The sequence below is a fragment of the Acidiphilium sp. PA genome, from assembly GCF_026191915.1.
Lineage (GTDB): Bacteria > Pseudomonadota > Alphaproteobacteria > Acetobacterales > Acetobacteraceae > Acidiphilium.
Window position 1 is genome coordinate 1 of the sequence record NZ_JAIMBY010000013.1, and the last position, 56,570, is coordinate 56,570.

At 63.8% G+C, this 56,570-nt stretch carries 56 protein-coding genes, 1 tRNA gene and 1 riboswitch (1 of these 58 running past the window's edge); of the genes, 23 read left to right on the forward strand and 34 right to left on the reverse strand.

From position 1 onward, the window contains the following. Positions 1–222: 222 nt before the first annotated feature. From AruPA_RS14565 to AruPA_RS14585, 5 genes are all read right to left on the reverse strand, one after another. Positions 223–1,488 (reverse strand): integrase family protein, encoded by a 1,266-nt coding sequence (locus AruPA_RS14565; protein ID WP_265637465.1) that lies wholly within the window; start codon positions 1,486–1,488, stop codon positions 223–225. Positions 1,489–1,921: 433 nt separating this feature from the next. Further along, positions 1,922–2,170 (reverse strand): hypothetical protein, encoded by a 249-nt coding sequence (locus tag AruPA_RS14570; RefSeq protein WP_265637466.1) that lies wholly within the window; start codon positions 2,168–2,170, stop codon positions 1,922–1,924. 460 nt (positions 2,171–2,630) lie between these two features. Then, positions 2,631–4,334, reverse strand: a complete 1,704-nt coding sequence (locus tag AruPA_RS14575; protein WP_265637467.1) for a tetratricopeptide repeat protein — start codon at positions 4,332–4,334, stop codon at positions 2,631–2,633. Positions 4,335–4,425: 91 nt separating this feature from the next. Further along, positions 4,426–6,285 (reverse strand): lytic transglycosylase domain-containing protein, encoded by a 1,860-nt coding sequence (locus AruPA_RS21700; RefSeq protein WP_322784405.1) that lies wholly within the window; start codon positions 6,283–6,285, stop codon positions 4,426–4,428. Between the two features lie 113 nt (positions 6,286–6,398). Further along, complete coding sequence (locus AruPA_RS14585; protein WP_265637468.1) at positions 6,399–7,232, reverse strand: uracil-DNA glycosylase; 834 nt, start codon at positions 7,230–7,232, stop codon at positions 6,399–6,401. A gap of 142 nt (positions 7,233–7,374) precedes the next feature. On the opposite strand from AruPA_RS14585, the gene AruPA_RS14590 reads away from it, so the two are divergent. Together AruPA_RS14590 and yghU are read left to right on the forward strand one after the other, a co-directional pair. Further along, a complete protein-coding gene (locus AruPA_RS14590) occupies positions 7,375–9,009 on the forward strand; it encodes an electron transfer flavoprotein-ubiquinone oxidoreductase (protein WP_265637469.1) in 1,635 nt (544 codons plus the stop codon). 209 nt (positions 9,010–9,218) lie between these two features. Next, positions 9,219–10,100 carry a glutathione-dependent disulfide-bond oxidoreductase gene (gene yghU / locus AruPA_RS14595; RefSeq protein ID WP_265637470.1) on the forward strand — a complete coding sequence of 294 codons (882 nt, stop codon included), beginning with the start codon at positions 9,219–9,221 and terminating at the stop codon, positions 10,098–10,100. A gap of 24 nt (positions 10,101–10,124) precedes the next feature. On the opposite strand, the gene AruPA_RS14600 is transcribed toward yghU, so the two are convergent. Further along, on the reverse strand, positions 10,125–10,433 hold the full coding sequence (locus AruPA_RS14600; RefSeq protein WP_265637471.1) for a cupin domain-containing protein: 309 nt from the start codon (positions 10,431–10,433) through the stop codon (positions 10,125–10,127). A 184-nt stretch (positions 10,434–10,617) separates the two neighbouring features. On the opposite strand from AruPA_RS14600, the gene serS reads away from it, so the two are divergent. From serS to AruPA_RS14620, 4 genes are all read left to right on the forward strand, one after another. Next, positions 10,618–11,901, forward strand: a complete 1,284-nt coding sequence (gene serS, locus AruPA_RS14605) for a serine--tRNA ligase (RefSeq protein ID WP_265637472.1) — start codon at positions 10,618–10,620, stop codon at positions 11,899–11,901. A gap of 261 nt (positions 11,902–12,162) precedes the next feature. Beyond that, complete coding sequence (locus AruPA_RS14610) at positions 12,163–13,032, forward strand: MBL fold metallo-hydrolase (RefSeq protein ID WP_265637473.1); 870 nt, start codon at positions 12,163–12,165, stop codon at positions 13,030–13,032. 10 nt (positions 13,033–13,042) lie between these two features. Beyond that, positions 13,043–13,480, forward strand: a complete 438-nt coding sequence (locus tag AruPA_RS14615; RefSeq protein ID WP_265637474.1) for a YeeE/YedE family protein — start codon at positions 13,043–13,045, stop codon at positions 13,478–13,480. Next, positions 13,480–13,947 (forward strand): DUF6691 family protein, encoded by a 468-nt coding sequence (locus AruPA_RS14620; protein ID WP_265637475.1) that lies wholly within the window; start codon positions 13,480–13,482, stop codon positions 13,945–13,947. Before AruPA_RS14615 ends, AruPA_RS14620 begins: the two co-directional genes overlap by 1 nt. Here the strand turns inward: AruPA_RS14620 and AruPA_RS14625 are convergent. The 5 genes from AruPA_RS14625 to thiC all read right to left on the reverse strand — a co-directional run bounded on the left by AruPA_RS14625 (position 13,896) and on the right by thiC (position 18,360). Further along, positions 13,896–14,288 (reverse strand): metalloregulator ArsR/SmtB family transcription factor, encoded by a 393-nt coding sequence (locus AruPA_RS14625; RefSeq protein WP_265637476.1) that lies wholly within the window; start codon positions 14,286–14,288, stop codon positions 13,896–13,898. The genes AruPA_RS14620 and AruPA_RS14625 overlap by 52 nt on opposite strands. 153 nt (positions 14,289–14,441) lie before the next feature. After that, positions 14,442–15,209 (reverse strand): thiazole synthase, encoded by a 768-nt coding sequence (locus AruPA_RS14630; RefSeq protein ID WP_265637477.1) that lies wholly within the window; start codon positions 15,207–15,209, stop codon positions 14,442–14,444. A 1-nt stretch (position 15,210) separates the two neighbouring features. Next, the gene (gene thiS / locus AruPA_RS14635) at positions 15,211–15,417 is read right to left on the reverse strand and encodes a sulfur carrier protein ThiS (protein ID WP_265637478.1); all 207 of its coding nucleotides are present in this window, start codon (positions 15,415–15,417) and stop codon (positions 15,211–15,213) included. Continuing rightward, a complete protein-coding gene (gene thiO / locus AruPA_RS14640; RefSeq protein WP_265637479.1) occupies positions 15,414–16,535 on the reverse strand; it encodes a glycine oxidase ThiO in 1,122 nt (373 codons plus the stop codon). The genes thiS and thiO overlap by 4 nt, the downstream gene beginning before the upstream one ends. A 4-nt stretch (positions 16,536–16,539) precedes the next feature. Next, positions 16,540–18,360: a phosphomethylpyrimidine synthase ThiC gene (gene thiC, locus AruPA_RS14645; RefSeq protein ID WP_265637480.1), complete on the reverse strand. Its 1,821-nt coding sequence runs from the start codon at positions 18,358–18,360 to the stop codon at positions 16,540–16,542. Between the two features lie 47 nt (positions 18,361–18,407). Beyond that, a riboswitch (TPP riboswitch) is annotated at positions 18,408–18,512 on the reverse strand. A 220-nt stretch (positions 18,513–18,732) separates the two neighbouring features. On the opposite strand from thiC, the gene AruPA_RS14650 reads away from it, so the two are divergent. The 8 genes from AruPA_RS14650 to metG all read left to right on the forward strand — a co-directional run bounded on the left by AruPA_RS14650 (position 18,733) and on the right by metG (position 27,122). Beyond that, positions 18,733–19,356 carry a heme NO-binding domain-containing protein gene (locus AruPA_RS14650; protein ID WP_265637481.1) on the forward strand — a complete coding sequence of 208 codons (624 nt, stop codon included), beginning with the start codon at positions 18,733–18,735 and terminating at the stop codon, positions 19,354–19,356. After that, positions 19,346–21,247, forward strand: coding sequence for a bifunctional diguanylate cyclase/phosphodiesterase (locus tag AruPA_RS14655; RefSeq protein WP_265637482.1), 1,902 nt, complete (start codon positions 19,346–19,348; stop codon positions 21,245–21,247). The genes AruPA_RS14650 and AruPA_RS14655 overlap by 11 nt, the downstream gene beginning before the upstream one ends. A 167-nt stretch (positions 21,248–21,414) precedes the next feature. Beyond that, positions 21,415–22,086 carry a DsbA family oxidoreductase gene (locus AruPA_RS14660; protein WP_265637553.1) on the forward strand — a complete coding sequence of 224 codons (672 nt, stop codon included), beginning with the start codon at positions 21,415–21,417 and terminating at the stop codon, positions 22,084–22,086. Positions 22,087–22,146: 60 nt separating this feature from the next. Continuing rightward, a complete protein-coding gene (locus AruPA_RS14665) occupies positions 22,147–23,106 on the forward strand; it encodes a lytic transglycosylase domain-containing protein (protein ID WP_265637483.1) in 960 nt (319 codons plus the stop codon). Further along, positions 23,103–23,996, forward strand: coding sequence for a septal ring lytic transglycosylase RlpA family protein (locus tag AruPA_RS14670; protein ID WP_265637484.1), 894 nt, complete (start codon positions 23,103–23,105; stop codon positions 23,994–23,996). Before AruPA_RS14665 ends, AruPA_RS14670 begins: the two co-directional genes overlap by 4 nt. Before the next feature lie 2 nt (positions 23,997–23,998). Further along, complete coding sequence (gene tmk, locus AruPA_RS14675) at positions 23,999–24,625, forward strand: dTMP kinase (RefSeq protein WP_265637554.1); 627 nt, start codon at positions 23,999–24,001, stop codon at positions 24,623–24,625. Continuing rightward, positions 24,622–25,590, forward strand: a complete 969-nt coding sequence (locus AruPA_RS14680) for a DNA polymerase III subunit delta' (protein ID WP_265637485.1) — start codon at positions 24,622–24,624, stop codon at positions 25,588–25,590. Before tmk ends, AruPA_RS14680 begins: the two co-directional genes overlap by 4 nt. After that, entirely contained in the window at positions 25,587–27,122 is a 1,536-nt protein-coding gene (metG, locus tag AruPA_RS14685) for a methionine--tRNA ligase (protein WP_265637487.1), read from the forward strand. Before AruPA_RS14680 ends, metG begins: the two co-directional genes overlap by 4 nt. Before the next feature lie 60 nt (positions 27,123–27,182). On the opposite strand, the gene AruPA_RS14690 is transcribed toward metG, so the two are convergent. Beyond that, positions 27,183–27,257: transfer RNA gene (locus AruPA_RS14690), tRNA-Met, on the reverse strand. A gap of 362 nt (positions 27,258–27,619) precedes the next feature. Between AruPA_RS14690 and AruPA_RS14695 the strand changes: the two genes are divergently transcribed. Continuing rightward, on the forward strand, positions 27,620–28,354 hold the full coding sequence (locus tag AruPA_RS14695) for a hypothetical protein (protein WP_265637488.1): 735 nt from the start codon (positions 27,620–27,622) through the stop codon (positions 28,352–28,354). On the opposite strand, the gene AruPA_RS14700 is transcribed toward AruPA_RS14695, so the two are convergent. Then, a complete protein-coding gene (locus AruPA_RS14700; protein ID WP_265637489.1) occupies positions 28,351–28,707 on the reverse strand; it encodes a hypothetical protein in 357 nt (118 codons plus the stop codon). The genes AruPA_RS14695 and AruPA_RS14700 overlap by 4 nt on opposite strands. Before the next feature lie 144 nt (positions 28,708–28,851). On the opposite strand from AruPA_RS14700, the gene AruPA_RS14705 reads away from it, so the two are divergent. From AruPA_RS14705 to AruPA_RS14715, 3 genes are all read left to right on the forward strand, one after another. Next, positions 28,852–31,260 (forward strand): glycosyltransferase family 2 protein, encoded by a 2,409-nt coding sequence (locus AruPA_RS14705; RefSeq protein WP_265637490.1) that lies wholly within the window; start codon positions 28,852–28,854, stop codon positions 31,258–31,260. Positions 31,261–31,309: 49 nt separating this feature from the next. Next, positions 31,310–33,055 (forward strand): glycosyltransferase 61 family protein, encoded by a 1,746-nt coding sequence (locus AruPA_RS14710; protein WP_265637491.1) that lies wholly within the window; start codon positions 31,310–31,312, stop codon positions 33,053–33,055. Positions 33,056–33,347: 292 nt separating this feature from the next. After that, the gene (locus AruPA_RS14715) at positions 33,348–34,007 is read left to right on the forward strand and encodes a hypothetical protein (protein ID WP_265637492.1); all 660 of its coding nucleotides are present in this window, start codon (positions 33,348–33,350) and stop codon (positions 34,005–34,007) included. 41 nt (positions 34,008–34,048) lie between these two features. Here the strand turns inward: AruPA_RS14715 and AruPA_RS14720 are convergent, their stop codons facing one another. From AruPA_RS14720 to AruPA_RS14735, 4 genes are all read right to left on the reverse strand, one after another. Continuing rightward, complete coding sequence (locus AruPA_RS14720; protein ID WP_265637493.1) at positions 34,049–34,531, reverse strand: 23S rRNA (pseudouridine(1915)-N(3))-methyltransferase RlmH; 483 nt, start codon at positions 34,529–34,531, stop codon at positions 34,049–34,051. Continuing rightward, complete coding sequence (rsfS, locus tag AruPA_RS14725) at positions 34,518–34,973, reverse strand: ribosome silencing factor (protein WP_265637494.1); 456 nt, start codon at positions 34,971–34,973, stop codon at positions 34,518–34,520. Before rsfS ends, AruPA_RS14720 begins: the two co-directional genes overlap by 14 nt. A gap of 86 nt (positions 34,974–35,059) precedes the next feature. Further along, positions 35,060–35,677: a nicotinate-nucleotide adenylyltransferase gene (locus tag AruPA_RS14730; RefSeq protein ID WP_265637555.1), complete on the reverse strand. Its 618-nt coding sequence runs from the start codon at positions 35,675–35,677 to the stop codon at positions 35,060–35,062. Beyond that, a complete protein-coding gene (locus tag AruPA_RS14735; RefSeq protein ID WP_265637495.1) occupies positions 35,677–36,927 on the reverse strand; it encodes a glutamate-5-semialdehyde dehydrogenase in 1,251 nt (416 codons plus the stop codon). The genes AruPA_RS14730 and AruPA_RS14735 overlap by 1 nt, the downstream gene beginning before the upstream one ends. 125 nt (positions 36,928–37,052) lie before the next feature. On the opposite strand from AruPA_RS14735, the gene mutT reads away from it, so the two are divergent. After that, positions 37,053–38,054: an 8-oxo-dGTP diphosphatase MutT gene (gene mutT / locus AruPA_RS14740; protein WP_265637496.1), complete on the forward strand. Its 1,002-nt coding sequence runs from the start codon at positions 37,053–37,055 to the stop codon at positions 38,052–38,054. Positions 38,055–38,061: 7 nt separating this feature from the next. Further along, positions 38,062–38,820: a competence/damage-inducible protein A gene (locus AruPA_RS14745; protein WP_265637497.1), complete on the forward strand. Its 759-nt coding sequence runs from the start codon at positions 38,062–38,064 to the stop codon at positions 38,818–38,820. Between the two features lie 21 nt (positions 38,821–38,841). Here the strand turns inward: AruPA_RS14745 and AruPA_RS14750 are convergent, their stop codons facing one another. The 6 genes from AruPA_RS14750 to AruPA_RS14775 all read right to left on the reverse strand — a co-directional run bounded on the left by AruPA_RS14750 (position 38,842) and on the right by AruPA_RS14775 (position 44,391). Continuing rightward, positions 38,842–39,324, reverse strand: coding sequence for a DUF3429 domain-containing protein (locus tag AruPA_RS14750; protein WP_265637498.1), 483 nt, complete (start codon positions 39,322–39,324; stop codon positions 38,842–38,844). Between the two features lie 6 nt (positions 39,325–39,330). Continuing rightward, the gene (gene nadC / locus AruPA_RS14755) at positions 39,331–40,176 is read right to left on the reverse strand and encodes a carboxylating nicotinate-nucleotide diphosphorylase (RefSeq protein ID WP_265637499.1); all 846 of its coding nucleotides are present in this window, start codon (positions 40,174–40,176) and stop codon (positions 39,331–39,333) included. Beyond that, a complete protein-coding gene (locus AruPA_RS14760) occupies positions 40,173–41,636 on the reverse strand; it encodes an L-aspartate oxidase (RefSeq protein ID WP_265637500.1) in 1,464 nt (487 codons plus the stop codon). The genes nadC and AruPA_RS14760 overlap by 4 nt, the downstream gene beginning before the upstream one ends. Beyond that, positions 41,633–42,616 (reverse strand): quinolinate synthase NadA, encoded by a 984-nt coding sequence (gene nadA / locus AruPA_RS14765; RefSeq protein WP_408858755.1) that lies wholly within the window; start codon positions 42,614–42,616, stop codon positions 41,633–41,635. Before nadA ends, AruPA_RS14760 begins: the two co-directional genes overlap by 4 nt. 108 nt (positions 42,617–42,724) lie before the next feature. After that, positions 42,725–43,621, reverse strand: a complete 897-nt coding sequence (locus tag AruPA_RS14770; protein WP_265637501.1) for an NrtR DNA-binding winged helix domain-containing protein — start codon at positions 43,619–43,621, stop codon at positions 42,725–42,727. Beyond that, positions 43,618–44,391: an SDR family oxidoreductase gene (locus tag AruPA_RS14775; protein WP_265637502.1), complete on the reverse strand. Its 774-nt coding sequence runs from the start codon at positions 44,389–44,391 to the stop codon at positions 43,618–43,620. Before AruPA_RS14775 ends, AruPA_RS14770 begins: the two co-directional genes overlap by 4 nt. A 98-nt stretch (positions 44,392–44,489) precedes the next feature. Between AruPA_RS14775 and AruPA_RS14780 the strand changes: the two genes are divergently transcribed. Then, a complete protein-coding gene (locus tag AruPA_RS14780; protein WP_265637503.1) occupies positions 44,490–44,882 on the forward strand; it encodes a hypothetical protein in 393 nt (130 codons plus the stop codon). A gap of 20 nt (positions 44,883–44,902) precedes the next feature. On the opposite strand, the gene AruPA_RS14785 is transcribed toward AruPA_RS14780, so the two are convergent. The 4 genes from AruPA_RS14785 to AruPA_RS14800 all read right to left on the reverse strand — a co-directional run bounded on the left by AruPA_RS14785 (position 44,903) and on the right by AruPA_RS14800 (position 49,136). Next, positions 44,903–45,460: a cob(I)yrinic acid a,c-diamide adenosyltransferase gene (locus AruPA_RS14785; RefSeq protein ID WP_265637504.1), complete on the reverse strand. Its 558-nt coding sequence runs from the start codon at positions 45,458–45,460 to the stop codon at positions 44,903–44,905. A 29-nt stretch (positions 45,461–45,489) separates the two neighbouring features. Continuing rightward, positions 45,490–46,377, reverse strand: a complete 888-nt coding sequence (locus AruPA_RS14790) for a cation diffusion facilitator family transporter (RefSeq protein ID WP_265637505.1) — start codon at positions 46,375–46,377, stop codon at positions 45,490–45,492. Between the two features lie 79 nt (positions 46,378–46,456). Beyond that, complete coding sequence (locus tag AruPA_RS14795; protein ID WP_265637506.1) at positions 46,457–47,857, reverse strand: cell wall metabolism sensor histidine kinase WalK; 1,401 nt, start codon at positions 47,855–47,857, stop codon at positions 46,457–46,459. 16 nt (positions 47,858–47,873) lie between these two features. Then, positions 47,874–49,136, reverse strand: a complete 1,263-nt coding sequence (locus AruPA_RS14800; RefSeq protein WP_265637507.1) for a penicillin-binding protein activator — start codon at positions 49,134–49,136, stop codon at positions 47,874–47,876. Positions 49,137–49,165: 29 nt separating this feature from the next. On the opposite strand from AruPA_RS14800, the gene rsmI reads away from it, so the two are divergent. Then, the gene (gene rsmI, locus AruPA_RS14805) at positions 49,166–50,074 is read left to right on the forward strand and encodes a 16S rRNA (cytidine(1402)-2'-O)-methyltransferase (protein WP_265637557.1); all 909 of its coding nucleotides are present in this window, start codon (positions 49,166–49,168) and stop codon (positions 50,072–50,074) included. Here the strand turns inward: rsmI and AruPA_RS14810 are convergent. Genes AruPA_RS14810 through dapD form a run of 3 tightly spaced genes read right to left on the reverse strand, consistent with a single transcriptional unit; the run spans position 50,040 to position 52,599 of the window. Next, a complete protein-coding gene (locus AruPA_RS14810) occupies positions 50,040–50,648 on the reverse strand; it encodes a hypothetical protein (RefSeq protein ID WP_265637508.1) in 609 nt (202 codons plus the stop codon). The two genes, rsmI and AruPA_RS14810, sit on opposite strands and share 35 nt — an antisense overlap. Then, a complete protein-coding gene (gene dapE / locus AruPA_RS14815) occupies positions 50,645–51,757 on the reverse strand; it encodes a succinyl-diaminopimelate desuccinylase (protein WP_408858757.1) in 1,113 nt (370 codons plus the stop codon). Before dapE ends, AruPA_RS14810 begins: the two co-directional genes overlap by 4 nt. A 2-nt stretch (positions 51,758–51,759) precedes the next feature. Continuing rightward, positions 51,760–52,599: a 2,3,4,5-tetrahydropyridine-2,6-dicarboxylate N-succinyltransferase gene (gene dapD, locus AruPA_RS14820; RefSeq protein ID WP_265637510.1), complete on the reverse strand. Its 840-nt coding sequence runs from the start codon at positions 52,597–52,599 to the stop codon at positions 51,760–51,762. A gap of 138 nt (positions 52,600–52,737) precedes the next feature. Here dapD and AruPA_RS14825 point away from each other — a divergent pair, with 138 nt between their 5' ends. Beyond that, complete coding sequence (locus AruPA_RS14825) at positions 52,738–53,703, forward strand: hypothetical protein (protein WP_265637511.1); 966 nt, start codon at positions 52,738–52,740, stop codon at positions 53,701–53,703. A 13-nt stretch (positions 53,704–53,716) separates the two neighbouring features. Here AruPA_RS14825 and kch read toward each other — a convergent pair whose 3' ends face one another. From kch to AruPA_RS14845, 4 genes are all read right to left on the reverse strand, one after another. Then, a complete protein-coding gene (gene kch / locus AruPA_RS14830) occupies positions 53,717–54,967 on the reverse strand; it encodes a voltage-gated potassium channel protein (RefSeq protein WP_265637512.1) in 1,251 nt (416 codons plus the stop codon). Positions 54,968–55,035: 68 nt separating this feature from the next. Further along, positions 55,036–55,275: a phosphoribosylformylglycinamidine synthase subunit PurS gene (gene purS, locus AruPA_RS14835; protein WP_265637513.1), complete on the reverse strand. Its 240-nt coding sequence runs from the start codon at positions 55,273–55,275 to the stop codon at positions 55,036–55,038. Then, positions 55,272–56,036: a phosphoribosylaminoimidazolesuccinocarboxamide synthase gene (gene purC / locus AruPA_RS14840; RefSeq protein ID WP_265637514.1), complete on the reverse strand. Its 765-nt coding sequence runs from the start codon at positions 56,034–56,036 to the stop codon at positions 55,272–55,274. Before purC ends, purS begins: the two co-directional genes overlap by 4 nt. A 106-nt stretch (positions 56,037–56,142) precedes the next feature. Beyond that, positions 56,143–56,570, reverse strand: partial view of a F0F1 ATP synthase subunit B gene (locus AruPA_RS14845; RefSeq protein ID WP_265637515.1) — the 3' portion only. It continues 94 nt past the right edge of the window; only the last 428 of its 522 coding nucleotides appear in the window; its start codon lies beyond the right edge, outside the window; the stop codon is at positions 56,143–56,145.

Here is a 56,570-nt window from a genome sequence, read left to right on the forward strand (position 1 = left end):
ATTGACACCTGCCGCAAGCGCCGCACGGATCCATGGGCCTATGCCTACGCCCTCATCACCGCCGCTCGCTCTAACAATCTGCTGCCCACCATCCCTGCCCAGCTAGCGATCTGACCCGGGGGTGTGAACGGTTACCATAAATGATTGTTCCGCAGTCTATTTTGCATAATAGCAAAAATTGTTTACTGTAACAATTTCTTAAAAACTCCATAATACTATCAATCATTTGTCGAAATTAAGCTTTGCGCTACCGAGCCAAACCGTCAAATCGTCGCGGATATCCTGACTGACTTTCTCAACGCTGGCGATAACAACATTTGAAATGCGCTCCTGCTGCTCGCGAAGGTGATTGTTTAATAGCCGCTCCCGCGTGATGTAGCCAGCATTCACGCCGGGCAGGGAGTGGTTCATAAGCAGATGAATGTCGATTTCAGACAAGCCAGCTGCCTGAGCAACGGTCCGATAGGTCTGCCGGAGATCATTGCCCCATTGCGGCAAAAATTCGCGATTCTCCCAGTATTCGACCAGATGGCCGTCCTTGCTGTTGGCTGGATATAGCCAGAACTCGGCGTGCTCCTGATATAATGCCCGTCCAACGCGCATAGTCCGGATAATTGATCGCATCATTGGCCGCGAGAGCGGAATATCAAACGCTTTTTTGGCGCCACCCTTCGGGGTGGGAAAATGAAGAATTCGTTGGCGAAAGTCGATGTGCTCAATGCGTACGCGCCTGAGGGCATCCGGCCGTGAACCGCTCAGCAATGAAAACAAGTGGAATTCTCTACGTATCGGGTTGGACACCTTCAGCAATGCGGCGAGCCAGCCCGGAATCTCTGCCGGCCCCAGGCCAGTATCCCGACGAATCTCACGGTTCCAGTCGATCGCGATGGTCGGGTTTCTCGCAGGTAGGACAGGATTGCTTTTCAGAGCGTGATTATAAATCGCGCGCAGCGTGCGCATGGAGTTATTCGCCATATAAGGGCCGTTCTGCTCTGTGATTTCATCATGACGGTCTGCCACCATTTTTGGGGCCCGGCCGAGCTTTCCCAAGGAAATATCGAGCCAGTCCGTGAAGAGCCGCTCAACATGATCCTTATACCCTTGGATAGTCTTAGTGTTCCTTCCTTTCCGCTTCATGTGAGCGTCGCGGTAACGCTCCCAGGCCTCGCGTAGCGTGACCTCCTCAGATCGCGTACTCGCCACTTCGCCGGGCCGGACGCCTTTTGCGATCGAGGCCAACGCCGCCTTCGCCTTGACCCGTGCGTCACGGGCGGTGATCTCCTCGCATTCGCCAAGTTTTAGCCGCGCCGAGAATTGACGTTTGCCGTCACGCCAGAATTCTCCTTGAACCATAAAGGTCTTGGTTCGCTTACCGACGAGGATTGAAAATCCAGCCAATTCGGTATCGCGTACAAAATATTGGCCGGCGGATGCCAGGGGAAGTTTATCGACCGATTTATCGGTGAGGAGCAGGCTTTGATTGGGCATTTCGGAACTACTGATTAAACGCTGGGGCCAAGCGGGAATTTTAGTAAGGGTTTAGTACGGGGTTTGACTCTTTGGAAGTCAGCGGGGACCTCTACGACAATCTCCGACGTAGCACCAATTCTCCATAAAAATCAACAAACTAAGGACAGAAAATTGTATCGTTTCGTGTCCTGTCGTATGATATCGAAGAGTTGTTTTATAAATTCGTAATCAGTAGGTCCCCGGTTCAATCCCGGGTGTCGGCACCATATTTTCAGTGCGTCAGCCGGATTTCGATCGGCTCTGCCGGCGGCATTGTTGTCACGGGTCCCGGTGGGATACGGATGCCGGTTGTGGGACTGGCACCACAGCCCGTGGCCAATCAGCTTGAAGTTGACCACGGTGCCGACGGACTCGCAATGAGACCATCGACACCTGGATATTAAACGAAAGCTTAGTGCTTGCCGGCCGCCTTGCCGCTTTGCTGATGTGCATCGGTCGAATGCTTGTGAGCGGCACTCGAGTGTTCATGCGCCTTGGTGGAATGCTGCTGGGCAGCGGCGTGATCGCCTTTGTCATGGTGTTCAGCGGCGGTATGGTGCGCTTTCGCTGCCGTTTCGTGGGCTTTCGCTGCTTCTTTGTGGTTGGAGCTGGCCATGTGGGTTTCCTTTGCGTTGATCCACGGATTGATCCCGTAGTTCACTCGAAATGGCGGTCGCAGGCGGCGGGTTCAAATGAAATCGTGGCCATTCATTTCGATAGACCGTTGTTTATACAAAAATTATTGTACGAATACTGTTGGTCGCTGATCACGATTTGCGCGGGGATTTCCACGGCATGATCGTATGAACGGATCACAGGGATGCGTCAGGCATTTGGATACCGGTACGGGCGCTGCATGCTGAGCTGGGGCCGGACACTCTATGCCGGCGGGCGGGACCTTCGCGTGACGCTTGCATCCGCGCGACGGCCGCCTGGCTGACCCTCGCGCCTCGGGCAGCCAGACCATCTTCCCCATCGTGCGGGCTAATCGTGAGCCGGTGGTGGGCGGGGAATGATCACCGGGGAGGGACAACGGCAATGTTTCAACGAAACGGGCGACATCGAGGACAACTTGGCGGCCGAAATGATCACCGGACTGGCGGATCAGCCGGACCGGGCCATCAAGGGGAAGATGCGAGCGCGGCGAGCACCGATTGGATTGGGCCGGACCAGTCGCCGAGGCGGGATTGGCGGTGCAGATGGACGTGGTCGTACCAGGGTGTGGTGGTGCGGCCGAGCAGCCAGCGCCAGTCGCATGAGGCGGAAAGCAGGACGTGGCAGGGTTTGCCCATGGCGCCGGCGAGGTGGGCGATCGAGGTATCGACGGTGACGATGGCGTCGAGATTGGCGAGGATGCCGGCGGTGCTCGCGAAATCGGAGATCTGCGGCGCGAGGCTGGGGATGTCGTATTCGGCCTGGCGCGCGCCGAGCTGCAGGGCGATGAAGCTTGTGTTCGGCACGGCGAGCACCGGCGTGAGCGCGCCCGGTGGCAGGGACCGCCGCTGGTCGTTGTTGTGGCCGGGGTTGCCAGCCCAGACCAGGCCGATCAGGCGTTGGCCCGGTTGGCGCTGATGGGCAAGGGCGGCGCGCCACCGATCGATGTTCCAGTGGCCGGCGTTCGCCGGGGTGGGTGCGAGGTAGCCCTGGGCGGCGGGGATGGTGGCGGGTGTGAGTGCCAGGACGTGAGGCAGGCTCATCTGGTCGATCGCGCAATCGACATCGGGCGGGGCGGGGTCATCGAGCGTGCACAGGCCGATGCCCATGCCGGCGAACAACGTGTGGAGGGTTTTGTGGCAGGCGAGGGTGAGGTGACGCGCCTGGCTTGCGAGTGCCGGCAGGAAGCGGGCGAACATGATGGTATCGCCCAGCCCCTGTTCGGCGCGCACCAGCAGGTGCCGGCCGGCGAGCGGTTCGCCCTGCCACGTCGGCGCCGGCAGGCGATCGAAATGCGAACCGTAGACGGGATGGCGTTTGCGCCATTCATAGGCGGCGAAGCCGGTCGCGAAATCACCGGCGAGCAGGGCGGCGACCCCGCGATTCCAGTGGGCGACCGCGAAATCGGGGTCGAGCGCGATGGCATGATCGCACGCCGTGATCGCGCCTGCGGTATCGCCCTCGATGGTCAGGGCGACGCCGAGGCTCGCCCAGGCTTCCTTCAGCCCGGGGTTGACCGCGAGCGCGGCGCGGAGATCGGCGATACCGCCCTCGATGTCGTTGCGGTTGATGCGCGCGTTGCCGCGATTGAGATAGGCGCCGGCATGGGCGGTATCGGCCGCGAGGACGTGATCGAACTGGTGGATCGCGCCGAGCGGATCGCCTTGCGCCGAACGGGCTGACCCCAGGGTGAAGCGGGCGTGGAGGCAGTTCGGGTCGAGCGCGAGCGCGAGGGCGGCGGCCTGTTCGGCGCCGGCGTGCTGCCCGGCCGCGAGGCAGGCGGCGGCAAGACCGGCGCGAGCGGCGGCGAGCTCGGGGCGGAGCGCGACGGCGCGTTGATAATGGCTGATCGCGCCCGGCGGATCGCCCCGATCGATCAGGATGGCGCCGGCGACCAGCCACGCCTCGGCAAGGTCCGGCGTGGCGTGGCAGGCGGCCTGGGCATCCGCCGCCGCATGATCGAGGTCGCCGAGCGACCAGGCCGCGAGGGCGCGGTTGGTCAGCGCGGGAGGGAAACCGGGGAGTTGGACCAGAACCTGGGAGAACGCTTCGACGGCGCGGGACAGGTCACCCGCGTGATAGGCGCGTAAACCATCCTTGAAGACCTGTTCGACGGACACCTGGGATAGGGATTGGGGGGCGAGGGCATTGGGGTCGAGCGGGTGGTTCATCGCCTTACGATAGCGGTGAAATCTTAAGATGGGGTTGTCGGGCGGGATCGACCCGGTACGATCGGCCGGCGGGGCGTGATGGTGGGCGGGATCAGTCGCCGGCGTCGGCCAGCGCGGTGCCGTAGGGGGACAGGCGGGGGAATTTGCCTTCGGCGATCGCGTCCAGGCTTTCCGGCGTGGTGCCGAGCTGTTCGGCGTAGAGCCAGCTGTCGGCCAGGACCTGGCGGACGAATCGGCGGGTCTGCGAAAGCGGAATGGATTCGAGGAAGATCAACGGATCGCCGCCGTCATGGATGGTGTGCGCCCAGGCCGCGGCGGCGACCGGCCCGGCGTTGTAGCTGGCGAGAATGTCGAGCAGGTTGCGCTGCACACCGGGCTGCTTGCCGAGGTAGCGCAGATAGCTCTGGCCCAGTGCGAGGTTGACGGCGGGTGCGCTCATGTTGCCGCCGATGCCGCCGATGCGGGCCATGGCGGCGGCGGTCTGCGGCATCAACTGCATCAGGCCGCGCGCGCCGACCGGCGAGACGGCATTGACGTTGAAGCCCGATTCGGTGCGCGCGAGGGCATAGATGAGGGATGGATCGACATTGAACCCGCCGGCCGGATGCAGGGCCGGCAACGGCAGGCGCGCGCCGGCGATGGCGTTGCCGGGCAGCGTCCGGTCGAGCGCCACGGCGACATCGACCAGCCCGGCCCGGGCGGCGACGCGCATGACGGCCCGGCCCAGATCGGCCTGCCGGCGGATTTGCGGCCACAGGGCGCGGAGCGCGCGGGCGGCATCGGCCGGCCGGCCGGCCTCGATCAGGGCGAAGGCGAGCGCGCCGTCCTTGTGCGCGGCGACCGCTTCGATATCGGCTTCGGAGAGGCTGGCGGACAGGCCGGTGCCATCGAGACCATGGCCGAGCAACCGCCCTGCCAGCATGCCGTAGAAACTGTCGGGCGCCTTGTCGGCCTGATCGAGCCAATGGAGATAGGCGTCGGGATGGCGCAGGCGCAGCGCGGCGCGGGCGGCCCAGAACGCGCCTGCTGCGCGTTGGCCCGCGCTGGTGTGGGTCGCGGTGGCTGCGGCGCTGAAATAGGGCAGGGACCCGGCGATGTTGCCCAGCTGCCAGGCGGCGAGGCCGGCGATGAAATCGGGGCGCCAGACGGCGTCACCGCCTTCGTGGGCCGCCTGGCTCGCAACCGTGAAGGCCTCGGCATAGCGCGCGTTGATGAAGAGATTACGCGCGACATCGCCGCGTAGGGCGGCACCGGCCGCGGTGGAGATATGATTGTCCCGGCCGATCAGATCGATCGCGAGGCTGGTATGGCCGGAACGCGTCAGATTTGCCACGCGATCGGCAAGATAACGCGGGACGGCGACGCCGGGGGGTGGCGGTGGTGCCGCGCTGCCCGCCGCCATGACCGGCTCCGGCAGATAGGCGACATCGGCCGCCGGGGCGGTCGCACCCCGGGGCAGGCGCTGCAGCAGGAGGGCGCGGATGCGCAGCGTATGCGGCTGGCCGTTGTAGGCGGCAAGCCAGGCCTCGAGCTCGGCGGGGGTGGCATGATGGTAGGGGCCGAGGTAGCGCTGTGCGAGCACCTGACCCTTGAGGAGCGGGTTTTCGACGCGTGCGAGCAGACGTTGCGCCGCCGCCATGTGGCCGACATGCTGATCGGCGAAAATACGTTGGTAGATCGCGGCGTCGCTGGGGGTGAGCGGCTGCGCGAGCATGGTTTCGGCGCCGTCCAACGGCGTGCCGCGCGGGATGGCATAGGCAACGCTTTCGGACCCCGCTGATCCGGGTGAGGACGTTGCCGGCTGGCTGACGCCAGCGTGTTTCGCGGTTGTAGACCCCCTTTGCCCGGCCGGTGCCGCACACGCAGGTGCGACGGTGGCGAGCAGTGCCGCGGAGACGATACACGCCCGGGCGACACTTAGGCGGGAGAGCTTTTTAACGGCCCCTCGCATGAGCCAAGGGGCTACACGGCTTATCCGGGCTGCGGCAACCCCTTAAATTGAGACCAGTTCTTATTATTTAAACAAAATATGCGATTAGAGGGGCTTACGTTACGGAACTGATATCAACTTTCCGTGATCGATTGCGTTTTTTGCAGGGCAGCATCGTCCAAAACGCCAGCTTCGACACAGTCCTGCCGCAATGTCAGCAAGTCGGTCCAGGCGAGGCGCTTGGCCGCGGGTTGGCGCAGCAGGAACGCCGGATGATAGGTTGCCATGGCGCGGACCGGCTGATCGAGCCCGGGGATCGCGACCGGTTTCCAGCTGCCGCGCACCCGGCTGATGCCCTCCTTGCCGCCGATCAGTGCCCGCACCGCCACCGCGCCGAGCAGCAGCAGGCGCTGCGGGCGGATCAGGGCGATGTGCTGGTGCAGAAACGGCAGGCATTGGGCGATTTCGGCCTCGGACGGATTGCGATTGCCCGGCGGCCGCCAGGGCACCACGTTGACGATGCGCACCAGGGTGCGGTCGAGCCCGATGCTGGCCAGCATGCGGTCGAGCAACTGGCCGGCCGGGCCGACGAAGGGGCGGCCGGCGCGATCTTCCTCGCCGCCCGGCGCTTCACCGATCAGCATGATGCGGGCGGTCTCGCTGCCATCGGCGAAGACGAGCTGGGTGGCGGTGCGCTTGAGCGCGCAATCGTCGAACGCTTCCAGCGCGGCGCGCAGCCCGGCGAGGGACTGGGCAGCGGCCGGCGCGGCGGTGATGGGGAGGGTGGCCGCGCGCGGTGGCGCCGGCGTGGCGGGGCGGCGCGCGATCACGGCGGCCGGCTCGGCGCGCAGCGGCCGTTTTGTGTGGTCCTGCGGGGTATCGGCCAGACCATCGACCGCGCCCCATTCAGCCTGGAGCGCGAGCCAGGCCAGCGCGAGGTCGGGCGGGATGGGGTCGGTCGGGTGCATGCGACGATGTGACGCAGGAAGCCGGTATAGCGCAATGGCGATGATCGGGGCGGGTTCGCCTGATCGGGCGCGGGGCTTTACCAATCGGTCCGCCCGCATGATATGACCATATCGTTTACGTCAATCGCTCCGGGAGAAACCGATGTCCGAGCACGATCAAGCGCGTGAAGCCATGGAGTTCGATGTCGTCGTGATCGGCGCCGGACCGGCCGGGCTGGCCGCGGCGATCCGGCTCAAACAGCTGAACCCGGAGATCAGCGTGTGCGTCGTCGAAAAGGGCGGCGAGGTGGGGGCGCATATTCTCTCGGGCTGCGTGCTGGAACCGCGCGCGATGGCCGAATTGCTCCCCGCGGCGGATATCGGCGCGATCGATGGCTCGGTGCCGGCCGGCGAGGATCGGTTCATGTTCCTCACCGCGACCGGCAGCTATAAATTGCCGACGCCGCCGCAGATGAACAACCACGGCAATTACGTGGTCAGCCTTGGCAACGTCGTGCGGTTTCTCGGCGCCGAGGCCGAGGCGCTGGGTGTGGAGATCTACCCCGGATTCGCGGCCGCGGAAGTGCTGATCGAGGCGGGCCGGGTGGTCGGCGTCGCGACCGGCGACATGGGGATCGGCAAGGACGGCGCGCATACCGAACTGTATCAGCGCGGCATGGAACTGCGCGCGACCTACACCGTGTTCGCCGAAGGCTGCCGCGGCAGCCTGGGCAAGCAGCTCATGGTGCAATACGGGCTGAACGCCGGCGTCGATCCGCAGACCTATGGCATCGGCATCAAGGAACTATGGGAAGTGCCCGCCGCCAGCCACAAGCCGGGGCTGGTGATGCACAGTATCGGCTGGCCGCTCGATACCAGAACCTATGGCGGGTCGTTCCTGTATCATCTCGGCGGCAATCTGATGGCCTATGGTTTCGTCGTCGGGCTCGATTACGAAAACCCGTTCTTCTCGCCGTTCGAGGAGATGCAGCGCTTCAAGACCCACCCGGCGATCAAACCCTATTTCGAGGGCGCCAAACGGATTTCCTATGGCGCGCGCGCGCTGAATGAGGGCGGGTTCCAATCGATCCCGAAGCTGGTGTTTCCCGGCGGCATGCTGGTGGGCTGCGAGGCGGGGTTCCTGAACGTGCCGAAAATCAAGGGCACCCATACCGCCATGAAATCGGGCATGCTCGCGGCCGAGGCGATCGCCGAGGCGCTCGCGGGCGGCCGGCCGGCGACACTCGATGCGTTTCCCGAAAAAATCCGCGCGTCCTGGTTGTGGCCGGAACTCGAATCCGTGCGCAACATCCGCCCCGGCTTTGCCCGGTTCGGCATGCTCGGCGGCCTGGCCAACGCCGCGTTCGAAACCTATGTCACGCGCGGCAGATCGCCCTGGACGCTGCGCAACCACGCCGATCACACCACGCTGCGGCCGGCAGCCCAGGCGACACCGATCGCCTACCCGAAACCCGACGGGATACTCACGTTCGATCGGCTGTCTTCGGTGTTTCTCTCGAACACCAACCACGAGGAAAACCAGCCCGCCCACCTGACGCTGCGCGACCCGGCCGTGGCGATCACGGTGAATTGGGCCAGGTTTCGCAGCCCGGAGACCCGGTATTGTCCCGCCGGCGTCTATGAGATCATCGGGGCCGAAACCAGCGCGCCGCGGCTCCAGATCAACGCGCAGAACTGCGTGCATTGCAAAACCTGCGATATCAAGGACCCGACCCAGAATATCAACTGGGTCGTCCCCGAAGGCGCCGGCGGCCCGGCCTATCCGGGCGGCATGTAGCGTCCGGGCGAGGCCGGTCGGGGCGTGGAATTGATTTTCCGCCCGTCTGCGCCAAACTCTGGCGCAAGCCGGATCAGCAGGTCCGCCGCGCCCGGGTTCGCCCGGCGCGGGGCCGGTTGCTTGTGCGGCACCACCGAGCGGGCCGATGGCCATGTCCTTTATGCAGGACGGGCCTTGGCCGGACGAATGAAACTGGAGATCGCCTGACCATGACGAACGAGACCGATTACGTGCCGCCTGACGTGTGGACCTGGGAGCCCGCGCAAAACGGCGGCCGGTTCGCCAACATCAACCGCCCGATCGCCGGGCCGACGCATGAAAAGGCGCTGCCGGTGGGAAAGCATCCGTTGCAGCTCTACTCGCTCGCCACGCCGAACGGGGTGAAGGTGACGGTGATGCTCGAAGAGCTGCTGGCGCGCGGCCATCGGGGCGCCGAATACGACGCCTGGCTGATCCGCATCGACGAGGGTGATCAGTTCAGCACCGGGTTCGTCGCCGCCAATCCGAATTCCAAAATCCCGGCGCTGGTCGATCACAGCGGCGACAAGCCGCGCCGCGTGTTCGAATCCGGCGCGATCCTGCTGTATCTGGCCGAAAAATTCGGGGAATTCCTGCCCGCCGATATCGAGACGCGGACGGAGTGCCTGTCCTGGCTGTTCTGGCAGATGGGTAGCGCGCCGTATCTGGGTGGCGGGTTCGGACATTTCTACGCCTATGCGCCGACCAAGATCCGCTACGCGATCGACCGTTTCGCGATGGAGGTCAAACGGCAGCTCGATGTGCTGGACCGGCGGCTGGCCGAGAGCGCGTATCTGGCCGGGGATGAATACACGATCGCCGATATGGCCGTGTTTCCGTGGTATGGCGGCTTGGCGAAGGGCTGGCTGTATGGCGCGGCGGCGACATTTCTCGACGTCGCCAGCTATGCGAATGTGCAGCGCTGGGCGGATGCGATCGCGGCGCGGCCGGCGGTGCAGCGCGGGCGGATGGTCAACCGCGTGTTCGGCGAGCCGGAGACGCAGCTGCACGAGCGGCACGACGCCGGCGATTTCGAGACAAGGACGCAGGATAAGCTCGTCGCGCAGGATTGACCGACCGAAGGGCCGGTGCTGCGGTCAGCATGCCTCACCGCCGGTCCGTTTGGTTTCGATTTCGATGAACACGAACTCCGTTGCGTTGTCGTTGATCACATCATGCTCGACGCCGGCGGGGCGGCTGTAACTGACCCCGGCGGTGAGGGCGGCATGCCGCTTGGCGCCGCCCGGCTCGCGCAGCAGCAGCCGCCCGGTCGACATCGGCACGACGACGTAATCGAGCGCATGGCGATGCCAGCCGGTCGCGGCACCGGGGGCGAAGCGCCATTCGGTGACCCGGAATACGCCATTGTCGATCTGCACGGTGGGCACGGCGGCGGGGCGGGTCATCTCGCGTTTCCTGTCGGGGTTGAACATGCAAACCGCGCGCTTGCTGCGGATCGGGCTTGCGTAGCGAAGGTCGGGATAATCGCATATAGGGTTTCGCGGCGTTTGCCATCGAAATCGAACCCGCCATTTTATAGTGCAGGAACACGCGCTCCCTACCCTTCCTTGATCCAGGACCCCACCCAGAATGCATGATCTGAAAACCATCAGGGACAACCCCGAAGCGTTCGATGCCGCGCTGCGCCGCCGTGGAGTAACCCACGCCGCCAGCGCCGCGATCATGCGCGGCGATCACGAGCGCCGGTCCATTTCAGCCGAACTGCAAAGCCTGCAAACCGAGCGCAACACCATCGCCAGGCAGATCGGCCAGGCCAAGCGCGATCAAGCCGATACCACCATGCTCGAAGCGCGCGGCTCGGCCATCCGTGCGGCGATGGAGGCTCTGGAATCGCGCCTGCCGGCGCTCGATGATGCCGTCAACGACGGGCTCGACGGTCTGCCCAATCTCCTCGACCCCGACGTGCCCGATGGGCCCGATGAATCCGGCAATGTCGAACAATCCCGCTTCGGCCGGATCACGAATTTCGAAACCCCGCCCAAACAGCATTTCGAACTCGGCGAAGCCCTCGGCCTGATGGATTTCGCGACCGCCGGTAAAATCGCCGGCAGCCGCTTTACCATCCTGCGCGGCGACCTCGCCCGGCTCGAACGCGCGCTCGGCCAGTTCATGATCGATCTGCACACCGCCGAGCATGGCTACACCGAAATCGCGCCGCCGCTGCTGGTCAATCGCGAGGCGATGTTCGGCACCGGGCAACTCCCGAAATTCGAGGCGGATCTGTTCAAGACCACGGATGACCGCTACCTCATCCCCACCGCCGAAGTCCCGCTTACCAACATTGCGGCCGGCGAGATCATCGACGCTGCCAGACTGCCGCTCCGCTTCACGGCACTTACCCCGTCGTTCCGGTCCGAAGCCGGTGCCTCCGGCCGCGATACGCGCGGCATGCTGCGCCAGCATCAGTTCTGGAAGGTCGAAATGGTCTCGATCACCACGCCCGAGACCAGCGCCGACGAGCATGAACGCATGACCCGCTGTGCGGAGACCGTGCTCGAACGGCTCGACCTGCCCTACCGCCGCATGTTGCTCTGCGCCGGCGACACCGGCTTTGCCGCCGCCAAAACCTACGACCTCGAGGTCTGGCTGCCAGGGCAGGGGATGTATCGCGAAATCTCGTCCTGCTCGAATTGCGGCGCATTCCAGGCCCGCCGCATGAATGCCCGCTACCGCCCCGCGCAGAGCGGCGCCAAACCGGCAAAACCCGAATTCGTCCACACGCTGAACGGCTCCGGCATCGCCGTCGGCCGCGCGCTGATCGCCGTGTTGGAAAATTACCAGAACACGGACGGCACCATCACGATCCCCGAGGCGCTGCGTCCCTACATGGCCGGTAAAAGCCGGATCGGGTAGGGCGGTTGGCGTATGTAAGGGAAGCGAAGACGTCTTTTTTGTAAAAAAGAAGCAAAAAACTTTTTTAAGCTGGGGCATGGGCGGTTTCACCCGCACGGACCCAGAGTAACAAAGTTTTTTCGCTTTTTTGTTCACAAAAAAGAGGACTCTTCCCTTACCCTTCACGATCCCTGCCGCCACCAACCCCAACGCTTGACAAACACCGCTCCTCGATACATATTCAAGTGTCAGAATATTTAGCGGTCCAGGAGTTCAGCGTCGATGAGCAACCGCCCCGAGGTTCTGCCGTTCTACGATCCGGCCACCAGCACGATCAGCTACATCGTGATCGATCCCGCGAACCATCATGCGGCGATCGTCGATTCCGTGCTCGACTATGATCCGAAAGCCGGCCGCGTCTCGACCGTTTCGGCCGATGCCCTGATCGATGCGATCCGCGCGCGCGACCTGACGATCGACTGGATCATCGAGACGCATGTCCATGCCGATCATTTCTCCGCCGCCCGCTATCTGCAACGCCGTCTCGGCCGCGGCGTCATCGGCATCGGCGACCATATTGCGCCGGTCCAGAGCAAGTTCGCCGATATTTTCGACCTTGGCCCCGATTTCGCGACCGATGGCCGCCAGTTCGATCATCTGTTCAAAGACCACGAACCATTCGCGATCGGTACCATCCCGGCCGAGACGATCTACACGCCCGGCCACACGCCGGCCTGCATGTCGTATCGCATCGGCGATGCGGTTTTCGTGGGTGATACGCTGTTCATGCCCGATTACGGCACGGCGCGCTGCGATTTTCCCGGCGGCGATGCCCATGCGCTCTATCATTCGGTGCAGACCCTGTTCGCCTTGCCGCCCGAAACGCGGGTCTTCACCGCGCATGATTACCAGCCCGGCGGCCGCGCACCGGCCTGGGAGAGCACGATCGGCGCGCAGCGTGCCCATAATGTCCAGATCCACACCGGCATCAGCGAGGCCGATTTCGTCGCGACGCGCGAAAAGCGCGATGCCACCTTGCCGGCCCCGGTGCTCATCCTGCCGTCACTCCAGGTCAATATCCGCGGCGGTGATCTGCCGGACCCGTCCGGCAACGGCCGGCGCTATCTGAAAATTCCGTTGAACACACTTTGATCGGCGCCCCATGCTGCTGCCATCCCCGCCGCCCACCGCCTTTACGCCCCTGCTGTCGCTCGCCGGCGGGTTGATGATCGGCGCTGCCGCCGGTCTGCTTTGGCTCGGCATCGGGCGCATCGCCGGGGTCAGCGGCATCGTCGGCGGCGTGGTCGAACGGATCGATCGCGATTGGCGCCTCGCCTTCATCGCCGGCGTTCTGGCCGCCGGCATAGGGGCGCGCGGCCTCGGCCTGGCGCCCGCGATCGATCTTGAGGCCCCGCTGCCCTTGCTGCTCGGTGCGGGGTTGCTGGTCGGGGTCGGCACCGCGCTCGGCGGCGGCTGCACCTCCGGCCATGGCATCTGCGGCCTCTCGCGCCGGTCGCCGCGCTCGATGGTGGCGACCGCCTGCTTCATGCTCACCGCATGCGCCGTGGTCTTTCTGACCCGCTCGATCGGAAGCCTCTGATGCGCCGCACGATCGTTGCTTTCCTGACCGGTTTGATGTTCGGCGCCGGACTGCTCGTCTCCCGCATGGCGGACCCGGCCAAGGTTCTGAATTTCCTCGATTTCACCGCCCATTGGGACCCGAGCCTGGCGTTCGTGATGGCAGGGGGCGTGGTGGTGGCGAGCCTTGCTTTCGCTATGGCGCGCCGGAATCGCCACCCGTGGTTCGGCACACGTTTTCCGGCTCTGCCCTATGGCGGCATCACCGCGCGGCTGGTCATCGGCGCGGGATTGTTTGGCATCGGCTGGGGTCTGGTCGGGCTCTGCCCCGGGCCGGCGCTGGTCGCGCTCGCGATCCATCCGCTGCGGGTGGCCCCGTTCGTCATCGCGATGATGGCCGGATTATGGATCGTTCGCCTGCCCGGCGGCCGCCGCGCTCAATCGGCGGCGGCGGCGCGGTCGGACTCGCTCGTGCAGAACAGCCGGTAGATCAGCCCGACCACGTCGCGGGCGGCATCACTGCCCAATGCGTAATAAATCGTCCGGGAATCCCGCCGCGTCGTCACCAGCCCATCCTGGCGCAACCGTGCCAGTTGCTGGGACAGATGCGCCTGCCGTATCCCGAGTTCCCGCTCCAGCTGCCCGACCGAAGCCTCGCCATGCGTCAGATGGCACAACACCATCAACCGATGCGGATTGGCGATGCAGCGCAGAAACTGCGCCGCAATCGTTGCGCTGCTGGTCATGGCATCGAGTTCGATACGGTCACCCTGAACGGCATGACTGGTCCGCGCCGTGTTCAAATCATTGGGTAGGGCTGCTTGACCCATCGGCTTTCCCCACATTTCCGATCGCGAAATAGTCAGTGACTATGATCTGATTCAAGATGATTTGGCAAGGCTTGGGCAAGAAAACAAAACGGCCGATTGGCCGCGTCTATCACGCGCGGCTCATTGCCCGGTCTCGTCTGGGGTGAACCCGCGTTAAGCGCCGATCAATCCGAGTTCCGGGCTGGATGCCTCGGCGTGGAACTTGCGTGGGATGCGCCCGGCGCCGCGCGCATCGAACCCGGCCCGCACCGCCGCCGCCATCGCGCCGGCCATCCGCACCGGATCGTGCGCGCGCGCGATCGCGGTGTTCAGAAGCACGGCATCGCACCCCAATTCCATCGCCTGCGCCGCGTCGGACGCCGTGCCGATCCCGGCATCGAGCACCACCGGCACGGTGCTCTGCGCGCAGATGCGCTCGATATTATAGGGATTTGCGATCCCGAGGCCCGAGCCGATCGGCGAGCCCAGCGGCATCACCGCCGCGGCGCCGACATCGGCGAGCTTGCGGCACAGCACCGGATCATCGGTGCAATAGGGCAGCACGACGAACCCGGAATTGACCAAGGCCGCGGTTCCCTGGAGCAGAAACTCGGCATCGGGATACAACGTCTCGCGATCGCCGATGATTTCGAGCTTGATCCAGTTGGTCTCCAGCGCCTCGCGCGCCAGTTCCGCCGTCAGCACCGCGTCGCGCACCGTCGCGCACCCGGCCGTGTTCGGCAGCAGCCGGAACCGCCCGCCCAATTCATCGAGCAACGACCCGCCATAGGCATCGAGGCTGATCCGCCGGATCGCCACGGTCACCAGCGAAGGGGCGGCCGCCTCCAGGGCATCGAGCAGGGTGAGCTGATTGGGGTACCCGGCGGTTCCCATGAACAGACGCGAGCCAAGCGCGACGCCGGCAATCTCCAGCCCCGCCATGTCAGCCGCCACCCACGGCCCGCACGATCTCGACCTGATCGCCCGCGCGCAGCGCCGTGCGGCCCCAGGCCGATTTCGGGACCAGTGTTTCGTTCAGCGCCACCGCCAGGCCCTTGGTCTCGTGCAACCCCTTCGCCGCCAGCAACGCCGCGACGGTGGGCGCGAGCGGCTCGAACGCGCCGTTCACCCGAATATCATCCGCACTCATGCCGCACTCCTCAGCCGATCGAACCGCGCCGCGCCGAACGCGGCGATGCGCGGGTCGACGACGCCGTCAATCACCGTTGCCGCCATTGCCGCCGCCGTCACCGGCGTCAGCAGAATCCCGTTGCGATGATGCCCGGTGCAGAACATCAGGCCGGGCAGGGCGCTCGGCCCCAGCACCGGCGCATCGTCGCGCGATCCCGGCCGAAACCCAACCCAGGTCTCGATCACCGGCAATTCCTCGATCCCCGGCACCGCCCGCCACGCGCCATCGAGCAACGAATACAGCCCGCCGGCGGTCATGCGGTCATCGAATCCGCGCTCCTCGACCGTCGCGCCCACCACCAGCCGCCCATCCGCCCGCGGCACCAGATAAGCCTTGGGCGCCCAGATCACATGGCGCACCAGCGGATCGGCCGGGTTCATCTGCACCGCCAGCATCTGCCCCTTCACCGGGCGGATCGGCGGCCGCGCGATCGGCAGCCCGACACCGCCCGACCACGCCCCGGCGGCCAGCACCACCACATCCGCCGGATGCACCGTCTCGCCGACCACCACACCCGAGGCCCGGCCCTGCGCCGCCTCGACCCGCGCCACCGCCGCCCGTTCATGCAGCGCGCCGCCCGCGCGGCGAAACGCCTCGGCCAGTGCGGCCACCAGCGCCCGGTTATCGACCTGGATATCGTCCGGCGAAAACACCGCGCCGGCGAGTTGCGGCGCCAGATAGGGCTCGCGCTCGCGCGCCTCGCCCGGCGTCAGCCAGGTCAGATCGATGCCCTGGCTGTGCTGGAACGCCATGTCGTGCCGCAGCCGCGCGGCATCGTCGCGGTTGAGCGCGACCAGCATGGTGCCCTCGCGCCGCAACCCGACCGCACACCCGGATGCCGCCTCGACCTCGGCTGCGAAATCCGGCCACAGCGCGAGCGACGCACGGTTGAGCACGCCCAGCACCGCCTCGCCGGGCTCCGCCTCGCACCCCGCCGCCAGCATGCCTGCGGCGGCATGGCTCGCACCCCGGCCCACGGTATCGCGCTCGAACAACGCGACCGAAACCCCGCGCTGCGCCAGCCGCCAGCCCAGGGCAAGCCCCATCACGCCGCCGCCGATGATCGCGACCCGCATCGCCTCAGTCCGCCGCGGCCTCATCGATGTAGATCTTGCTGCCCGCCTCGCGGAACTCGGCCGATTTCTGTTCGAGCCCGGCCATCCGTTCGCTGTCCTCGCGAATATCGTGCGAGATTTTCATCGAGCAGAATTTCGGCCCGCACATCGAGCAGAAATGCGCCACTTTATGCGCGTCCTTCGGCAGCGTCTCATCGTGATATTGTTTGGCGGTATCGGGATCGAGCCCGAGATTGAACTGATCCTGCCAGCGGAACTCGAACCGCGCCCGGCTCACCGCATCATCGCGCAGTTTTGCCGAAGGATGCCCCTTGGCCAGATCCGCCGCATGCGCGGCCAGCCGGTATGTCATCACACCGACCTTCACATCATCACGGTTCGGCAGGCCGAGATGCTCCTTGGGCGTGACGTAGCAGAGCATCGCGGTGCCGAACCAGCCGATCATCGCCGCCCCGATCGCCGAGGTGATATGATCGTAACCCGGCGCGATGTCGGTGGTCAGCGGCCCGAGCGTGTAGAACGGCGCCTCGTGGCAGACCTTGAGCTGGCGCTCCATGTTCTCCTTGATCTTGTGCATCGGCACGTGACCCGGCCCTTCGATCATCACCTGGCAGCCCTTCGCCCAGGCGCGCTTCGTCAATTCGCCCAGTGTGTCGAGTTCGGCGAATTGTGCGGCATCGTTGGCATCCGCAATCGACCCCGGCCGCAACCCGTCGCCCAGCGAGAACGACACATCGTACTTGCGCATGATGTCGCAGATCTCATCGAAATGCGTGTAGAGAAAACTCTCCTGGTGATGCGCGAGGCACCACCGCGCCATGATCGAGCCGCCGCGCGAGACGATGCCGGTCACCCGCTTCGCGGTCAGCGGCACATAGGCCAGCCGCACCCCGGCATGGATCGTGAAATAATCGACCCCCTGTTCCGCCTGCTCGATCAGCGTGTCGCGGAACACCTCCCAGCTCAGCTTGTCAGGGTCGCCGCCGACCTTCTCGAGCGCCTGATACAACGGCACCGTGCCGATCGGCACCGGCGCGTTGCGCATGATCCAGGAGCGGATGTTATGGATATTGCGCCCGGTCGACAGGTCCATGACCGTATCGCCGCCCCAGCGGATCGCCCAGACCAGCTTCTCCACCTCATCCGCCGCGCCGGACGTGACCGCCGAATTGCCGATATTGGCATTGATCTTGACCAGGAAATTCCGCCCGATGATCACGGGTTCCAGTTCCGGGTGATTGATATTGGCCGGAATGATCGCGCGCCCGGCGGCAATCTCGGCCCGCACGAATTCGGGTGTGATGAATTCGGGGATCGAGGCGCCGAAATCCTCGCCATCGGCCCGCCGCTGCGCCGCACCCTCCGCCGCCTTGGCGCGGCCGAGATTCTCGCGGTGCGCCACGTAGATCATTTCCTCGGTGATCACCCCGGCGCGCGCGAACTCGTATTGCGTCACCAGCGTGCCATCGCGCCCGGCCAGCACCGCGCGCTCGGCCGGGCAGGGCGGCACCAGCCGATCGGCCGGTGCGAAGCCGTTATCCTCGGGCTTGACGGCGCGGGGCGCCACGGTCTCGAACCCGCGCGCCGCCAGCCAGGCCGCGCGCACCTGCGGCAATCCCGCGTCCAGATCGAGCGCGAAATGTGGATCGGTGAACGGTCCTGACGTGTCATAGAGCCGGAACGGCGGCTCGTTCGCGGTCGGGTGCAGATCCACCTCGCGGAACGGCACGGCGATATCCGGCCGGCCTTCGGGCGACGAGAACACCTTGCGCGACCCCGAAATCGGGCCCGTGGTCACGATGGCTGGCTTGGTCTGGACGTTCATGGCGCGTTCCTCAACAAAATGAGGGGTGACGCAGCGGCGATCGGTGCAGCAAAGGCAAATCCCGTCCCTCCGCCGGCGCAACCCGGATCAGGTTCAAAGAGTTGCCGGACAAACCCGGCTCTCAGCGCGACTGCGCACCCCTCGGAATTCGGATAGACTGGTTTGATCGACCGGCCGTGTCAACCCACGATCGTGCGGGCGGCGTGCGGCGCCGCAGTAGGGATGGCCCCGGTCTCATCGGCAATCCTTCGCGATCCGTTTATCATCTGTTCATTTTTCACCGGCAGAATGAAAAATGCCAAGCGTCAAAATTGTGCTTGCTGGATACCCAGAAACGGCATTTCGGTGCCCCGAACCACGATTGGGCCGCATATGATTGGACTCATCCCGTTCCTGGTCGATCGTTTCACGACGGCGCATTGCGGTGCCGAGGTGCGGCGAACGATCCTGGCGGCCTGCGACCTGCCGCCTGATTTCGAATTCGGCATCGCCCAGACCTACGATGACGATGTCTGCCGCACCGTCATCACCGCCATGGCCGCACGCACCGGCCTGTCGCTGCCCGACCTGTACGACCGTCTCGGCCATTTCTTCCTCGCCTGGCTCGCGGAAAACCTCGGCGGCCTGTTTACCGGCGCCGAGGACACCGCATCGTTCCTGATGCGCCTGCCCATTGTCTATAACAGCCTCGCCGGCACCGCCCGCGGCTCCGGCCTGCAAGGCGCGTCCGAAGTCGTCTCGGTCCGCCAGCACGGCGAGCGTCTGCGTATCACCTACCAGTCCCAGGCGAGCTTCGCTTCGTTCTACGCAAGCTTCATGCGCGCGGTCGCATCCCACTTCGGGCAGAGCATCGATGTCACCATCCTCGCGGGGGATCTCGAAGGCCCGTTCTGCGTCTTTGATGTCGCAGTCGCTCCGCCGCATCCGGGTCCGCCGGCGGCGCACCTGAGCGATAGAAACGACCAGCCGGAGGTCATCCTCTGCCATGGTGATTGATCAAGCCACCGTCCCGACGGTCAAAACTTCAGACATCGAAGACATCTGCCGCCAATTCTGCACACTCGCCGTCGAGAACGGCGCCAGTCGCGTCACCACCGACAGCGCCCATCCGCTGGTTCAGAAATTCGTGCTTGCGGCGAATTTGTCGCTCGATGTCGCGCGCCGTGCCGTCCGCACCTCGAACGAGGCCATCCAGGAACTGCGTAAAATCCACCGCATTGCCCGCATCGGCAGTTGGCGGGTGATCATCGAAGGACGGTACACGACCTGGTCGGATGAAATGCACAGTCTGGTCGGCGATGCAAAACGCACCGTCGTTCCCGCATTCGCGACCCTGACGGAATTGCTCGCGCCAGCCGATCGTGCCGAATTCGAGGCGGCCTTCCATTCGGTGATCGAAACCGGGCAGGAAGCCACGGTTGAATCCCGCGTCAACGATGCGGCCGGCGCGGATCGTTGGTTCTGGACGGATATGCAGCCCGAGTTCGATGATCGCGGCGCCGTCTTCGCGGTGCGCGGCATCTGCCAGGAAATCACCGAACGGAAATCCGCCTTCGAGCGCATTCGCCATCTCGCGCGCCATGATCCACTGACCGGTCTGGCCAACCGCGCCCATCTCAACGAACAACTCGAACAAATCCTGGCCGAGGCGTCCCGCCGCCGCGAATCGGTCGCTGTTCTGTGTTTCGACCTCGACGGCTTCAAATCCGTCAACGATCTCTACGGCCATGCCGCCGGCGACGATGTGTTGCGTGAAATGGCCCGGCGGCTTGCCTGTCATGTCCGCGAAACCGATCTCGTCGCCCGCATCGGCGGAGATGAATTCGTCGTGGTTCAGGCGTTTGGCCAGCAACCCGAGGCGGCGCAAAGCCTCGCACGGCGTCTGCTCGACGACGTCATGGGCACCATGATGCTCAAGGGACAGGCCGAAATTGCCCTCTCGACCTCGATCGGCGTCGCCTACTATCCGGCCGATGCCAAAACCGCGGACGACCTGCTCGCCCGCGCCGATCGCGCGCTCTACTGGATCAAAAACGAAGGCCGCAACAATTTCGCCGCCTACGACCCCATGATGGAGCGCGAATATCAGGATCGCCGCAAGCTCGAACACGACCTGCGGCTCGCGTTGCAGCGCGGCGAGTTCTCGCTGGTCTATCAACCCATGCTGTGTGCCCGGCTCGACCAGTTCATGGGTTTCGAAGCCCTGCTGCGCTGGAACAGTCCGGTGCACGGATCGGTCCCGCCGGATATCTTCATCGGCATCGCGGAATCCATTGGAATCATGGGGCCGTTGGGCGCATGGGTCCTGCGCACCGCCTGTACCGAAGCCGCACGTTGGCAAAATCCGTTGAAAATCGCTGTGAACGTCTCGCCGATCCAGGTCCAGCAGGGCAACCTTGCCGAAACCGTCGCCGAAATCCTCGAATCGACCGGCCTTGCACCCGAACGTCTCGAAATCGAGGTCACGGAATCACTTCTGATCCGTCATCCCGAACGCGCGCTCGCCACGCTGCGCGCCATCAAGGCGCTCGGTGTCCGAATCGCGATGGACGATTTCGGCACCGGCTACTCGTCGCTCGCCACGCTCCGGGCCTTCCCGTTCGACAAGCTCAAGGTTGACCGCAGTTTCGTCCTCGACCTGTGCGAAGGTTCGGAATCCATGGCGATCATCAACGCGATCCTCGGCCTTGGCCGCGGCCTGCATCTGCCCGTCGTGGTCGAAGGTGTGGAAACCGAATTGCAGGCCGCCATCTTGCGCCGCTGCGGCGCCGATGAAATGCAAGGCTATCTGCTCGGCCGCCCGGCGCCGATCGATCAGTTCACAGCGATCACCACGGCGCGGGGCGCGACCCGCGGCGTCGCCGCCTCACGACAACACCTTGCCTGATCCGGGGCAGGGCAGGGGAGCCGGATAACAGCAAGCCTGACGCGCCATGCCGCGCCCCGGAACCCGCGCCCGACGGCGCATTCCGCACCGAAGCCATCCCCCGGCGGAGTGCGCAGAAAGCCGCTTTGCCAGGCCTGACGGATGGAGTAAGACTCGTCGGCGTGAATATGGTGCTGCCCCGCCCCGTCCGCATTCCGGTCGAAATCGTGTTCGATTTCGTCTGCCCCTGGTGCTATCTCGGCGTCCATCGCTTTGCGCGCACGCGCTTGCGCCGACGCGACCTTGCCATCCACCCGATCTGGCGACCGTTTCTGCTCAATCCCGATATGCCGCGCGGCGGCATCAGCCGCACCGATTACGCCGCCCGCAAATTCGGCGATGAAGAACGCGCCCGCCGGTTCTACGCCGCCATCACCGACATCGCCGCCAGTGAAGGGCTGCACGTCGATTTCGCGCGCATCCGCCGCACGCCGAGCAGCATCGATGCCCACCGCCTGGTTCGTTTCGCCGAGCCGGCCGGCGCGGCCGAAACCCTCGTTCTCGCGATTTTCCACGCCTATTTCCACGACGGTGTCGACATTGGACAGACCGAGGCTCTGGTCGACATCGCGGCCGAAACCGGGCTCGATGCCGAAGCGGCGCGGTCCTTTCTGCTGTCGGATCAGGCGGCCGACCTGGTCCATGCCGACAATCTCTACGCCCACCGGCTCGGCATCAACGGCGTTCCCTGTTTCGTGGTCGATGGTTCGGCGGCGATCGCCGGCGCCCAGGAACCCGATGTGCTGGAACGTCTGATCGAACTGGCAAATTGTGACGCAACGCCGTTCGGCCTCGCATAGCCCCGCGCCGCCTCGCCCGCCCATCTTTCGCCGCCGCCGCCCGCGTGGCACAACACCGCCATGAAACGCCGCACCCTGCTCGCCACCGCCCCGCTCGCCCTTGCCCTCGCACCCTCGGCGCAAGCCGCTGATTTCACCGCATTCCTATCCGGCCTGGGCGCTCGCGCGCGCCAGCAAGGCGTGCCGCACAGCATCATCGACCAGGCGCTGGGCGGCCTCACGCCCAACCAGCGCGTCATCCATCTCGACAATCATCAACCCGAATTCACCCTCACCTGGGCGCAATACAGCGCCCGGGTCGTCACCGCAGCGCGCATCCGTGACGGTCAGGCGAAACGCCGGCAACTCAGCCCGGTCCTTGACGCGATCCGCACCCGCTTCGGCGTCGCCGCCGATCCCATCATGGGCATCTGGGGCATCGAGACCGATTTCGGCGCGATCCAGGGCAATTTTCAGGTCATCGACTCGCTCGCCACCCTCGCCTGGTTCCGCCAGAGCCCCTATTTCGGCAACGAGGCGATCGCCGCGATGAAAATCGCCGCCCGCGGCGATGCGCCGCTGCCCCGGCTGATCGGCTCCTGGGCCGGCGCGATGGGCCAGCCGCAATTCATGCCCAGCGTCTATCTCACCACCGCGGTCAATTTCACCGGGCGCGGTACCCCGAATATCTGGACCAACGTGCCCGATACCATGGCCTCGATCGCCAATTACCTCCGCAAGGCGCGCTGGGTGCCGGGCCTGCCGTCGAGCGAACCGGTGCTGATCCCGCCCGGCTTCGATGCGGCGCTGGCCGGACGCCAGCACCGCCTGCCACTCGCCCGCTGGCAGGCGCTCGGCGTGCACCGCCTGGCCGATGCCGCCCGGCTGGCGCCCGCCACCGAAGCCTCGCTGCTCCTGCCCGATGGCCCGACCGGCGCCGCCTATCTGGCCTATGCCAATTTCGAGTCGATCCGCCGCTATAATCCGTCGGATCTCTACGCCCTCGCGGTCGGCGAACTCGGGCGATCGATCGCGGCATGAACCGCGCCGCCTGTCTCCCGCTGCTGGCCGCGCTCGCCCTGACCGGCTGCGTCCACAAACGCATCCGCACCGGCCCGCCGCCGACCGGCGCGCATTACCTGATCGGCAACCCCTATCAGGCCGATGGCGAATGGCACTACCCGCGCGCGGTCGATACCTATGACCGTACCGGCCTCGCCACCGTCATCCCGCCCGGTCACGACGCCGCAACGGCCGATGGCGAAGCCTACGACCCCGAAGGATTGATGGCCCAAAGCCCGATCCTGCCGCTGCCCTCGCTGGTCCGCGTCACCAATCTGGTCAACGGCCGAACCCTGACCGTCCGCGTCAACGATCGCGGCCCCGCCACCGCCGGCCGCATCCTGGCCGTCAGCCGCAAGGTTGCATCCCTGCTCGCATTTCCCCCGACCGGCGTGGTCGAAGTGCGCGTCACCCTGCTCGCCGGCCGCTCCGCCGCGCTGCAGGCCGCACTCGGCGCCGGTCCGCATCTCACCGCCGCACCGGTCGCCGGCGTCCAGTCCGCCGCCCTGCCGCCACCCCCCGGCGCCGCCGGCAGCGCAGGCCCGATCACCCCGGCCGCGCATACGCCCGTCGCCCGCCTGACCCGCACCGCTGCCGCGACCGCCTCCCCATCGGGCGTCGTCCACACCGTGCCGCCCGATCCCGGCCCGCTCTATGTCGAAATCGCCGGCTTCGGCACCGGCAGCGATGCGCAGCAAACCCTCGATCGCCTCGCAGGCCTGCCCGGCAGCGTCGTGCCGCAATCGCGCGAAGGCCGCACGCTCTACGCCGTCGAACTCGGCCCCTACCACAGCGTCGCCAGCGCCGACGCCGCGTTGCACCAGGTTCTCGCCCGCGGCGTCCCCGACCCTGAAATCACCGTGCATTGACCATGCGGATCAGGCCCGGCAGCTTCATCACCGTCGAGGGCGGTGAAGCCGTCGGCAAATCCACCCAGATCGCCCGCCTCGCCGCCACCCTGCGCGCCGCCGGCCACAATGTCGTCCTCACCCGCGAGCCCGGCGGCACACAAGGCGCCGAAGCCATCCGCGCCGTCATGCTCGATCCCGCCACCAGCCTCGCCCCGCTCGCCGACACGCTGCTGGTCTTCGCCGCCCGGGCCGACCACGTCGCCACGCTGATCCGCCCCGCCCTCGCCCGCGGCGATATCGTCCTGTGCGACCGTTTCACCGATTCCACCATGGCCTATCAGGGCTACGGCCTCGGCATCGACGGCGCGATCATCGCAACCCTCACCGGCATGATCGGCCTGACCCCCGATCTCACCCTGATCCTCGAAACCCCGCCCGCCATCGCCGCCGCCCGCCTCGCCGCCCGCACCGCCACGCCCGACCGCTACGAGCGTTTCGATGCGCAGTTCGGCGCCCGCGTCGCCGCCGGCTTTCGCGCCATCGCCGCCGCCGACCCCGCCCGCTGCGCGTTGATCGATGCGTCCGGCCCGATCGATGCCATCGCCGCCACCATCGCCGCCACCATCGCCCAACGCCTCGCGCCATGATCGCCCCGCGCGCCAACCCCGCCCTGCTCGGCCAGGACCGCGCGATCGCCGAACTCCACCACGCCGCATCCGGCCCGCGCCTGCACCACGCCTGGCTGATCGCAGGGCCGCCCGGCATCGGCAAGGCGACGCTCGCCTACCGCTTCGCCCGCTGGCTGCTCGCCGGCGCCACCACGCCGGACCTGTCGCTCCCGCCCACCGACCCCGCCTTCCGCCGCGTCGCCGTCGCCTCCCACGCCGATCTCCTCGTCATCGAGCGCCGCTATGATGAGAAAAAAAAGCGCATGCAGGGCGAAATCGTGGTCGAAACCGTCGCCCAGGCCGGCAAATTCCTTCGCCTCACACCGGGGGAGGGCGGCTGGCGCGTCGTCATCGTCGATGGCGCGGAAGCCCTCAACCGCAATGCCGCCAACGCTTTGCTCAAACTCCTCGAAGAACCGCCGCCGCGCGCCATCTGGCTCCTGGTCTGCCACGCCCCCGGCCGCCTGCTCCCCACCATCCGCAGCCGCTGCCGCCTGCTCGATGTCGCGCCCCTCGACCCCGCCACCATCCAGACCCTGCTCGCCACCGCCCAGCCCGACCTCCCGCCCGACCGCGCCGCCCGCCTCGCCACCCTCGCCGAAGGCTCGATCGGCCGCGCCATCGCCCTCGCCGCATCCGATGGCCTGGCCCTGGCCGGCCTGGTCGATGAAGCCCTCACCACCGCCATCACCCCCAGCCGCGCCGCCGCCATCGCCGATGCCGTCGCCCGCCTCGAAGACGGTTTCGCCACCTTCACCGATCTGCTGCGCACCGGCCTCGCCGCCGCCACCCGCGCCCGCGCCCGCGCCCAACCTTCACGGGCGCTTGATCACCAGGTCAGCCTCTGGCAGGAGTTTGGCCGCATCCAAGCCGAAGTCGAAGGCCTGAACCTCGACCCGCGCGCCGCCATCATCACCATCCTGCACCAGCTAAGGCCATCATGACCAAGCGTTTCTACATCACCACCCCGATCTATTACGTCAACGGCACGCCCCACATCGGCCACGCCTATTCCTCGATCGCGGCCGATGTCATGGCCCGCTTCAAACGCCTCGATGGCTACGACGTGTTTTTCCTCACCGGCACCGACGAACACGGCCAGAAAATCGAAAAAACCGCGAACGACGCCGGCATCACCCCCCAGCAGCTCGCCGACCGCAACAGCGCCGCCTTCCGCGCCATGGCCGCCGCGGTCAACCTCTCCAACACCGATTTCATCCGCACCACCGAACCCCGCCACAAAGCCGCCTGCGCGGCCATGTGGCAGGCGCTCGAAGCCGCCGGCGCCATCCACCTCGGCCATTACGAAGGCTGGTACGCCACCCGCGACGAAGCCTTCTACGGCGAGGACGAACTCACCACCGCGCCCGACGGCACCAAACGCTCCCCCTACGGCGCCCCGGTCGAATGGGTCCGCGAACCCTCCTATTTCTTCAAACTCAGCGCCTTTCAGGACCGCCTGCTCGCCCTCTACGAAGCCCACCCCGAATTCATCCAGCCCGCCTCCAGCCGCAACGAAGTGCTCAGCTTCGTCCGCTCCGGCCTGCGCGATATCTCGATCAGCCGCACCAGCTTCACCTGGGGCGTGCCGGTCCCAAACGCCCCCGGCCACGTCATGTATGTGTGGATCGACGCCCTCACCAACTACCTCACCGCCCTCGGCTACCCCGACCCCGCCGCGCCCGACATGGCGTTCTGGCCCGCCGACATCCACCTCGTCGGCAAGGAAATCACCCGCTTTCACGCCATCTACTGGCCCGCGATGCTCATGGCCGCCAACCTGCCCCTGCCCAGACGCGTGTTCGGCCACGGCTGGTGGGTCACCAATGGCGAAAAAATGTCCAAATCCCTCGGCAACGCCCTCGAAATCCAACCCCTCGTCACCGAATTCGGCGTCGATGCCATCCGCTTCTTCCTCCTCCGCGAAATCCCCTTCGGTAACGATGGCGATGTCTCACGCGCCGCCATCATCACCCGCCTGAACACCGAACTCGCCAACGGCCTCGGCAACCTCGCCCAGCGCACCCTCAGCTTCATCGCGAAAAACGCCGGCGCCGCCATCCCCGCCGCCGGCCCCGCTACCGAAGCCGACCACGCGCTCACCACCCTCGCCGAAACCCTCCCCACCCGCGTCCGCGCCGCGATGGAACGCCTCGCCTACCAGGAAGCCCTCGAGGAAATCTGGAAACTCATCCGCGCCGGCAACGCCTACATCGACCACGAACAACCCTGGGCACTCCGCAAAACCAACCCCACCCGCATGGCCCACGTGCTCCGCACCCTCTGCGAAACCCTCCGCATCGCCGCCATCCTGCTCCAGCCCTTCATGCCCGAAACCATGGCGAAACTGCTCGACCAACTCGCCGTCCCGCCCAGCGCCCGCAGCTTCGCCGCCCTCGATACCCAACTCCCCGAAGCCGCCCCGCTGCCAACCCCCACCGGCCTGTTCCCCCGCTTCGTCGAACCGGACGCATGAAAAACCCCCGCGCGGCCTAATCGCCACGCGGTCCCAACCCCCGAAATCTGACTGAAAACCTGGTAGCGGCGGGCGGATTTGAACCACCGACCAAGAGATTATGATTCTCCTGCTCTACCGCTGAGCTACGCCGCCAACCGGTGGCGCCGAGGTAGCGCCCACCGCCAAACCTGTCAATCAGCCCCATCCGGAAAGGCAGGGCAGGGGAAGCAAGCCGTTCGTTCTTGAAAGAAAGAACCAAAGAACTTTTGAACCCACCACAACCCCGCCGCGATCCGCCCGTCCACAACCCAAAACTGAAATCTCTTAACAAACCGTCTCAAAACCAATTGCCGCGCCCCCCAACCATGGGCTACAGCATGGCTACAGCATCAAACGGTCGAGGCCCACGTGCGGAAAAATACCAAATCCCAATCCGCGATAGCGGCATCACCGCAACTGCCGAAACACAGAACGGACCAGTCCCGTCAAATCCACCGTGAGCACGGACCATCGGTATGACCAGCACCATCACCCGCCGAATTTTGTCCCTCATCTCACCGGTTTCAGCCGCCGGATATAAAAAAACCCGCCTCGGCAACGGCGGCGACGGTGGCTATGTCCTGCTCGATAACTTCGTCGACTCGTCGTGTTGCCTCTCCATCGGCATTGGTGGTGACGTGAGTTTCGACGCCGCATTGGCCGATCGCGGTTATGACGTCTTTCAGTATGACCACACCGTAAGCGGTCCTCCAACGAAGCACGACCGCTTCAAATTCTTCCAAATTGGCCTGGCGCCGCGCGGCCAGACATCCGAAACGCTTCATGACCTCGATCAGATCATCGCCGATCACAACATCAGCGCCTATCAGCGGCCCATCCTGAAAATCGACATCGAAGATGCCGAATGGGACGTTTTGTTAAACCTCCAACGGAGCTCGATTGAGCTATTCGACCAGATTTGTTTGGAGTTTCACAATCTCAATCGCCTCTCTGATCCTGACCAAGCTAAAAAAATCGAAAAAACCTTCCGTTTCCTGACCCAGACGCACGCCCCAATCCACGTACACGGTAACAATTGGGGGAACTTCTATATTGTAAATGGTATCCCAGTTCCGGAGGTAATCGAGCTGACATATGCGTCAAAAATAAATTATACTATGATCCCAAGCCAGGAAATATTTCCAGGCGAGTATGACACACCAAACAAGCCCGATGAAAGTGACTTTTTTTTAGGTAATTTTCAGTTCTAAATTTGCGTACGGGTTACGAGAACCAGACTTGAGCGACGAAAGCGAATCCCTTGGAAAATATGGAAACAATACCGAAGAACTTTCATTTCATTACGGGATTGGATAAAAACTTCGGAGGAAAACCGGTCGGCTTCATTCATTATATGGCAATCCACGTCCGCACCAGCCTCCGCCGCCCGCAGCCGATCCATCCAATCCGGCGATGCCGGTAACCAATCGAGTTTTACCATGGCGCTATTGATGGCCGATCGGACGAGGGCAGAGCAGGGCAGGGGAAGCAAGCCGTTCTTTCTTGAAAGAAAGAACCAAAGAACTTTCGAACCAATCACAACCCGGCCGCGATCTACCTCCACAACCCAAAACTGAAATCACTTAATAAACCGTCTCAAAACCAATTGCCGCGCCCGCCACCCATGGGCTAAACCCGCATTACCGGTGTCGACAACTCGCTGACAAGCCATCCGGAACCCCTGACCTTGGATACGTGGATATAACGAATGAAACTCGCCTGCGTCGCCATCGTCAAGAACGAAGAACGCCACATCGCGGAATGGATCGCCTACCAATTCGCCATCGGCTTCGACACCGTCATCCTGCTCGACAATCAATCGACCGACGCCACCCCGGATCGCGCGCGCGCCTTCGCCCCCTTGCACGACATCCGCGTGCTCGACTGGCACAGCACCAACCCCGACTATCAACTTCGCGCCTACGAACACGCCGTCCAAACCTTCGGCACCGAATTCAACTGGATGGCCTTCTTCGACACCGACGAATATCTGGTGATCGACCCACCGTTCGACCTCCGCGCCATCCTGAACCTCTGGGCCGATATCGCAGCCATCGGCATCCCCTGGGCCATGTTCGGTTCGTCCCGCCACAACGAGCGGCCAACCGGCCTCCTGATCGAAGATTTCGTCTACCGCTCCGAACCCGCCTTCGGACCCAACCGCCATATCAAATCCATTGTCCGGCCCGATCGTATGCTGCGTTGCGAAAACGCCCACAGCTTCAAAATCGCCGGCAACTATCACAGCCTCGCCGGCACGCCCCTCAATTTCAGCCAGGATGGCCTGCTGATCAATGAACCCGATTACACCTTGGGCAAACTGCACCACTACTTCACCCGCTCGCGCGATCACTGGGCCGAAAAAATGCGTCGCGGCTACCACGATACCACGCGCGAGGCGTCCGAATTCGAAATCTACGACCGCAATGAAATATTTGACGACACCGCCGCCCGCCACGCCCCGCAAGTCCGCGAAATCCTTGCACGCCTCAGCCTGCCACCCCTCAGTCCGCCCGCGTCGCTGCAGGCGGAGCGCAGCACTCCACCACCTGACGCCGCTGATCACGCAACGCCGGCCGAACAGACAAACCCTGCGATTATGCAGGAAGATGGCGAAGAACACGTGCTCCAAGCGCCAGACCCATGCCACCGCCCCGGCACCTGGGCACTCCTGACCGCTTTCGGCACTGTGCTCACATGGAACCCTCAGATCGAAACCATATCGCATCGCCCCCCTGACAATCTCGCCGATCAACAACTCATCTTATGGCGCTGTACGCCTCAAAGCGACTTGGTGACCTATCATAATGGTCAGCTTGAACTACTCGACCCGCTATCTGGTCAGATCATCCCACAACCGACTAGCCGGTGCGTGGAAATCACACCCGGCGAACGACATGGCGAAATAGCGTTGAAGCTTAATAATGGCGCGTTTCTGTCAGCACGACCAACGGCATCACCACTCGAATCAGGTACCGTGAATGCACATGTGATGCACTGCCATGCCTGGGAATGCTTTACACCCATACAACCACCGCATGCGCGACCGATCGAAAGCGCCCGCACCCTCAACAGCGAACGGCGAACAGAAAAGCAATCACGGACCAGAACGCTCCCCAACCCACTATATCCGTCAGGGTTCGTGATTGGTTGGGAGCCCGCATTGCTTGGCAATTGCCTGTCATCGTATGCAAACCTTTTTGCGTTCTCAAAACGAAATGGTATCCCCATAGGATATCTGCAACTAAATAGTATCAATAGAATCATCGAGGCCAAACCAGACGAAAGTCAGAGTTATTCACCACGACCAGAATTTGATTTTAAGAAATTTAAAATTGTAAGCGATTATGTCAATTTGATCCTCCATGACGACGTCGACACCTTGTATCGCCGGGTTTACAGCTTGAACATAAACGAAATTGGGAAACGGGATGATATTAGCGGCGAAATCGTTTTTTTAACCTACGCGCCCGAATTCAAAAATCTCTCTTTGTATGAGACGGATTTGAGAGATTTCTGTAATCGTGGCAACGGCATCGTGATGCGAGGAGCGTATTGGTATCAATACCCTGATATGCGTGAATTGGCCGAAGTGGGGCGCTCACTACGCGATCTGCTTTCAATTAAGCATGTAGACGCAGCCGAAGACCGAAGGCGACTAATGGATTCAGAGCATGGCGTTATGTCCATTGGCATTCACATGCGGCGCGGTCGGGATTATCGGGATTGGATAAACGGCAAATTTTACTTCGAAATCGAAGATTATTTACGCGTTATGTCAGCAATCCATGAGGAGTTGTCAGACGTGCCACACCGTTTTTATGTGTGCTCTGACATTAAAATGGACGAGCTTGTTTTCGACGGTTTACCCGTTTGCTACGTCCCGGCTTCCCTGGAAGATGACTTTTCGGCGCTCGCGAAATGCGATTACGTGGTGGGTCCTCCCAGCACATTTGGTACTTGGTCTGCATTTCTAGGTAAAGGTAAACGAGTTATTCTTACCAAGGACCGCATAAATTCGTTGCGGTCTTGGACGCCAATTTTGGATCATTTTGTCAATGTCGTTTATCCGACGGGGGCGTACATACCGGGCGACTTGCGGTCAAGTCCAATATAACAAGATAAAATATCGTCGTCCATAACAAGGAAAAAAAATGCGAAATTGTATGTCTTTTCATGGTCGGGTTAATCTGTTTGAAACTCAGCCAAGAATAGCAGTCGAGCATAATGCACTATACATGCCCACACACGGAGCAGATAACTCCCAGGGGCGAGCCGCCGGATTATATGACGTAAAAGGCAAACTTATATTAGAAGCCGCACGATTTCGAGGGCCAGAACCCCACAGTATAGGCTCTCCATTTTCTACTTGGTTCGACCCTAAAAGAGCCAAAAACATTTGGTCTGAACCAGCATTTTATATGGGACAATTTGCAAAACATTACGGACATTTTTTAGTCGACAGCTTATGTAGGCTATGGGCTTACCAAAAAAATGAATCTCGGAAAATAAAGATAATTTATCATGGCACGGAAATGGCTTCAGAGTTTTTCAAGATTGATTATATGAGAAATATCTTGAATGCAATGGGGCTTGCCGAAGTAGACTTTATCAAGTTTGATGAGCCGACCCTAATCTCAAAGATTATTGTCCCGGAGCCGGCGTTTGAGGAACTGAGCTACGTTTATAAAGAATTTGCAACGTTTTTTAATTCACTCGGAAATATAATTGCCCCGGCTGACGAAAATACCATCGTTTCTGACCGTCCTATTTACTTGACTAAGATCAATATTAAATCGGGTATCTCTCATTTCGTAAATGAGGACGAATTTGCGAATGTGCTGTCCAACGCGGGCGTAGAAGTAATATCACCTGAGTTGTTGAGCTTGGAGGAACAAATAAAAATTTTCCGAACAAGGTCTGTAATAACGGGACTGACGGGGTCTGCCTTTCATACGTCAATTTTTGTTCCACGCCGTAATTATCTTTGCCTAAATTATCACGATACAATTTGGTCGAATCAACTATTGTTCGACAGAGCGAATGAAAACGTCGGTTTCCATGTATGCCCGGATAATGATTCTCCGAATTCAGGAACCGATGCGAATTTTGGGAATAATTTCCATATTGAAAATCCTAAAAAGCTTGCAGAAGAGTTTTTGCGAGCAATAGACGATTTCCAGTTTTGGCTGACGGGCACGCAATATGTCTCAAGTTACCGCAACATTCCACAGTTACAGCTACGCGGCAGCCCAACGGGACACCAGCCTCAGCCGGAAAGTGTGCACGAATTGTCTCTCGATGAAATAGGCAAACTAACCGGTACGGACAAATCGTCCAAAGCACATGGGTATTTAAAATTTTATGATAGGTTTGTCCGAGAGATAAGGGTATCCGCCGATAAGGTTTTAGAGATTGGCGTGTTAAACGGTCAGTCTCTCCAGATGTGGGGGACTTATTTCACGAATGCAACCATCGTAGGGCTCGATATAAATCCTGAGACTTTAAAGTATTCAAAAGGTCGTCTTAAAGTAATAATGGCAGATCAAAGCAGATCTGCTGATTTGGAGGCTGTAGCCGAAGAGCATGGCCCATTTGACCTAATTGTAGACGATGGCTCCCATATATGGGAACACCAAATGAACTCGTTTACAAGTTTATTTGAATCAGTAAAAAGTGGAGGATTTTATATAATCGAAGATCTACAGGTTTGTTTTCCGGAAATTGTCGGCTACGAACATTATAGACAAGGACGAGACTTTTCGACGGTAAATTTCCTCGAAAAACTATCTAATTATGTGGTGCGTGGGTGTGTTCCGGAGAGCGAGGTGGACGTAAGGTACGGGGCTATTATGCCAAAACTGGAGTTTGTTGCCTTCCATTATGGGACCGTATTGTTAAAGAAGAAATGATCATCCCGTCCGATTTAATGCGCCCGAGACAGGCATAATGTCGAACCGAAGTTGCTGATGCTTTTAGCGGCTAACCCATGCGAGCATGATGTGCGATCAGGTCGAAGTCTACGGCGAGCCTCTGCCCAATTTCCCCCAACCCGCACCAACCCTCGCCAGCGCCGAGCAGCCATAACCCGCATTCCAACCGGCGCGCGGCCCCACCGGTCCGCGCGCCCGCAATCCAGTGCAGGCGAACAAATCATAAACAAACCGCTTGCCCACCCCCCGCCCGCTGTGGTCTTCTGCCCCCGTGACCGAGGATCAACCCCTACCCGAGCCCACGCCCATCCAACGCCTCGCCGCGATATTCGATCTGCTGATCGAATCCACCGCCCACGAATCCGTCCGCGCCCGCGTCGCCATCCCCCTGATGATCATGATGTGGTCGCGCATCGACAGCCTCGCCCGCCGCTTCGTCAGCCTGTTCACCCGCAGGCAACCCCGCATCCCAACCCCGAACCCCAACCGGCAAACCCCCACCCGGCAAATCCGCACCAGTCGCCCCAGACCAACCCGGGTCCCGAAAATCTCCCGCCCGCTCGAACATTGTCCCCCCGGCGGCTACGGCTGGCTGATCGAAAACCTCCCCATCCGGGGCACCGGCATCGCCGTCGCGCGCGCCGAGCTCGAACACCTCCTCACCGACCCCGCCATGCACCAGCTCATCGCCGCAACACCCGCCCTCGGCCGCATCCTCCGCCCGCTCTGCTACGCCCTCGGCATCGAGCGCCCGCCACAACTCGCCCGCCCCAGGCCCGAAATCCCCCACAAACGCACCAAACCCAGGCGCCGGCCGGAACCCTACCCGCGCGGCCCCTATGCCGACGGCATCCTGCCGCGCCCCACCCCCTTCGGCCCCGCAAGCCGCTTCTGGCCGCCCTGGCTCAAACCGGCAAAAATCACCGCCTGACCCCGGCGCCCACCCACGCCTGAAACGTTACGATATCGCAACTAAAACGACGGCCGCCCGGCCCGATGATACGGATGCCCCGCCAGAATGCACTGCGCCCGGTAAAGCTGCTCCGCCAGCAAAACCCGCGCCAGCATATGCGGCAGGGTCAGCCGCCCCAGCGACAACCGCGCCTCCGCCCGCGCGAGCACCGACCCATCCAGCCCCTCGGCCCCGCCAATCACAAACGCAACCGCCCGCCCGGACTCCCGCCACCCCGCAAACAGCGCGGCGAGTCCCGCACTATCCGGCATCGCGCCCCCCTGATCGAGGGCGACGACCAAATCCCCACCCCCGATTTTCCCCAATATCAACGCCGATTCGCGCCGCTTGATCTCAGCCGCGTTTCCCACCCCGTCCGCCAGCGCCACCAGCCCGAGCACCGGGTTCAGCCGCTTGGCATAGCGCGCAAATAAGTCGGCTTCCGGCCCGGAATTCTCCCGCCCGACCGCAATCACCCGCAGCCGGGACTCAGCCGCCCTCATCGATCACGGGTTCATCCAGCTCGGGTTCATCCAGGTCAGGCCCCCACATCTTTTCAAGCGCATACAGCGCCCGCGCTTCCGCCTTGAACAGATGCACCACAATATCCCCGGCATCCACCAGCACCCAGTCCGACCCCGCGGCCCCCTCGGTCTGCACCCGCTTCACCCCAAGCTCCGCGAGTTTCTCGATCAGATGCGTCGCCATCGCCGCGATCTGGCGATCCGCCAGACCCGTCGCAATCACCATCCGGTCGGCAAAACTCGCCCGCCCCGCCAGGTCAAGCGCCACGATCTCCTCGGCCTTGTCGTCTTCCAGGCTGGATACGATCGCCCGCTGCATCCGCTCCAGCAGATCAGGCGATTTCTCGGCCGATTTCCGCACGCGCGGCTTCGGCCCGGCAATCACCGCCTTCTTGCGCGGCGATCCCGGCGCCTTCGGCACGATTTCAACCGGTGTAGGCGGCTTGCGCTTCGCCGCCGGCTTGCGCGGGGCGGCGGGGGACGAGGTCGTACGGGTCGGCGGGCGGGTTATGATCGGTCTCCTGATGAACGATTGCGCCGTAACGCACGCAATGCAGTGGCTGATAGCGGATTCTCACGCACTGGCAACCATGTCCACGCTGGTGGCCGCCGCATCGCCAGCAACCGCGCACCGCCCCGGGCATGCCGCAGCCCATGCGCGGCCTTGCCCGCCAGCGCCGCCCGCGTCTCGCCCGGCCGCGGCAACACCGCAATCGGCACCGCCCGCACGATCGATCGCCACCGGTCCCACCGGGGCAGCTGCGCCAGATTATCCGCCCCCATCAACCAGACAAACCGCGCACAGGGAAACCGCCGCCGCAGCGCCGCCAGCGTATCCGCGGTATAGCGCGTCCCCAGCACATGTTCGATCGATGTCGCCAACACCCGCCGCCCATCCCCAATCGCCCGCGCCGAGTCCAGCCGCACCGCCATCGGCGCCATGCCGGCCTGCGGTTTCAAAGGATTCCCCGGCGATACCAGCAACCAGACCTGGTCCAGCCCCAGCGCCCGCATCGCCGCCCGCGCCACATGCAGATGCCCCGCATGCGCCGGGTTGAAACTCCCCCCCAGCAACCCGATCCGCGACCGCCGCCGGTCGCCGAACCGTGGCAGAGGCTCAGCAATCAGGGCCGCACCTGGCCGGTCCCGATCACCTGATACCGAAAACTCGTCAATTGCGCCGGCCCCACCGGCCCGCGCGCATGGATGCGCCCGGTCGCAATGCCAATCTCCGCCCCGAACCCGAATTCACCCCCGTCGCAAAACTGTGTCGAGGCATTCCACAACCCCACCGCACTATCGATCCCCGCCAGAAACGCCTGCGCCACCTCGGCATTTTCTGTAATGATCGCATCGGTATGCGACGATCCGTGGCGCGCGATATGCGCAAGCGCCGCCTCCAGCCCATCCACCACCGCGACCGAGAGCACGGCATCGAGCCACTCGGTATCGAAATCCGCCGCCGCCATCGCCACGATCGCCCGGGCCCGCGCATCCCCCCGGCATTCGCAGCCCAGTGCTGCCAGATCCGCCACCAGCACCGGCAGCAGCGCATCCGCAATCGCCGCATCGATCAGCAGCGTCTCGGTTGCCCCGCACACCCCGGTCCGCCGCATCTTGGCATTGGCCAGCACCGCCCGCGCCATCGCGAAATCGGCCTCGGCGTGGATATATGTATGATTAAGCCCCTCCGCATGCGCCAGCACCGGCACCCGCGCCTCGCGCTGCACACGCTCGACCAGCGATTTGCCCCCGCGCGGAATGACCAGATCGATCACCCCCGTCGCCCGCAGCATCGCCGCCACGAAGGCGCGATCAGCCGTCGGCGCGATCTGCACACACGCCCCCGGCAGCCCGGCCGCCCGCAATCCCGCGCTGATCGCCTGATCGATCGCCCGCGCCGAATGCTGGCTGTCCGATCCGCCGCGCAGGATCACCGCATTGCCCGATTTCAGACAGATCGCGGCGGCATCGGCCCCCACGTTCGGCCGGCTCTCGTAAATCATCCCGATCACCCCGATCGGCTGCGCCACCCGGCGGATCACCAGCCCGTTCGGCCGCGTCCATTCCGCCAGAACCCCCGCGAGCGGATCGGGCAGGTCCGCCACGGTCTCCAACCCCGCCGCCATCGCCTCGATCCGTTCGGGCGTCAGCAGCAACCGGTCACGAAACGCCGCCGTGCCAGTATGCGCCGCCACATCCCGCGCATTCGCCGCCAGAATCGCCGCGCTCGATTGCCGCAGCGCGGCTGCCCCGGCGCGTAACGCCGCATCGCGCTGCGCCGCCGGCGCCATCGCCAGCACCCGCCCCGCCGCCCGCGCGGCAGCACCCTCGGTCTGCAACCATTGGTCGATGGGATCGATCGGCATATCCATCGCCCAGATTTGCGCCGACCCTCGCCGCAAATCAACCGCCCCCGCACTGTGTCCCGCCAGCACCTTCCGGTGCGGCGGCGGACCGGCTATCCCAGGTCCATCGTGAACCGAGCGTCAGGAGTCCCGTGTCCTCAACCACCATCTCTGCCAAGCCGGTGACCACCACGCTACGCCCGATCGAGGCGGGCGACGCCGCGCGGTTTCACCTTTTGATCAACGATTGGGAAATCTGCCGCCTGCTGCCCGAAGCGCCGTTTCCATACCCGGCAACCCTCGCGCGTGACTGGATCGACGCCGCCATCGCCGACCGCGCCGCCGGCCGCGCCTACCAGTTCGCCATCACTGATGGGTCGGGCGCCGATGGCACCCAGGCGATGATCGGCTGCGCCGGCCTCCGCCTCGACAAATCGGGTGAGAACGCGGCCCTCGGCTACTGGGTCGCGCGGCGCGCGTGGGGCAGGGGGCATGGCCGCCAGGCGGTGCTGCATCTGCTCCGCTGGGGCTTTGCGGAGCTGGGCATGCATCGGGTGATCGCAACCGTGGCCGATGACAACGCCGCCTCGCTCGCCGTGCTCCGCCGCGCCGGCTTCAGCGAAACCGGCACCGGTCATGAAAAATTCATCAGCCGCCCCGGCATCCGCCAGGCCGTGCGCCATTTCGCGATCACCCGCGAAGATATCGCCTTCCGTGACACCGCTCCCAAACCTGCAGCACCGGTCAATGACGCGAAACCTCTCCTGCTGGTCGCCGCCTGCGCGCTGATCGACAAGAGCGGCAAAATCCTGCTCGCGCGCCGCCCCGCCGGCAAAAAACTTGCGGGTCTCTGGGAGTTTCCCGGCGGCAAGCTCGCGCCGGGTGAAACCCCCGAAGCCGCCCTGGTCCGCGAGCTCGACGAGGAACTCGCCATCACCGTCCGCACGGCGGATGTTGCCCCCTTCGCCTTTGCCTCGCACGGTTACGAAACCTTTCATCTGATGATGCCGCTCTATCTCTGCCGCCGCTGGCAGGGCACACCGCAATCACGCGAGGGCCAGGCCCTCGCCTGGGTCGATCCGGCCCAGCTCGAAGAATACCCGATGCCGCCGGCCGACCGGCCGCTGATCCCCCTTCTGCGCGATTTTCTCTGAGGACATCATGAGCAATAATAAAACCGCCGCCATCCTGATCATCGGCAATGAAATCCTCTCCGGCCGCACCCAGGACATCAACGTCAAATTCATCGCCACCCGCCTCGCCGCGATCGGCCACAAGCTCGAGGAAGTGCGCGTCGTGCCGGATGTCCCCGAACGGATCATCCGCGCCGTCAACGAGTTGCGCGCCGCCTACGACAATCTGTTCACCACCGGCGGTATCGGACCGACGCATGACGACGTCACCTCCGAATGCATCGCCCTGGCCTTTGGTGTGCCGTGGGAAAAACACCAGCCGACCTGGGATGCGATGGAGAGGCACCTCGGTGCTGAAAACTTCAACGAGGCGCGTCAGCGCATGGCCACCCTGCCGCGCGGCGCCGTTCCCATCCCGACCGCAATGACCATCGCACCCGGCTTCTCGATCGGCAATGTTCATGTCATGGCCGGCGTGCCGCGCATCATGCAATCGATGTTCGCGAGCCTCGAACCCAGCCTCGGCCAGGGCACCCCGATCGCGATGCGCGCGGTCCACGGCATCGGCGTCAAGGAAGGCAGCATCGCCGCCGGGCTGAGCGCCATTCAGAACCGCTATCCCATGCTCGACCTCGGCAGCTATCCGTTCTACCGCGAAACCGGCGGCGGCGTCGCGATCGTCGCAAAGGGAACCGATGAAGCAGCACTGGATGCCGCCATCGCCGAAGCCGAAAGCCTGATCGCCTCGCAGCATATCGCGGCGATCAAAGGCGAGCCGCCGGCCTAGCCAAGCCGGCGTCCGGGCCGATCAGCCGTGCCGCATGCCGATCACTTCGATGAAGAACGTAATGATCAGCACCGCCAGCACCACGATCGAAACGATCCAGCGCATCGTCAGGTAATTCGAAGCGACAAGGTCACGCCCGCGTCCGATCGTCTCGCCGATGATGGTTGCGAAGAAACCGGCAATCAAAACCGCGATCGCCGCGCGCGGGGCGGCCGCCAGCGTCATGATCAGCAGCGCTGCCCACGCGATCAGGGCAGGGGCGACACCGAAGCTCAGGCGCTGGTGGTTCAGCCGCGGGTCGATCACCACACCGCCGGGTTCCAGCGCGAAACCCCAATGCACCGCGCCCAGAAAACTCAGGATGCAGGCACCGTAATCGATCATCACCACCGTGGCCGCCGGGGCGTTGGTCGGCTGGGTAATGATCACGGCAAGACACGCGAGAAACGGTACGGCGCCGGCGGCGGTAAGCAGGGCGGCGGTGGTGAAGGGCGATCGGGTCATGCCGGCTTATGTCATGAAATCGAGTCCGATATCCAGCACCCGCGCGCTATGGGTCAGCCAGCCGGCGGAAATCAGATCGACACCGGTTTCGGCGATCGCCGGCGCCGTGTCGGGCGTGATGCGGCCGGAGGCTTCGGTGATCGCGCGCGTTCTGGCGAGCCTGACCGCGGTGCGCAGATCATCGAGGCTCATATTGTCGAGCAGGACGGCATCGGTCCCGGCGTCGAGCGCCTCGCGCAACTGATCGAGCGTATCGACCTCGCATTCGATCTTGACCAGGTGCCCCGCGGCGGCGCGCGCGCGGCCGATGGCGATGGCGACGCCGCCGGCAATCGCGATGTGATTATCCTTGATCAGGATCGCATCATCGAGCCCGAACCGATGATTGGCCCCACCGCCGCAACGGACCGCGTATTTCTGCAGTGCCCGCATCGTCGGGATGGTTTTGCGTGTGCAGGTGATTTTCGCGCGCGTATGCGCGATCGAGCGGGCAATGCCATGGGTCGCGGTGGCGACGCCTGACAATTGACCCAGAAAATTCAGCGCCACCCGTTCACCGGACAGGATCGCCCGTGCCCTTCCCTCGAGCGTCGCAATCGTCTCCCCGGGTTGTACCTGACTGCCATCCGGCACCAGAATATCGAGCGCCAGGGCGGGGTCGAGCAAGGAGAAGGCGATCGCCGCGCAATCGAGCCCCGCGATGGTGCCGGGTTCGCGTGCCACGAACGCGACGCTTGTGACCGCATCCACCGCAATCACCGCATCGGCGGTGATATCCCCGGCCCGGCCCAGATCTTCGAGCAGCGCAGCGCGGACGAGCGGCTCGATCAGCAGGCGCGGCAAGGGGCTCATGCGGCGCGCCCCACTTGGCGGTGGGCATCGATCAGCGCGGCAGCTCGTGAAAGCGCCTGCCGCATGGTGATGCTGGTGTGAACTGCCTGGGCGGACGGCGTCGCATGATCGGTCCGGCAATGCGCGCCGCGGCTCTCGGTACGATCGATCGCGCAAACCGCGGTCATCAGCGCGATCAGCGCGGCATCGCTGCCGGCGGCGAGCGGCAGCAGGCGTCCGATCATGCGCGCAAGCCCCGCATGATCACGCAGAACTCCGAGATGGCGGCTGACGAGATCACTGACCAGCGGCGAAGCATCCGAGCGCGGTTCAGGCGCGGGGGGCCAGATATGATCGGGGGCGGCCGCCACCATTGCCATGGCGCGTCCGGCATCCTGGCCCGTGACGAAGGCTTCCAACAGCGAATTACTCGCCAGCCGGTTGGCGCCATGCAGTCCGGTACAGGCGGCCTCGCCGGCGGCAAACAACCGGCCGATAGTCGTCCGGCCGGCCGCATCCACCGCAATGCCGCCCATATGGTAATGCGCAACCGGGCGAACCGGGATCGGTTGCACCGCGGGATCGATTCCAGCGGCCTTGCAGGCGGCATCGATGGTCGGAAAGCGCGTGGCGAAACCCGCAATGCCGGTGGCATCGAGAAAAACGCGATGATTCCCGCCGAGATGATGGAACACCGCGCGCGAAACCGCGTCGCGCGGTGCGAGCTCGTCGGTGAAGCGCGCATCGGTTTCATCGATCAGCCGCGCACCTTCGCCCCGCACGGCCTCGGATATCAACGGCATCGGGGTCGAGCCGGTACCCAGACCGGTGGGATGAAACTGCACGAATTCCAGGTCGCGCAGCACCGCCCCGGCGCGGGCGGCGACTGCGAGGCCGCTGCCGGTCGCGCCGGCCGGGTTGCTGCTGTGGCGATAGAGCGCGCCGATGCCGCCGGTGGCGATCAGCACGGCATTGCTCGGCAGATAGGTCGGCGTCTCGCCGTGATCGATCCACAGCCCGGCAACCACGCCGTTCGGCGCATGCAGATCGCGCACGGCGGTGCGCTCGAGAACCCTGATATGCGGTGATCCACGCACCGCGGCGGCCAACGCCTGGGTGATCGCCAGCCCGGTGCGGTCGCGCACATGCACGATGCGGCGGCGTGTGTGCGCGGCCTCCAATCCGAGCCCCTCATCGAAAGCAACCCCAAGCCGGCGCAGCGCTTCGATCACCGCGGGACCTTGCTCGATGATGCGGCGCACGGCGTCCGGGTCGCACAGGCCATCACCGGCGGCGATCGTATCGGCACAATGCAGGGCAGGGGAGTCGTCAACCCCGATCGCGGCGGCGATACCGCCCTGCGACCACAGGCTGGCGGCACCGTGCTCGAACGTGCCGGCTGTGATCAGCGTGACCGGTTCCGGCGCCATTGCAAGCGCGGCGGCCAGCCCGGCGATGCCGGCTCCGATGATGTGTTTCATGGGATCGCCAGCATCCGTTCGACGGCGATACGCGCGCGGGTGGCGAGGGCCGGCTCGATCGCCACCTGTTCGGTCATGGTTTCCAGCGCATGACGGATATTGCCGAGCGTGATCCGTTTCATGTGCGGGCACAGATTGCACGGCTTGACGAACTGCGTGGCCGGATTGGCGGCGGCGATATTGTCGGCCATCGAGCATTCGGTAATCAGCGCGACCCGTGCCGGCCGATGCCGCGCGACGTAATCGGCCAGGGCCGCGGTCGAGCCCGCGAAATCCGATGCGGCGACGACCGCTTCGGGACATTCCGGATGGGCCAGGACCGTCACGTCCGGAAACTGGGCACGGACCTGCGCGATATCGTGCGCCGTGAAACGTTCATGCACTTCGCAGGCGCCATCCCATGCGATGATCTTCACCTGGGTTTCGCGTGCCGTGTTCGCGGCCAGAAACCGGTCCGGCAGCATGATCACGGTATCGGTCCCAGCCTGCGTCGCCGCATGCTCCACGACTTTCCGTGCGTTAGCCGAGGTGCAGCAGTAATCGACCTCGGCTTTGACCGCGGCCGAGGTATTCACATAGGCGATCAGCGGTATCCCAGGATGCCGGTCGCGCAGCATGCGGACATCGGCGGCGGTAATGCTTTCGGCCAGCGAACAGCCGGCGCGGCTGTCGGGGATCAGCACGGTTTTGGCGGGATTCAGGATTTTCGCGGTCTCGGCCATGAAATGCACGCCGGCCACGACGATCACTGCCGCGCGGGTCGTCATCGCTTCGCGGGCGAGCGCGAGACTGTCACCGACGATGTCGGCGACACCGTGATAAATCGCGGGGGTCTGGTAGTTGTGAGCCAGAACGATCGCATCGCGCTCGCGTTTGAGGGTGCGGATCGCCGAGATAGCCTCGTGCATCAGCACCCATTCCCCGGGTGGCACGTGCTGGGCCAGCTTGGCATAAACGGGGTCCGCGAGGGCGTCCATCATGATGGTCACTGGATGATCCTTATACTCGAATTGAGTATATTTATGGCCGAAATTGCGCGACAACGATCAGGCGTTGCCAGAATAATATTAAAGCTGAGTATATTCAGGTCAAGGCCGCGCGAGCGGCAGTCTCGTGCCGGCCTGGGCACGTTCGGCGCGGATGGCCGCGCTGAAGCGGAACAATTTGGCGGGGCGGCCCGGACCGCTTGCCAATGTTCCAGTCTCCTCCAGCAAGGTCTGGCCTTCGATCAGGCGACGGAAATTACCCTTGTGCAGCGTATGCCCTGCCAGAGCCTCGATGCAGTGTTGCAGATCGAGCAGGGTAAATTGATCGGGCAGGAGTTCGAACACCACGGGCCGATATTTGATCGTGGCGCGCAACCGGCTGATCGCGGTCGCCAGAATCCGGCGGTGATCGGCGGTCATTGCGATCCCCGGTGCGAAATCGCCATGAACCGGCCGGCCGTCCCGCGCCGCTTCGCGCACCAGCCCGGCCTCGTAGAGCAATTCATAGCGCGATAGCGTCAGATCCTCGTTCCACGGCGCACCGTCCAGCGCGAAACAGCGCACGGCGCGGGACTGCCGGTCCGCCGCCTCGTCCACCCAGCGCGCCAGACCGGGCTTGATGGTGAGGTCGATCCCCGTGGCGGGCGCGCGGCGGTCCTCCCACGGGAAATACCGGTACCAATCCTGCCAGGACACCTGGCCGCCGAGTTTCGTCCGGGTTTCGCGGGTGAGACCCAGATACGAGATGGAAATGCTCCGCCCGGCGCGGCTGCGGTCGGGGTCGGCGAAGGTATAAAGCTGTTCGACATGGCCCAGCGTATGACCGGTCTGGCGTTCGACCCAGTTGCGCAACCCTGCCTGGAGCGATTGATGACCGGATTCGAGCGGGCCGGCGGGCAGGGCGCTGCCATCGCTGAGCGTCAGAACCTTCGGGGCGCCGTCGGAGACGGCAACGATCACAGCGATCAGTTCGGCATGGATCGGCTGTGCGCCACTCAAGGCTTCATGATCCGATAGGCGAGCTGCGCGGTCAGGCTGCGGGGCGCCAGGCGCGTGCCGAACACCATGGCGTTGTTCACAGCCCCGCTGATCACGGTCGCGCGGCCCTTGGCCAGAGCATCAAGCCCGATGCGCGCGACATCCGCGCTGCTCATCGCGCCCCGCTCCATCAGGGGCGATTTGGTCTGCGCGGCGACTTCGAAAAATTCCGTCCTGGTGGTGCCGGGGCAGAGCACCGTGGTCGTCACGCCTGCCGGGGCGAGTTCGACATTGAGCGCGCCGCCGAATGACAGGACATAGGCCTTGGTCGCGGCATAAACGGCATAGAGCGGCACCGGCTGGAACCCGGCAGTCGATGCGACGAGCATGATCCGTCCCCAGCCACGCGCGGCCATGGCCGGTGCGAACAGGCGGGTCAGATGGGTCAGCGATGTGATGTTGACCGCGATCATCCGCTCGATCTTGTCGTACTCGGTTTCGGTGAAACGGCCGAATGCGCCGAGCCCGGCGTTGTTGATGAGGATATCGGTGCCCGGAAACCGCGCAGCCAGGTCGATGCTCGCCTGCGGATCGGCGAGGTCAGCCGGCGCGGTCTCCACATCGACACCGAACAACCGGCATTCCGCCGCGAGCGTGTCCAACCGGTCGGCGCGGCGGGCGACCAGTACCAGATCGGCACCGCGCTGGGCGAGTTGACGGGCGATATCGGCGCCGATCCCGCTGGAAGCGCCGGTAACCAGGGCACGGCGGCCGCGAAACTGCTCGGTCATTGATCGTTCTCCGTGAAGCCGTCATGATAGCAGGCCGGTACGATCCGTGCAATTTGGCGGCCCGGGCCGGGGCGATCGACTATGGAAAAGGAAACGCGATGATACAATTGATCTATGCGGGTTTGACGATGGCGGCCCTTACGGTGCTTGGCCTGCCGGCCGCGCACGCCGCTGCCTCGGAAACCGCCCTGGCGACGACCGACATGAAGCAGATGCTCGGCGCCATCGCCCATCCGGACTACAGCGCTTTCGTGGCACCGGCGTCCGATGGGTTCAAGGCGAGCGTGGATTCCAAGAAGTTCGAAGCCCAGGCGCAGATCATCGATTCCAAGATCCCGCTGGCGCAGCCCTACAGCGTCAAATTCATCACGACGCAGAAAGTCGGCCAGTTCGTCAACTATATTTTCGAAGTGACCCTGCACAACGGTGATCAGGTGCTGACCAGTCTCAATCTCGACGCCGGCAAGGTCGCCGGTTTTCATCTGCTCTGACCGTTCGCCGCCGCGGCCGTCTATCGGCCGCCCGGCACCCACAGAATATCGGCCTTGCCGCCGTCGTTGAGCAGGCGGGCAAGGATGAACATGACGTCCGATACGCGGTTCATGTACGGGATCAGAACCGGGGAGATCGCCTCGGTGGCGGCGAGTGTGACGAGGTCGCGTTCCGCGCGCCGGGCGATCGTGCGGGCCAGATGCGCGCGGGCGGCCGCCTCGGTGCCGCCGGGCAGCACGAAGCTGCGCAGCGGTTCGATCGTCTCGTTGAGGGTTTTCGCGGCATCCTCCAGCTTGGTCAGATACGCCTCGCTGAGCGGCGGGCCACGGCGCGCCGGGCCTGGCGTCGCAAGATCGGCACCGAGGTCGAACAGATCGTTCTGGATCTGCGCCAGCAGATGATCGATCGCGGGGCGATCAGCACAGACCACCCGCAGTGATCCGATGGCCGTGTTGGTTTCGTCCAGCGCGCCGAGTACCTGGATGCGCGGATGATGTTTCGGCAGGCGCGAGCCATCGGCGAGCGAGGTTTCGCCGCCATCGCCGCCGCGGGTCACGATACGATCTAATCGAAGCATGGTCGTTCAGTTCCTTCTGCGGCCCCCGGTCAGACGACCAGGATGCCCTGATGTTTTGCCTTGTGATCGGGTTCGACATGAATGGTGATGATGACGCCGGGCATCTCGTCCTTCAGTGCCGCTTCGATCCGGTCGCATATGGTGTGGGATTCCGCGACGGACATGGCGCCCGGCACGACAAGGTGAAATTCGAGAAAACTGGAGCGGCCGGCCTGGCGCATCCGCATGTCGTGCGCCTCGATCGCGCCGACCGCATGGGTTCCGACCAGGTTGCGGATGCGCGCCACGATATCCGGCGGCGGCGCGCGGTCGAGCAGCAGGCTGAGTGAGCGCATGATCGTGCGCCCACCGATCACCGCGATCTGCACCGCGATGGCAATTGCGATCAGCGGATCGAGAATCGGCAGGCGCGCCACCACGGCGAGCGTCAGGCCGGCGATGATGCCGAGCGTGGTAATTGCATCGGCCACCAGATGCGCCTGATCCGCAGCGAGGGCCGGGAAACGTTTCGTCGCGCCCGAACGGCTGAGGACAAACGCCCAGAGCGCGTTGATCACCCCGCCGCTGGCATTGAGCGCGAGCCCCAGCCACGGGCGCTCCGGCAGGTGTGGCGCCAGAATGGTCTTGGCCGCGGTCTCGAGGATCAGGACCGCGGCAAACACGATCAGTCCGCCCTCGGCCACGGCGCTGAGCAGTTCTGCCTTGGCGTGCCCGTAAGGATGCTCGAAGTCGGCGGGTTTGGCGGCGGTTTGCAGCGCAAAGATCACCATCAGCGCGGCAAATACATTCACCAGCGACTCCAGCGCATCGGAATACAGCGCCGCTGAGCCGCTCACCTGCCACGCGGCGGCTTTGACCGCGAGGGCCAGGAGGCCGATCACCAGGCTGCCGGCGGCGAATCGTAACGGGGTCGTCATCCTCTGTCGCGTGTCCTCGTGTTGCGCGCTCCCACATACCCCAGAGCGGCGGGTGAATGCACCCCGGATCGCGCGGGAATCAGCCCTCGTGCACGGGAGGGCGCGGCCGATCCGGCGCGGCGCGGTTGGTCTCGCCTGCCAGCGGCAGCCAGACATGGCAGGTGGTTCCTTCGCCCTCGATACTTTCGATGGTCAGGCGGCCCCGGTGACGTGACACCACATGCTTGACGATCGCGAGACCCAGCCCGGTGCCACCGATGGCGCGCGAGCGCCCCTTGTCGGCCCGGTAGAAACGCTCGGTCAACCGCGGCAGGTGCTCGCGCGCGATTCCCGGTCCGTCGTCGGCGACGCTGATCAGAATGCCGGGAGCCGCATATTGCGGCGTCGGCGTTATCACCGTGGTCAACGTCACGGTGCCGCCGCCTTTGCCGTGTTTGAGAGCGCTGTATTTCACCGCATTGTCGATAAGATTGCCGAACACCTGGGTCAGTTGTCCGGCATCGCCACGGATGCTGGGCATCTGATCCGGCAGATCGAGTTTTATGCTGGTGCGGCCATCCCGCAGGATCGGCTCCATGAACGCGGCAACCTGGCGCAGCAGCGGCACAATATCGACCCTCTCGGCCGGAGGCTGATGTTCGGTCATCTCGATACGCGACAGGCTGAGCAGATCCGCGATGATCCGCTGCATGCGTGCCGCCTGCTCGCCCATGATCGTCAGAAAACGGGGCAGGGCCTCGGCATCGCCCAGCGCGGGTCCCTGCAATGTTTCGATGAACCCGATCAGGCTGGTCAGTGGCGTGCGCAACTCGTGGCTGGCATTGGCAACGAAATCGGCGCGCATCCGCTCCAGGCCGCGCTCACGGGTGCGATCGGTCAAGAGCAGATACAGCGGTGCCGACCGATCGCTCGAATCGGTGCGGATCACGGTCGCATCGAGGTCGCGGGGAATCGGTGCTGCGAGGCTGACCGTGGTGCGGATCGGCTCGTTGGTCGCCTCGGCGGCCTGCAGTGCGGTGCGCAGGGCAGGATGGCGCAGCAGTGCCGATTCCTCGGTACCATACGCATTGGCCGCTGCGGGATTGCACCACACGACGCGCCGCATGCCGGGCGGTCCCTCCAACTGAAACAGCGCATCCGGCAGACGCTCGAGCAGCGACTGGCTGGTGCTGGCGTTCGTTGCAATGGTCAGTCGCGAGCGTCGTTCGGCATCGATCGTCTGGCGTGCCCTTTCCGCCAGTTGTCCGAGCCCGGGGGTGAGGAGATGAACATCGCTTCCGGATTCATCGGCGAGGCTGGCACCGAACCGGCGCAGATCACGCGCGAGGACGGCACCGGCGCCGATCGACCACACAGCGCAGCCAAGCAGGCAGAGCAAACCCTCCCAGGGGCGCAGTGTTCCGCTTGCGACCAGAATCATCAGAACGACGAAGGGCGGAAAGCCGAGCCAGGCGGCGATCGTCGCGATCGGACGATTCACGGGCGGTGCGGCATCGTCAGCTGGTTGGCGGTGCGACGGCGGGAGGCGGCGGCGGCAGGTCGGATGGCGCCGGCGAGACGATTTGCGGACCGCCCGGCTCCACTTTGAAGACTGCAAGGCCGCGCTGGACGTGACCATCCGGATCGAGGCGGAAGACACCGTCCGTTCCTGAAAATCCCGTCGGGTTGGTCAACGTTTCGGCCGTGAAGCCGCCTTGGCGCGCTGCCAGAACCGCCATGGCCCCGGCATCGAATCCGACGTTATCCACACCTGAAGGCGGTGGATTGCCGTAAACTGACTGGAATTTCTGTTGGAATCCGAGACAGAGCGAGGGATCAGGTGCCGCGTAGAGCGCGCCGCGGAGCGTATCGTGGCTCGCCATCGCGGTCGCCTCGCGCGCCCAAAGCGCCGGGCCAAGCAGCTGGATCTGCGGGGGGGCAGCCTCGTAATACGGCAACAGCGTGCCGATTTCGGCCAGCTGCTCGCCCGTTGCGCCCACCAGCAACGCATCGAACGGTGGCGGCGGAATCGGCTGGCGCTCCAGCTTGGCCGCGGCGATGCGCCCGGCTTGGTCGTCCTGCGCGCGTGCGGCGCGAATCCGCGCCTCGATTCCGGCGCCGCGGCTGTCGAAGTCGGACACGCTGCGGACCGTCTGGGTCAGGCTCGCGAACGACGATCCGAAATAACTGATCTGGGGCGATGGTTCGCCAAGCTGCTGCGCCTCCGCCTGCAAGGCGCTGCCCATCAACCGACCGTAGGCGTTTTCCGGCAGGATCGCAGCCGTGCGGGTGCGCCCATGATCGGCCGCGTAGGATACGACCCGGCGAACCTGCTGCCCCGGCGAAACACCGAGTGGCCAAACGCCGGGGGCCGCGACCGTTTCGTCATTGGTGAAAGCCAGCACGTTGACATTGGCGGCATGGGCGATCGGGGCGACGGCCTGGGTATCGTTTTTGGTCAGCGGCCCGAGAATCAACCCGTCGCCCGCGGCGATGGCCGCCTGTGCAGCGGCGGCAGCGCCTTGCGGCGTCCCGCCGGTGTCGCGCACATCGAGTGCCGGCGCACCTGGCGCTGTGAAGGCAAGTTTGACCGATTGTTCCAGCGATTGACCGATCGCGGCGAGCGGGCCCGACAGCGGCACCAGCAACGCGACAGGGCCGTTGGTCCGCCCGGTATCGGGTTGGATCGACGGCGGCGTGACTCCGGCTGAAGGGCTGATGCCGGGCAGCGTTGGTGCCGGTTCGGTACAGGACGATAGGATCAGAGATGTCGCCGCCACTGTTGCCAGCGCAAGCCTCCGGGGCGTTAATGCACGGTGTGACATCTGAAACTCCTATTCAATCGGCCGAGTCCATCAGGGATCATCGGCCAGCCCTTGTGCTGGTTTCCACCCCGATCGGCAACCTGGGTGATCTTTCGCCGCGTGCGGTCGCGGCGTTACGCGAGTCCGATATCATATTGTGCGAGGATACGCGCGTTACAGCACCATTACTGGCGCTCAATGGGATCACGACCCGGCTGCAAGCTCTGCACGACCATAACGAGGCCGGGCGTACCGAACCTCTGATCGCGGCAATGCGTGGCGGACGGCGGTTTGCCCTGGTCAGCGACGCCGGCGCGCCGCTAATCGCCGACCCCGGGTTTCGTCTGGTGCGCGCCGCGATTGCCGCCGGCCTCACGATCAGTGCGGTACCGGGGCCCAATGCCGCGATGATGGCGCTGGCCCTATCCGGGCTGCCGCCGCATCCATTCCTGTTCATGGGGTTTCTGCCGCCACGCTCCGCGGCACGCCGTGCCGTGTTGGAACGGGTGGCCAACGCCGAGCGGGCGGGTTTGAACGCGACGTTGATCGTCTATGAGGCACCGCACCGCCTGATTGCCTCGCTCGATGATTGTGCGGCCGTGCTGGGCGACCGGCCGGCCGCGGTCGGTCGCGAACTCACCAAGCGATTCGAAGACATCCGGCGCGGCGGGCTGGTGGGTTTGGCGACCCATTTTCGGACCACCGCGCCGCGCGGCGAAATCACTATGGTGATCGGTCCTGCACCTGATTATGTCGCGAGCGATGCCGAACTCGACGATGCCCTGCATGACGCGCTGGAAACCATGAGCATCAAGGATGCCGCCACGTCCGTGGCGCGGGCGCTCGATCTGCCACGCAAGCAGGTTTACGCGCGGGCACTCAGTTTACGGCAGGATGAACAATCAGAGCCATGAGGCTCGGATGCACCAGGAACGGTTCAAGGCAGACGGTCGCAATCAGAATATTCATCCCGATCACGATCGGCACCGCAAACAGCCAGGTCAGGCGCAGCCCCGCCCGCATGATCAGGCATTGGACCCAGAGCAGATATAGGAAGCTCCCACACAGCGAGCCGATGACGGCGTAACGCCCGTCGATCCCGAGGCTGACCAGGCCGGTCGAGACGATCCCGCCGATCAGCGTCAACGGAATCAGCAGCCAGATCGACCAGTTGAGCGCCGTGCTGGTGACCAGCCAGGTTGCCCGGCTGGCGCGGTAGCGCGCAACCAGTTCGGTCATGACGGGCTGCAGCAATACGCCGCAGACCCGCGACAACAGCATGACGACGGCGAGCAGCCAGTGCCCGGTCAATCCGAATAGAACGGCACTGACCAGCGGAAACGCCAGCAGCGGCGCGATGGAGGCGGAAAACGCCTCCGTCGTGTTGCCGAATTCGCGGATGCCACCACCATCGCCACGGGCGAGCCGGAACAGGCCGCGTACGATGTTGCCTTCAGGCAATCTGACGCGTTTGCGATTGCCGCTCATGCGAACACCGCATCGAGAACGGCACCATAGACCCTAGCGAGGCCGCGAAGCGCGGCGACCGGTACTGCCTCGTCGATGCGGTGCATGCTGCGCCCGACCAGACCGAACTCGGCAACCGGGCAATAGTTGGTGATGAACCGTGCGTCCGACGTGCCGCCCCCGGTATCGAGCCGGGGGCTGATCCCTGTCGTCGTGCTGATCGCGGCGGCAAGTTTTGTGGTGAAATCATTTGGTTGGGTCAGGAACGCCTCGCCGCTGAGCCTGATGTCGCATTGCGCACCGGGCGCGATCGCCTGCACCGTCGCGGTGATCCAGCGCGCCAGTGCGGCACCGTCATGCTCGGTGTTGAAGCGGATGTTCAGCGCGGCATTCGCCTGCGGTGGGATGACGTTGCCGGTCGGATTGCCGACATCGACGGTGGTGACCTGCAGGCTCGATGGCTCGAACCAGTCGTTGCCGGAATCCAGCACGCGGGCGCGCAGGGTTTCGAGCACCGTGAGAAGCCGGTGCACGGGGTTATCTGCCAAATGCGGATAGGCGACATGGCCCTGGACGCCAGACACCGTAATCCGCGCCGAAATCGACCCGCGGCGCCCGATTTTTACGGTATCGCCGAGTGCCTCACGGCAGGTCGGCTCTCCGACGAGGCAGAAATCGGGGAGGGCATCGGTCTGGCGCAGATGTTCGAGGAGTCGCGCCGTACCGTCGATCGCCTCGCCCTCCTCATCACCGGTGATGAGCACGGACACCGTGCCGGTCCTCGCGTCGGCGGGGCGGCCGGCGAAGCCGGCGATAAAGGCGGCAATCGCCCCCTTCATGTCGACCGCGCCACGGCCGTACAGCAATCCGTCCTCGACGACGCCGGCAAACGGATCATGCCGCCATCCGTCGCCGGGAGGCACGACATCGGTATGGCCGGCGAAAGCAAAATGGGGTGAGCCCTGACCAAATCGCGCAATCAGATTGGCGACCCTGCCATAGCGCAGCGTCTCGACGGTAAAGCCGAGTCGCGTCAGCGCATCGGCCACAACCGCCTGTGCGCCGCCATCCTGCGGTGTCACGGACGGACAAGCGATCAGAGCCTGCGCCAGCGGAAGCGGATCGGTCAGGCTCACGCGCGCAACAACTCGTTGATCGCGGTTTTCGAGCGAGTCTGCGCATCTACGCGCTTGACAATGACAGCGCAGGCCAGCGATGGCCCTTGCGAGCCGTCCGGCAGAGGTTTGCCAGGCATGCTGCCGGGCACCACCACCGAATAGGCCGGCACCCGCCCATAGGTAACGTCACCGGTCGCCCGATCGATAATTCGGGTCGACGCGCCAAGAAACACACCCATTGAAAGCACCGCACCGCGTTCGACGATCACACCTTCGGCCACTTCGGAGCGGGCGCCGATGAAACAATCGTCCTCGATGATCACAGGATTGGCCTGCAACGGCTCCAGCACGCCGCCGATGCCCACCCCGCCGCTGATATGGCAGTTGCGGCCGACCTGCGCGCAAGACCCGACGGTCGACCAGGTATCGATCATGGTATCTTCACCGACCCGGGCACCCACGTTGATGAAACAGGGCATGAGAACCGCTCCGCGCGAAATATGCGCTGAATGGCGAACGACAGCACCGGGTACGGCCCTTATGCCCGCCTCGGCGAAGCGGTTTGTATCCCAATCATTGAATTTCATCGCAACTTTATCGAACACCGGTGCGCCACCCGCACCGGGCAATGGCACGTTGGGCATGATTCGGAACGATAATAAAATCGCCTGCTTGACCCATTGATGAACGATCCACTCATCGTTCCCGCGTTCGGCAACCCGCAGAACGCCACGGTCGAGCAGATCAAGCGTCTTCGCGATGGCTGCCTGATCGCCCTCCTGCTGACCACTCACCAGCTTGTCGCGGTTCTGCCAAAGCATCGTGATTGCCGACTGAAGGGAGGCCTGATCCATGCGCGTAAGTTCCGTTTTGATGACGGCGGACCATGAGCAGGAGCGGTGGGGCTGTCAACGCTGCCCAGGCTGGTGTGGCCCTGAGGATCCAGCCGATCGATTAACCATCTGTTCACTTCGTCACCCCATAGTAGGGTCATGACGGAACAGGACATCGTACATCATCCGAACGCACCAGCGGGGGCAGAGGTTTGCAACACCGCGGTGGCCAGGGGAGCCGGCTTGGCGCGTTTGCTGAGCAGTTTGCTTACCTTGCCCGATGCCGCGGCCGCTATTTCGGCGGCCTGTGCCCTCATTGCCGCAGAACTCGCCGATGCAGGCATAGTGCTTGCCTGCCGTCGCGCCGCCGGGGCAGGGCAGGGCGATACGGTCCTTGCCGATTACCCGAGTGGCATAGGACTTACGGATGTCGCGAATGCCGAGACAATTACGGTCATCGTGCCGCGTTCAACACCGGGGCAAGGGAAATCGGCCGAGGTCTATCTTGTAGCGTGGCGGAGTCGCGGCGATCGGCGCTTGAATGCGGATGATGAGCAGCTTCTGCAAGCAATCGCGCCGCTGCTTACGCCGTTTGTGGAGCGATTGATGCTTGGGTCTGACGGCGTGGTTCCCCACGCACTGGACCCTGAGACGGGGCTTTGGTGCCTGCCCAGCTTCATCGAACAGATTGATCGGCGATTTGATCGCCTCGATATCGAGGGTCGAATCGGCACGATGTTCGCGTTCGGCTGGGTCCGCAGTGATGGCTCAAGCGCGCCGGAGGCTTCCTCAATCGTCATCAAAGGTTCGGTGGCTTGTCTGCAGGAAATGCTTCGCCCCATCGATCTGATTGGACGAATCGGACCGACCAGACTCGCTGCGTGGTGCGATGGTGTCGACCATCTGATTGCGGCCGAACGCGGTGACCGGATCGTTGCACGGCTGGATTCGCTTTTGGCTGGATCGGGCCGCCATGCCGCAATCGGCATCGCGTCCCGCTGGCCGCAGTCGGGCGATGATCCGGCAACATTGCTGATGCGAGCACGTCAGGGATTGGAACAGGCCCGCCTTAAAGCGGCCGCTCAGGGCCGCCCCGCCGTCAGGATTTGGCAGCCGCCCGAGTGAGACTCAGGCGGGCCTAATTGCTTGCAGGACGGACATCCAGGAAGCGGCTCAAAAGCCAATCACCATCGATTTTTTCCTCGGTCAGGGCCATGGCGAGTACCTCGCTGCCGAACACCGGTGCTGCCAGGATCATATCAGGGTGAACCCGGCGGACCCGCTCAAGGTTTTTGCGCGTGCTGACGGCGGCAACTTTTTTCGCGTCCGTACCCAGTTCGCGCACTGCAAGGATAACGAAAGCGTTTTCGGAATCGTCGTCCGACAGGGCCAAGATGGCGCGCGCGTGCTCACCGCCGGCCTCGCGCAGCGTTTCCAACTCGGTCGGATCGCCGACCACGGTCTCCGCATCACCAAAGCTGGTGTCGCCATCCTCGATGATGACCAGGACCGGTTCGTCCCGCTTGCGCAATTCCCGGGCCGTGTTGCGGGCAAGGGCACCGTGCCCGGTAATGATGAAATGACTGACGCGTTTCATTTTCTTTCTCCTGGGACCGATCGTCTGATTGATCCGGCTTTGCAGGACGGGACCGATGACCGCGGTCAGCGCCGTCGCGAACACCGTCAGCCCGAGGACGATCAATGAGACGACGAACAGCCTCGCTTCATTACTTTTCGGCAGGATGTCGCCGTATCCGACCGTCGACATGGTCACGATCACAAAATAAAAGGCATTGGGCAGGTTGGTGATCGGCGGTGCAAAGCCAGCGCCGAGAAGAAATGACCCCAACGTGCCGTAGACGATCAACACCAGGACCGATGCCAGGGCGAATAACGTACCGGCCGCCAGCGAGGATCGTGAAAACGCGTCGCGTGCCAGAACGAGAGCCAAAAGGAGCACGACGATATAGATCGTTTCACTGGAGACGATCGGGCCGGCCGATTGATGGATGGTCAGCGCCAGCTGCGCGATGGTGATGCCGATCGCCGAAAGCCAGGCAATGCGCGATCGTCCCAGCAGCCCGATTGCGATCAGGATCTGCAATGCCCCGACCACGACCGTTGGCACCCCCGACAGGATCAACCGAGGCACGTGGCCGGAAATCGGGTGGAGCGCGTTGAACAGGTGGCCAAGATTGAGATGCAGATATTCGGCGGCGTAGCGCCGGACGGTCGGAAGGATCGCAAACGCACCGGCTCCCCCCACGGCCAGCGCGAGCGGCACCTGCGGAAACCACAGATCCATCCGAAGACGGCGGTACCAGCGATTGTAAAACAGTCTGATCGATCGCAACGCCGGGTGTAAGGTCTCAGCGGCGCCGGTCAGCACGCCATATCCCGATAATTGAGCTCATCCAGTGATTATGGGGACCCGGACGGGGCCCGACAATCCGACGTTCAGGCAAGTGTGACGTCGAAGCTCTCGATTACGGTGTTGGCAAGCAACCGTTGCGCCATGGCAGCGGCGGCCTCGCGCGCGGCCGCGGGATCGGTCTCGTGCAGGTCGAGTTCAATCACCTTGCCAACGCGCACATCGGTCACTCCCTGAAAACCAAGCCCTTCAAGCGCATGCCCGATCGCCTTGCCCTGCGGGTCGAGAACACCAGGCTTGAGCTTAACGGTAACGACAGCCTTCATTGCATCAGCTCCGGGCCTTTCATATCGCGCATTCCGGCTTCGGGTAGAATGCCAAGGCGCTTGGCAACCTCCTGGTAAGCCTCTTCAACACGCCCCAGGTCGCGGCGGAAGCGGTCCTTATCCATCTTCTCGTTGGTCTTGGTGTCCCACAAACGGCAGTTGTCAGGGCTGATCTCATCGGCGAGCACGATTCGCATGTCATCATTTTCCCAGAGTCGGCCAAATTCGACTTTGAAATCGACCAGCATGATACCGACACCAAGAAACAGGCCCGTCAGGAAATCGTTGATCCGCAACGTCAGGTGAACAATATCGTCCATATCCTGCGGACTGGCCCAGCCGAACGCGGTGATATGTTCTTCCGCCACCATCGGGTCGTTCAAAGCATCATTCTTGTAATAATATTCGATGATGCTGCGCGGCAACCGGGTGCCCTCGGCAATACCAAGGCGCGTGCTCATGCTACCCGCGGCGATGTTGCGAACCACCACCTCGATCGGCACGATTTCAACTTCCCGTATTAATTGCTCGCGCATGGTAAGGCGGCGGATGAAATGGGTCGGAATTCCGACTTCTGCCAAGCGCAGCATCAGGAATTCGCTGATCCGGTTGTTCAGAACGCCTTTGCCGGGGATCGTCCCCTTCTTCTGGGCGTTAAACGCTGTGGCATCATCCTTGAAATATTGCACGAGCGTGCCGGGCTCCGGCCCCTCGTACAGGATTTTCGCTTTGCCTTCGTAAAGTTGTCGGCGACGAGCCATGGCGTAACCTCATTTGGCGGCGGCGGAGAGTGGATCGGGACGGCCGCCGGCGCCCCGCTATATCAACCGACGTCGGTTTACGCCATGCCGGGTCGCTTGATCGGTTTCAGGCGGCTTGTTTGCGTAATGCAGCCGGCAGGTCGTTGATGGCCTGGTCGACCAGAGATCGGTCGTGCTCGCCATCGATCGTTTCGGCCAGAATGCGCTCAGCGGCTTTTACGGCCAGATTTGCTGCGGCCTGTCGCACTTCGGCAATCGCAGCGGTTTCGGCGGCGGCAATGCGTGCCTTAGCCATTTGTTCACGCCGGCGCGCCGACGCTTCGGCTTCCGCGAGCAATTCGGCGGCCAGCCGTTCAGCTTCACGCCCCGCGAGCGCTACCATATCGGCCGCTTGGGCGATGGCCGCTTCCCGCCGCGCCTCGGCATCCTTGAGCATTCTCTCTGCCTCCAAACGAAGTTGGGCGGCTTCGTCCAACTCCTGCTGGATTGCCTGGCTCCGGCGATCGAGCATCGAGATGATCGCATTGATCAATT

Coding starts and splice junctions, on each gene's coding strand:
- AruPA_RS14665 (WP_265637483.1), top strand. CDS start 22,147: ATGAAACGCCGCACCCTGCTCGCCACCGCCCCGCTCGCCCTTGCCCTC.
- AruPA_RS14735 (WP_265637495.1), bottom strand. CDS start 36,927: ATGGATATGCCGATCGATCCCATCGACCAATGGTTGCAGACCGAGGGT.
- AruPA_RS14620 (WP_265637475.1), top strand. CDS start 13,480: ATGCGCCGCACGATCGTTGCTTTCCTGACCGGTTTGATGTTCGGCGCC.
- AruPA_RS14625 (WP_265637476.1), bottom strand. CDS start 14,288: ATGGGTCAAGCAGCCCTACCCAATGATTTGAACACGGCGCGGACCAGT.
- AruPA_RS14650 (WP_265637481.1), top strand. CDS start 18,733: ATGATTGGACTCATCCCGTTCCTGGTCGATCGTTTCACGACGGCGCAT.
- AruPA_RS14780 (WP_265637503.1), top strand. CDS start 44,490: ATGATACAATTGATCTATGCGGGTTTGACGATGGCGGCCCTTACGGTG.
- AruPA_RS14750 (WP_265637498.1), bottom strand. CDS start 39,324: ATGACCCGATCGCCCTTCACCACCGCCGCCCTGCTTACCGCCGCCGGC.
- nadC (WP_265637499.1), bottom strand. CDS start 40,176: ATGAGCCCCTTGCCGCGCCTGCTGATCGAGCCGCTCGTCCGCGCTGCG.
- yghU (WP_265637470.1), top strand. CDS start 9,219: ATGACGAACGAGACCGATTACGTGCCGCCTGACGTGTGGACCTGGGAG.
- AruPA_RS14790 (WP_265637505.1), bottom strand. CDS start 46,377: ATGACGACCCCGTTACGATTCGCCGCCGGCAGCCTGGTGATCGGCCTC.
- AruPA_RS14565 (WP_265637465.1), bottom strand. CDS start 1,488: ATGCCCAATCAAAGCCTGCTCCTCACCGATAAATCGGTCGATAAACTT.
- purS (WP_265637513.1), bottom strand. CDS start 55,275: ATGAAGGCTGTCGTTACCGTTAAGCTCAAGCCTGGTGTTCTCGACCCG.
- AruPA_RS14610 (WP_265637473.1), top strand. CDS start 12,163: ATGAGCAACCGCCCCGAGGTTCTGCCGTTCTACGATCCGGCCACCAGC.
- AruPA_RS14760 (WP_265637500.1), bottom strand. CDS start 41,636: ATGAAACACATCATCGGAGCCGGCATCGCCGGGCTGGCCGCCGCGCTT.
- tmk (WP_265637554.1), top strand. CDS start 23,999: ATGCGGATCAGGCCCGGCAGCTTCATCACCGTCGAGGGCGGTGAAGCC.
- nadA (WP_408858755.1), bottom strand. CDS start 42,616: ATGATGGACGCCCTCGCGGACCCCGTTTATGCCAAGCTGGCCCAGCAC.
- AruPA_RS14720 (WP_265637493.1), bottom strand. CDS start 34,531: ATGAGGGCGGCTGAGTCCCGGCTGCGGGTGATTGCGGTCGGGCGGGAG.
- rsmI (WP_265637557.1), top strand. CDS start 49,166: ATGCACGGTGTGACATCTGAAACTCCTATTCAATCGGCCGAGTCCATC.
- AruPA_RS21700 (WP_322784405.1), bottom strand. CDS start 6,285: ATGCGAGGGGCCGTTAAAAAGCTCTCCCGCCTAAGTGTCGCCCGGGCG.
- AruPA_RS14825 (WP_265637511.1), top strand. CDS start 52,738: ATGACGGAACAGGACATCGTACATCATCCGAACGCACCAGCGGGGGCA.
- metG (WP_265637487.1), top strand. CDS start 25,587: ATGACCAAGCGTTTCTACATCACCACCCCGATCTATTACGTCAACGGC.
- thiC (WP_265637480.1), bottom strand. CDS start 18,360: ATGAACGTCCAGACCAAGCCAGCCATCGTGACCACGGGCCCGATTTCG.
- AruPA_RS14705 (WP_265637490.1), top strand. CDS start 28,852: ATGAAACTCGCCTGCGTCGCCATCGTCAAGAACGAAGAACGCCACATC.
- AruPA_RS14775 (WP_265637502.1), bottom strand. CDS start 44,391: ATGACCGAGCAGTTTCGCGGCCGCCGTGCCCTGGTTACCGGCGCTTCC.
- AruPA_RS14695 (WP_265637488.1), top strand. CDS start 27,620: ATGACCAGCACCATCACCCGCCGAATTTTGTCCCTCATCTCACCGGTT.
- AruPA_RS14710 (WP_265637491.1), top strand. CDS start 31,310: ATGTCTTTTCATGGTCGGGTTAATCTGTTTGAAACTCAGCCAAGAATA.
- AruPA_RS14745 (WP_265637497.1), top strand. CDS start 38,062: ATGAGCAATAATAAAACCGCCGCCATCCTGATCATCGGCAATGAAATC.
- AruPA_RS14590 (WP_265637469.1), top strand. CDS start 7,375: ATGTCCGAGCACGATCAAGCGCGTGAAGCCATGGAGTTCGATGTCGTC.
- AruPA_RS14585 (WP_265637468.1), bottom strand. CDS start 7,232: ATGCACCCGACCGACCCCATCCCGCCCGACCTCGCGCTGGCCTGGCTC.
- AruPA_RS14600 (WP_265637471.1), bottom strand. CDS start 10,433: ATGACCCGCCCCGCCGCCGTGCCCACCGTGCAGATCGACAATGGCGTA.
- AruPA_RS14615 (WP_265637474.1), top strand. CDS start 13,043: ATGCTGCTGCCATCCCCGCCGCCCACCGCCTTTACGCCCCTGCTGTCG.
- serS (WP_265637472.1), top strand. CDS start 10,618: ATGCATGATCTGAAAACCATCAGGGACAACCCCGAAGCGTTCGATGCC.
- AruPA_RS14670 (WP_265637484.1), top strand. CDS start 23,103: ATGAACCGCGCCGCCTGTCTCCCGCTGCTGGCCGCGCTCGCCCTGACC.
- AruPA_RS14680 (WP_265637485.1), top strand. CDS start 24,622: ATGATCGCCCCGCGCGCCAACCCCGCCCTGCTCGGCCAGGACCGCGCG.
- dapD (WP_265637510.1), bottom strand. CDS start 52,599: ATGGATCAGGCCTCCCTTCAGTCGGCAATCACGATGCTTTGGCAGAAC.
- AruPA_RS14810 (WP_265637508.1), bottom strand. CDS start 50,648: ATGAGCGGCAATCGCAAACGCGTCAGATTGCCTGAAGGCAACATCGTA.
- thiS (WP_265637478.1), bottom strand. CDS start 15,417: ATGAGTGCGGATGATATTCGGGTGAACGGCGCGTTCGAGCCGCTCGCG.
- AruPA_RS14655 (WP_265637482.1), top strand. CDS start 19,346: ATGGTGATTGATCAAGCCACCGTCCCGACGGTCAAAACTTCAGACATC.
- purC (WP_265637514.1), bottom strand. CDS start 56,036: ATGGCTCGTCGCCGACAACTTTACGAAGGCAAAGCGAAAATCCTGTAC.
- AruPA_RS14785 (WP_265637504.1), bottom strand. CDS start 45,460: ATGCTTCGATTAGATCGTATCGTGACCCGCGGCGGCGATGGCGGCGAA.
- AruPA_RS14575 (WP_265637467.1), bottom strand. CDS start 4,334: ATGAACCACCCGCTCGACCCCAATGCCCTCGCCCCCCAATCCCTATCC.
- AruPA_RS14630 (WP_265637477.1), bottom strand. CDS start 15,209: ATGGCGGGGCTGGAGATTGCCGGCGTCGCGCTTGGCTCGCGTCTGTTC.
- thiO (WP_265637479.1), bottom strand. CDS start 16,535: ATGCGGGTCGCGATCATCGGCGGCGGCGTGATGGGGCTTGCCCTGGGC.
- AruPA_RS14660 (WP_265637553.1), top strand. CDS start 21,415: ATGGTGCTGCCCCGCCCCGTCCGCATTCCGGTCGAAATCGTGTTCGAT.